General features: G+C 65.9%; 50 protein-coding genes (1 of these 50 only partly in view). 16 read left to right on the top strand and 34 right to left on the bottom strand.

What is annotated here, in order from left to right; translation table 11 throughout:
- On the bottom strand, positions 1–795 hold the 5' portion of the coding sequence (gene serB, locus GTH22_RS17830; RefSeq protein ID WP_252946938.1) for a phosphoserine phosphatase SerB. It extends 78 nt beyond the left edge of the window; 795 of the gene's 873 nt are visible here — the first part of the coding sequence; its start codon is at positions 793–795; the stop codon falls past the left edge of the window.
- Between the two features lie 211 nt (positions 796–1,006).
- On the opposite strand from serB, the gene GTH22_RS17825 reads away from it, so the two are divergent.
- The 3 genes from GTH22_RS17825 to GTH22_RS17815 all read left to right on the top strand — a co-directional run bounded on the left by GTH22_RS17825 (position 1,007) and on the right by GTH22_RS17815 (position 4,805).
- Entirely contained in the window at positions 1,007–2,185 is a 1,179-nt protein-coding gene (locus GTH22_RS17825) for a phosphoserine transaminase (protein WP_252946937.1), read from the top strand.
- A gap of 97 nt (positions 2,186–2,282) precedes the next feature.
- Positions 2,283–3,878, top strand: coding sequence for a phosphoglycerate dehydrogenase (gene serA / locus GTH22_RS17820; RefSeq protein ID WP_252946936.1), 1,596 nt, complete (start codon positions 2,283–2,285; stop codon positions 3,876–3,878).
- A gap of 171 nt (positions 3,879–4,049) precedes the next feature.
- Positions 4,050–4,805, top strand: a complete 756-nt coding sequence (locus GTH22_RS17815) for a metallophosphoesterase (RefSeq protein ID WP_252946935.1) — start codon at positions 4,050–4,052, stop codon at positions 4,803–4,805.
- Between the two features lie 118 nt (positions 4,806–4,923).
- On the opposite strand, the gene GTH22_RS17810 is transcribed toward GTH22_RS17815, so the two are convergent.
- Together GTH22_RS17810 and GTH22_RS17805 are read right to left on the bottom strand one after the other, a co-directional pair.
- On the bottom strand, positions 4,924–6,453 hold the full coding sequence (locus tag GTH22_RS17810; protein ID WP_252946934.1) for an ammonium transporter: 1,530 nt from the start codon (positions 6,451–6,453) through the stop codon (positions 4,924–4,926).
- 32 nt (positions 6,454–6,485) lie between these two features.
- Positions 6,486–6,824 carry a P-II family nitrogen regulator gene (locus tag GTH22_RS17805; RefSeq protein WP_252946933.1) on the bottom strand — a complete coding sequence of 113 codons (339 nt, stop codon included), beginning with the start codon at positions 6,822–6,824 and terminating at the stop codon, positions 6,486–6,488.
- Positions 6,825–7,082: 258 nt separating this feature from the next.
- Here GTH22_RS17805 and GTH22_RS17800 point away from each other — a divergent pair, with 258 nt between their 5' ends.
- The gene (locus GTH22_RS17800; RefSeq protein ID WP_252946932.1) at positions 7,083–9,347 is read left to right on the top strand and encodes a transglycosylase domain-containing protein; all 2,265 of its coding nucleotides are present in this window, start codon (positions 7,083–7,085) and stop codon (positions 9,345–9,347) included.
- Between the two features lie 4 nt (positions 9,348–9,351).
- Here the strand turns inward: GTH22_RS17800 and GTH22_RS17795 are convergent, their stop codons facing one another.
- From GTH22_RS17795 to GTH22_RS17785, 3 genes are all read right to left on the bottom strand, one after another.
- On the bottom strand, positions 9,352–9,777 hold the full coding sequence (locus GTH22_RS17795; protein WP_252946931.1) for a hypothetical protein: 426 nt from the start codon (positions 9,775–9,777) through the stop codon (positions 9,352–9,354).
- The gene (locus tag GTH22_RS17790) at positions 9,774–10,310 is read right to left on the bottom strand and encodes a phospholipid-binding protein MlaC (RefSeq protein WP_252946930.1); all 537 of its coding nucleotides are present in this window, start codon (positions 10,308–10,310) and stop codon (positions 9,774–9,776) included. Before GTH22_RS17790 ends, GTH22_RS17795 begins: the two co-directional genes overlap by 4 nt.
- 67 nt (positions 10,311–10,377) lie before the next feature.
- The gene (locus tag GTH22_RS17785) at positions 10,378–11,160 is read right to left on the bottom strand and encodes a VacJ family lipoprotein (protein ID WP_252946929.1); all 783 of its coding nucleotides are present in this window, start codon (positions 11,158–11,160) and stop codon (positions 10,378–10,380) included.
- 131 nt (positions 11,161–11,291) lie between these two features.
- Here GTH22_RS17785 and GTH22_RS17780 point away from each other — a divergent pair, with 131 nt between their 5' ends.
- Together GTH22_RS17780 and GTH22_RS17775 are read left to right on the top strand one after the other, a co-directional pair.
- Positions 11,292–13,028, top strand: coding sequence for a type I secretion system permease/ATPase (locus GTH22_RS17780; protein WP_252946928.1), 1,737 nt, complete (start codon positions 11,292–11,294; stop codon positions 13,026–13,028).
- The gene (locus tag GTH22_RS17775) at positions 13,025–14,314 is read left to right on the top strand and encodes an HlyD family type I secretion periplasmic adaptor subunit (RefSeq protein WP_252946927.1); all 1,290 of its coding nucleotides are present in this window, start codon (positions 13,025–13,027) and stop codon (positions 14,312–14,314) included. The genes GTH22_RS17780 and GTH22_RS17775 overlap by 4 nt, the downstream gene beginning before the upstream one ends.
- Before the next feature lie 3 nt (positions 14,315–14,317).
- Here the strand turns inward: GTH22_RS17775 and murJ are convergent, their stop codons facing one another.
- The 4 genes from murJ to GTH22_RS17755 form a co-directional block, all read right to left on the bottom strand.
- The gene (murJ, locus tag GTH22_RS17770) at positions 14,318–15,865 is read right to left on the bottom strand and encodes a murein biosynthesis integral membrane protein MurJ (RefSeq protein WP_252946926.1); all 1,548 of its coding nucleotides are present in this window, start codon (positions 15,863–15,865) and stop codon (positions 14,318–14,320) included.
- 66 nt (positions 15,866–15,931) lie between these two features.
- Entirely contained in the window at positions 15,932–16,687 is a 756-nt protein-coding gene (locus GTH22_RS17765; RefSeq protein ID WP_252946925.1) for a TSUP family transporter, read from the bottom strand.
- A gap of 48 nt (positions 16,688–16,735) precedes the next feature.
- Positions 16,736–19,528, bottom strand: a complete 2,793-nt coding sequence (locus GTH22_RS17760; protein ID WP_371928365.1) for a [protein-PII] uridylyltransferase — start codon at positions 19,526–19,528, stop codon at positions 16,736–16,738.
- Positions 19,512–20,699, bottom strand: coding sequence for a penicillin-binding protein activator (locus tag GTH22_RS17755; protein WP_252946924.1), 1,188 nt, complete (start codon positions 20,697–20,699; stop codon positions 19,512–19,514). Before GTH22_RS17755 ends, GTH22_RS17760 begins: the two co-directional genes overlap by 17 nt.
- A gap of 80 nt (positions 20,700–20,779) precedes the next feature.
- Here GTH22_RS17755 and rsmI point away from each other — a divergent pair, with 80 nt between their 5' ends.
- From rsmI to gshB, 3 genes are read left to right on the top strand one after another with little or no spacing between them, the layout of a single operon-like run.
- Positions 20,780–21,670, top strand: a complete 891-nt coding sequence (gene rsmI / locus GTH22_RS17750) for a 16S rRNA (cytidine(1402)-2'-O)-methyltransferase (RefSeq protein ID WP_252946923.1) — start codon at positions 20,780–20,782, stop codon at positions 21,668–21,670.
- On the top strand, positions 21,670–22,059 hold the full coding sequence (locus tag GTH22_RS17745; protein ID WP_252946922.1) for a YraN family protein: 390 nt from the start codon (positions 21,670–21,672) through the stop codon (positions 22,057–22,059). Before rsmI ends, GTH22_RS17745 begins: the two co-directional genes overlap by 1 nt.
- Positions 22,060–22,119: 60 nt before the next feature.
- Positions 22,120–23,064 (top strand): glutathione synthase, encoded by a 945-nt coding sequence (gene gshB, locus GTH22_RS17740; protein WP_252946921.1) that lies wholly within the window; start codon positions 22,120–22,122, stop codon positions 23,062–23,064.
- Positions 23,065–23,096: 32 nt separating this feature from the next.
- On the opposite strand, the gene GTH22_RS17735 is transcribed toward gshB, so the two are convergent.
- The 3 genes from GTH22_RS17735 to clpS are packed head-to-tail and all read right to left on the bottom strand — an operon-like array spanning position 23,097 to position 25,284.
- Positions 23,097–23,906 carry an SDR family NAD(P)-dependent oxidoreductase gene (locus GTH22_RS17735; protein ID WP_252946920.1) on the bottom strand — a complete coding sequence of 270 codons (810 nt, stop codon included), beginning with the start codon at positions 23,904–23,906 and terminating at the stop codon, positions 23,097–23,099.
- A 42-nt stretch (positions 23,907–23,948) separates the two neighbouring features.
- Complete coding sequence (locus tag GTH22_RS17730; RefSeq protein ID WP_252946919.1) at positions 23,949–24,917, bottom strand: class I SAM-dependent methyltransferase; 969 nt, start codon at positions 24,915–24,917, stop codon at positions 23,949–23,951.
- A gap of 19 nt (positions 24,918–24,936) precedes the next feature.
- The gene (gene clpS / locus GTH22_RS17725; protein WP_252946918.1) at positions 24,937–25,284 is read right to left on the bottom strand and encodes an ATP-dependent Clp protease adapter ClpS; all 348 of its coding nucleotides are present in this window, start codon (positions 25,282–25,284) and stop codon (positions 24,937–24,939) included.
- Positions 25,285–25,386: 102 nt separating this feature from the next.
- Between clpS and GTH22_RS17720 the strand changes: the two genes are divergently transcribed.
- The gene (locus GTH22_RS17720) at positions 25,387–26,094 is read left to right on the top strand and encodes an HAD family hydrolase (protein WP_252946917.1); all 708 of its coding nucleotides are present in this window, start codon (positions 25,387–25,389) and stop codon (positions 26,092–26,094) included.
- Positions 26,095–26,384: 290 nt separating this feature from the next.
- Positions 26,385–28,073 carry a serine hydrolase gene (locus GTH22_RS17715; protein ID WP_252947671.1) on the top strand — a complete coding sequence of 563 codons (1,689 nt, stop codon included), beginning with the start codon at positions 26,385–26,387 and terminating at the stop codon, positions 28,071–28,073.
- A gap of 84 nt (positions 28,074–28,157) precedes the next feature.
- Here GTH22_RS17715 and ccoS read toward each other — a convergent pair whose 3' ends face one another.
- The 9 genes from ccoS to ccoN form a co-directional block, all read right to left on the bottom strand.
- On the bottom strand, positions 28,158–28,316 hold the full coding sequence (gene ccoS, locus GTH22_RS17710; protein ID WP_252946916.1) for a cbb3-type cytochrome oxidase assembly protein CcoS: 159 nt from the start codon (positions 28,314–28,316) through the stop codon (positions 28,158–28,160).
- Positions 28,316–30,499, bottom strand: a complete 2,184-nt coding sequence (locus GTH22_RS17705; protein WP_252946915.1) for a heavy metal translocating P-type ATPase — start codon at positions 30,497–30,499, stop codon at positions 28,316–28,318. Before GTH22_RS17705 ends, ccoS begins: the two co-directional genes overlap by 1 nt.
- A 1-nt stretch (position 30,500) precedes the next feature.
- The gene (locus GTH22_RS17700) at positions 30,501–30,953 is read right to left on the bottom strand and encodes a FixH family protein (protein WP_252946914.1); all 453 of its coding nucleotides are present in this window, start codon (positions 30,951–30,953) and stop codon (positions 30,501–30,503) included.
- Between the two features lie 2 nt (positions 30,954–30,955).
- On the bottom strand, positions 30,956–32,383 hold the full coding sequence (gene ccoG, locus GTH22_RS17695; protein WP_252946913.1) for a cytochrome c oxidase accessory protein CcoG: 1,428 nt from the start codon (positions 32,381–32,383) through the stop codon (positions 30,956–30,958).
- A gap of 291 nt (positions 32,384–32,674) precedes the next feature.
- Entirely contained in the window at positions 32,675–33,556 is an 882-nt protein-coding gene (locus GTH22_RS17690) for a LysR family transcriptional regulator (protein ID WP_252946912.1), read from the bottom strand.
- A gap of 308 nt (positions 33,557–33,864) precedes the next feature.
- Positions 33,865–34,740, bottom strand: a complete 876-nt coding sequence (gene ccoP / locus GTH22_RS17685; protein WP_252946911.1) for a cytochrome-c oxidase, cbb3-type subunit III — start codon at positions 34,738–34,740, stop codon at positions 33,865–33,867.
- Entirely contained in the window at positions 34,737–34,928 is a 192-nt protein-coding gene (locus GTH22_RS17680; RefSeq protein WP_252946910.1) for a cbb3-type cytochrome c oxidase subunit 3, read from the bottom strand. Before GTH22_RS17680 ends, ccoP begins: the two co-directional genes overlap by 4 nt.
- A 13-nt stretch (positions 34,929–34,941) precedes the next feature.
- Positions 34,942–35,670, bottom strand: a complete 729-nt coding sequence (ccoO, locus tag GTH22_RS17675; RefSeq protein WP_252946909.1) for a cytochrome-c oxidase, cbb3-type subunit II — start codon at positions 35,668–35,670, stop codon at positions 34,942–34,944.
- Positions 35,671–35,684: 14 nt separating this feature from the next.
- The gene (ccoN, locus tag GTH22_RS17670) at positions 35,685–37,295 is read right to left on the bottom strand and encodes a cytochrome-c oxidase, cbb3-type subunit I (RefSeq protein WP_252946908.1); all 1,611 of its coding nucleotides are present in this window, start codon (positions 37,293–37,295) and stop codon (positions 35,685–35,687) included.
- A gap of 200 nt (positions 37,296–37,495) precedes the next feature.
- Here ccoN and GTH22_RS17665 point away from each other — a divergent pair, with 200 nt between their 5' ends.
- Complete coding sequence (locus tag GTH22_RS17665; RefSeq protein ID WP_252946907.1) at positions 37,496–38,347, top strand: universal stress protein; 852 nt, start codon at positions 37,496–37,498, stop codon at positions 38,345–38,347.
- Between the two features lie 43 nt (positions 38,348–38,390).
- Here the strand turns inward: GTH22_RS17665 and fnrL are convergent, their stop codons facing one another.
- Complete coding sequence (gene fnrL, locus GTH22_RS17660) at positions 38,391–39,140, bottom strand: transcriptional regulator FnrL (protein ID WP_252946906.1); 750 nt, start codon at positions 39,138–39,140, stop codon at positions 38,391–38,393.
- 58 nt (positions 39,141–39,198) lie between these two features.
- Between fnrL and hemN the strand changes: the two genes are divergently transcribed.
- Positions 39,199–40,551 carry an oxygen-independent coproporphyrinogen III oxidase gene (gene hemN, locus GTH22_RS17655; protein ID WP_252946905.1) on the top strand — a complete coding sequence of 451 codons (1,353 nt, stop codon included), beginning with the start codon at positions 39,199–39,201 and terminating at the stop codon, positions 40,549–40,551.
- Positions 40,552–40,557: 6 nt separating this feature from the next.
- Here the strand turns inward: hemN and GTH22_RS17650 are convergent, their stop codons facing one another.
- The 6 genes from GTH22_RS17650 to GTH22_RS17625 all read right to left on the bottom strand — a co-directional run bounded on the left by GTH22_RS17650 (position 40,558) and on the right by GTH22_RS17625 (position 47,788).
- Positions 40,558–41,184, bottom strand: coding sequence for an HAD-IA family hydrolase (locus GTH22_RS17650; RefSeq protein ID WP_252946904.1), 627 nt, complete (start codon positions 41,182–41,184; stop codon positions 40,558–40,560).
- Entirely contained in the window at positions 41,181–42,785 is a 1,605-nt protein-coding gene (locus tag GTH22_RS17645; protein ID WP_252946903.1) for an ABC transporter ATP-binding protein, read from the bottom strand. Before GTH22_RS17645 ends, GTH22_RS17650 begins: the two co-directional genes overlap by 4 nt.
- Positions 42,782–43,891: an ABC transporter permease subunit gene (locus tag GTH22_RS17640; protein ID WP_252947670.1), complete on the bottom strand. Its 1,110-nt coding sequence runs from the start codon at positions 43,889–43,891 to the stop codon at positions 42,782–42,784. The genes GTH22_RS17645 and GTH22_RS17640 overlap by 4 nt, the downstream gene beginning before the upstream one ends.
- An 8-nt stretch (positions 43,892–43,899) precedes the next feature.
- Positions 43,900–45,081: a microcin C ABC transporter permease YejB gene (locus GTH22_RS17635; RefSeq protein WP_252946902.1), complete on the bottom strand. Its 1,182-nt coding sequence runs from the start codon at positions 45,079–45,081 to the stop codon at positions 43,900–43,902.
- A gap of 46 nt (positions 45,082–45,127) precedes the next feature.
- Positions 45,128–47,041, bottom strand: coding sequence for an extracellular solute-binding protein (locus GTH22_RS17630; RefSeq protein ID WP_252946901.1), 1,914 nt, complete (start codon positions 47,039–47,041; stop codon positions 45,128–45,130).
- Positions 47,042–47,260: 219 nt separating this feature from the next.
- The gene (locus GTH22_RS17625) at positions 47,261–47,788 is read right to left on the bottom strand and encodes a cytochrome c family protein (protein WP_252946900.1); all 528 of its coding nucleotides are present in this window, start codon (positions 47,786–47,788) and stop codon (positions 47,261–47,263) included.
- 131 nt (positions 47,789–47,919) lie between these two features.
- Here GTH22_RS17625 and GTH22_RS17620 point away from each other — a divergent pair, with 131 nt between their 5' ends.
- The gene (locus GTH22_RS17620) at positions 47,920–48,750 is read left to right on the top strand and encodes a prephenate dehydratase (RefSeq protein WP_252946899.1); all 831 of its coding nucleotides are present in this window, start codon (positions 47,920–47,922) and stop codon (positions 48,748–48,750) included.
- A gap of 159 nt (positions 48,751–48,909) precedes the next feature.
- Here GTH22_RS17620 and GTH22_RS17615 read toward each other — a convergent pair whose 3' ends face one another.
- The 4 genes from GTH22_RS17615 to GTH22_RS17600 form a co-directional block, all read right to left on the bottom strand.
- A complete protein-coding gene (locus GTH22_RS17615) occupies positions 48,910–49,344 on the bottom strand; it encodes a hypothetical protein (protein WP_252946898.1) in 435 nt (144 codons plus the stop codon).
- Between the two features lie 185 nt (positions 49,345–49,529).
- A complete protein-coding gene (locus GTH22_RS17610) occupies positions 49,530–50,240 on the bottom strand; it encodes a hypothetical protein (protein WP_252946897.1) in 711 nt (236 codons plus the stop codon).
- Positions 50,241–50,409: 169 nt separating this feature from the next.
- Complete coding sequence (locus tag GTH22_RS17605) at positions 50,410–52,932, bottom strand: ABC transporter permease (RefSeq protein ID WP_252946896.1); 2,523 nt, start codon at positions 52,930–52,932, stop codon at positions 50,410–50,412.
- Complete coding sequence (locus GTH22_RS17600) at positions 52,929–53,624, bottom strand: ABC transporter ATP-binding protein (protein WP_252946895.1); 696 nt, start codon at positions 53,622–53,624, stop codon at positions 52,929–52,931. Before GTH22_RS17600 ends, GTH22_RS17605 begins: the two co-directional genes overlap by 4 nt.
- 37 nt (positions 53,625–53,661) lie before the next feature.
- Between GTH22_RS17600 and GTH22_RS17595 the strand changes: the two genes are divergently transcribed.
- Entirely contained in the window at positions 53,662–54,294 is a 633-nt protein-coding gene (locus GTH22_RS17595; protein WP_252946894.1) for an arylesterase, read from the top strand.
- On the opposite strand, the gene hemC is transcribed toward GTH22_RS17595, so the two are convergent.
- Positions 54,295–55,218: a hydroxymethylbilane synthase gene (hemC, locus tag GTH22_RS17590; RefSeq protein WP_252946893.1), complete on the bottom strand. Its 924-nt coding sequence runs from the start codon at positions 55,216–55,218 to the stop codon at positions 54,295–54,297.
- Between the two features lie 96 nt (positions 55,219–55,314).
- On the opposite strand from hemC, the gene hemE reads away from it, so the two are divergent.
- Entirely contained in the window at positions 55,315–56,349 is a 1,035-nt protein-coding gene (hemE, locus tag GTH22_RS17585) for a uroporphyrinogen decarboxylase (RefSeq protein WP_252946892.1), read from the top strand.
- Positions 56,350–56,422: the final 73 nt, after the last annotated feature.

Below are 56,422 nucleotides of genomic sequence, written 5' to 3'. Positions count from 1 at the left end.
GCACTCTGCGGCCACCACCGGCTTGGCGTGCATCGCAACGCCAATACCCGCCGTATCCAGCATCGGAAGATCATTGGCACCGTCGCCCACGGCGATGGCGTCATGGTTGCCGAGGTCGAGCGCACCCGCGATCTCCATCAGCGCCTGCACCTTGGCATCGCTGCCGAGCGCCGGTTTTTGAACCTTCCCGCTCAAGCTGTTGCCCTCGGTCAGCAGAACGTTGGCGCGATGCTCGTCGAAGCCCAGCTCTGCCGCCACCTTGGCAGTGAAGGCCGTGAACCCGCCCGACACCAGCGCCGTGCGCGCGCCATTGGCCTTCATCGTGGACAGCAGCACCTTGCCGCCGGGACGATAAGTGATGCGCTCGGCCAGAACCTTGTCGATCACGCTCACCGGCAGCCCCTTCAGCAGGCCCACCCGCTCGTCGAGCGCCTCGAAGAAATCCAGCTCGCCATTCATCGCCCGCGCCGTGATCGCCGCCACCCGCTCGCCCACACCCGCCTCGGCGGCCAGTTCGTCGATGCATTCCTGCTCGATCATGGTCGAATCCATATCGGCCAGAAGCAGCTTCTTGCGGCGCCCTTCGCCGGGCAGGATGTTGAGATCCACCCCCATCGCCCGCATCTCGGCGGCAACCTCGGGCGCGTTACCCGGCAGCGCCCCCAGCAGCGCGAACTCCGCCGCCTCGTCGGGTGCCAGCCACTGCACATCGCCCCCGCCCCATGCATTGCGCAGGGCTTCGGGCATCGCGGGGTCCAGCCCGCCGGGGCGGGCGATCAGAACGACAACAAACATGCAGGGCCTCCTGGCTCGGGTCGGGCGGGTTTAACCATGCCCCCCACGCCGCGCCAAGCTGTTTCCGATCGGAACGCCCGCCGCCGCTTTTGCCGCGACATCGGTCGCATCCGGCGCATTTTCCCGCTTGCGGCAGCCCGGGCCTGCCTCTACATGCGGCGGTGGGACACCTCTCCCCAACGAGAGGCACATATCTGTAAGGATACCAGAAATGGCTAACCAAGCTCCGGCAGCGCGCCCGGCCACCAAACCTGTCGACGTTCCGTCGAACCCGCGCTTTTCCTCCGGCCCCTGCGCCAAAATCCCCACCTTCACGCTCGACAAGCTTTCCGACGCCGCCCTCGGCCGGTCGCACCGCGCAGCCATTGGCAAGACCAAGCTGAAGGACGCAATCGAGACCACCCGCGAAATTCTCGGCATCCCCGCCGATTACCGCATCGGCATTGTCCCCGCCTCCGACACCGGCGCGGTTGAAATGGCCATGTGGAACCTGCTCGGGGAGCGCAAGGCGACGATGATCGCCTGGGAGAGCTTCGGTGCGGGCTGGGTCACGGATGTGGTCAAACAGCTCAAGATCGACGCCGAAGTGAAGACCGCCGACTATGGCGAGATCGTCGATTTCGCGGAAGTCGATTTCAACACCGATGTCACCTTCACATGGAACGGCACCACCTCCGGCGTGCGTGTGCCCAATGGCGATGCAATCCCGGCGGACCGCGAGGGCCTGACCATCTGCGACGCCACCTCGGCGGCCTTCGCGATGGACCTGCCCTGGGACAAGCTCGATGTCACCACCTTCTCCTGGCAGAAGGTGCTGGGCGGCGAAGCGGCCCACGGGATGCTGGTGCTCTCGCCCCGCGCCGTCGAACGGCTCGAAAGCTACACCCCCGCATGGCCCCTGCCCAAGATCTTCCGGCTCACCAAGGGCGGCAAGCTGATCGAAGGCGTCTTTGTGGGCGAAACCATCAACACCCCCTCCATGCTGGCGGTCGAGGATTACCTCGTTGCGCTGGACTGGGCCAAATCGGTCGGCGGCCTCAAGGGCCTGATCGCCCGCGCCGATGCCAACGCCAAGGCGATCTTCGATTTCTGCGAAGCCCGCGACTGGATCGACAACCTCGCCGCCGATCCGGCCACGCGCTCCAACACTTCGGTCTGCCTGAAGTTCACCGATGCGCGCATTGCGGATGGTGCCGCCTTCGCCAAGGCCGTGGCCAAGCGGCTGGGCGACGAGAACGTGGCGCTCGACGTGGGCGCCTACCGCGACGCCCCTCCGGGCCTGCGCATCTGGTGCGGCGGCACGGTCGAGACCTCCGACATCGAGGCGATGCTGCCCTGGCTCGAATGGGCCTTCGAGGCCGAGATCGAGGCGCTCTCCGAAGCCGCATGATGGTGGATTAACGCCCACTCTACGAAGCCTCGTAGGGTGGGGTTAAACCCACCACCCCAATCAAATCCGAATACCCATTCTCAAAGGACCAAACCCCATGGCTCCCAAAGTTCTCGTTTCCGACAAACTCTCCGAAACCGCCGTCCAGATTTTCCGCGACCGCGGCATCGAGGTGGATTTCCGCCCCGAGCTGGGCAAGGACAAGGACGCCCTCGCCGCCGTTATCGGCGATTATGACGGCCTCGCCATCCGCTCCGCCACCAAGGTGACCGCCAAGCTGCTGGAGAGCGCCACCAACCTCAAAGTCGTCGGTCGCGCCGGCATCGGCACCGACAATGTCGACAAGGAAGCCGCCTCTAAGAAAGGCGTGATCGTGATGAACACGCCCTTCGGCAACATGATCACCACCGCCGAGCACGCCATCGCGCTGATGTTCGCCGTCGCCCGCCAACTGCCCGAGGCCTCCGAGTCGACCCACGCGGGCAAGTGGGAAAAAAGCAAGTTCATGGGCGTCGAGCTGACCGGCAAGACCCTTGGCGTCATCGGGGCAGGCAACATCGGCGGGATCGTCTGCGACCGTGCGCGCGGCCTTAAGATGAAGGTCGCCGCCTATGACCCTTTCCTCAGTCAGGAGAAGGCCGACAAGATCGGCGTCGAGAAGGTCGAGCTCGACGAGCTGCTCGCCCGCGCCGACTTCATCACCCTCCACGTCCCGCTCACCGACCAGACCCGCAACATCCTGAGCCGGGAGAACCTTGCCAAGACCAAGAAGGGCGTGCGTATCATCAACTGCGCCCGTGGCGGGCTGATCGACGAAGAGGCGCTGGCCGAACTGCTGAAATCCGGCCATGTCGCCGGGGCCGCGCTCGACGTGTTCGCGGTTGAGCCTGCCACCGAGAACGTGCTTTTCGGCCTGCCCAACGTGGTCTGCACCCCGCACCTCGGCGCCTCCACCTCCGAAGCGCAGGAAAACGTGGCGCTTCAGGTCGCCGAGCAGATGTCGAACTACCTGCTCGACGGCGCGGTAGAGAACGCGCTCAACATGCCCTCGATGACCGCCGAAGAGGCCAAGGTCATGGGGCCGTGGGTCAAGCTGGCCGATCACCTCGGCGCCTTCATCGGGCAGATGACCGATGAGCCGATCAAGGCGATCAACATCCTCTACGACGGTGTCGTGTCTTCGATGAACCTGCCCGCGCTGAACTGCTCGGTCGTGGCCGGCATCATGAAACGGGCCAACCCCGACGTGAACCTCGTGAGCGCCCCGGTCATCGCCAAAGAACGCGGCGTGAAGATCTCGACCACCAACCAGGACAAGTCCGGCGCCTTCGACGGCTACATCAAGGTGACGGTGGTGACGGAGCTGCGCGAGCGCTCGATCGCGGGCACCGTGTTCTCGGATGGCAAGCCGCGCTTTATCCAGATCAAGGGCATCAACATCGACGCCGAGATCGGCGAGCACATGCTCTACACCACCAACAAGGACGTGCCGGGCATCATCGGCACCCTCGGCCAGACGCTGGGCACCAACGGTGTGAACATCGCCAACTTCACGCTTGGCCGCTCCTCGGTGGGCACCGACGCCATCGCTCTGCTCTACGTCGATGACCGGGTGCCCGACGACGTGCTGAACAAGCTGGCCGCGACCCAGCTCTTCCAGTCGATCAAGCCGCTGCAATTCGACATCGCCTGATAGCGCAGTAAACCCAATTGGCGGCGGCTCCGGGAGACCGGGGCCGCCGTTTTGCTGCGCGATTCCTTACCGGCAAAATCCCGCAGGCAAGGTTGACCCGCATCGGGTGAGTGGTATCTCCGCAAAAAGGGCGATGCTGGCGCCCCAAATCTTGTGGAAGGTCAGGCTGGTATGCGCGTTTACGCGATTGGTGACATTCATGGGCATCTCGACAAGTTGCGGAGCGTTCATGCGCTCATCGCAGCCGACAAGGCCCGTGTCGGCGACCCGGATGCGGTTGTGGTCCATGTCGGCGATCTGGTCGACCGGGGCCCCGAGTCTGCTGGTGTGCTGAGCTACCTTGCCGAAGGGCTTGAAGCCGGGCAGCCCTGGGTGATCCTCAAGGGCAACCACGACCGGATGATGCGCCGCTTCCTCGAGCCCGATCGCCTGCGCGACCCCTCCCGCCCCGACCTGCACTGGCTGCAGGACAATATCGGCGGGCGCAGCACCCTCGAGAGCTACGGCGTCGATACCGACCCGGCACGTGGCAAGGAAGCCATTCACACTGACGCCCGTGCCGCCGTGCCTGAGGCTCATGTGACCCTGCTCGACGGGCTCGTCACTCACCACCACATGCCCGGCCTCTATTTCGTGCACGCCGGTGTTCGTCCCGGCGTCGGCTTTGCCGATCAGGTCGAAGATGATCTGGTGTGGATTCGCGAGCCCTTCCTTTCCGATGCGCGTGACCATGGCGCACTCGTGGTGCACGGCCACAGCCCCGTGGCAGCGGCCACGCACTATGGCAACCGGCTGAACATCGACAGCGCGGCGGCTTACGGCGGTCCGCTCTCGGCGGTTGTGATCGAGGGGGCGGAGCTTGCGGTCTCTCTGCTCACGGAAACGGGCCGCCGCCCGCTGGTGCCGGTTCAGGCCGCGCTCGGCTGACCGGAGCGGCCGCAGGGCGCCCATTCTGCCGACTCCACGGCGTTCCATGTTCCAGAAACGGAAAGGCCCCGGACGTTCGCACGCCCGGGGCCAGTTTTTCGGGATCTGCCCGGGGCGATCAGCCCTTGGCAAACTCGGGGTAGGCTTCCATCCCCATCTCGGTGGTGTCCAGCCCGGTGATCTCGTCTTCTTCGCTGACGCGAAGTCCGGTGATCATTTTCAGCAGGAACCACACCACGCCGGAGGCGACGATGGTGAAGATGGCCACCACGACGATACCGTAGATCTGCGCACCGAAGGAGGCGTCACCATTGGTGATCGGCACGGCAAAGGTGCCCCAGATGCCGGCCATCAGGTGAACCGGGATCGCGCCGACGACGTCGTCGATCTTCAGCTTGTCGAGGAACGGAACCGCGAAGACCACGATCACCGCACCGACCATGCCGATCAGCGTTGCCGCACCAAGGGTGGGGGTCAGCGGTTCGGCGGTGATGGAGACGAGGCCCGCGAGAGCGCCGTTCAGCACCATGGTCAGGTCGACCTTCTTGTAGAGGATCTGGGTCAGCACCATTGCGGCCACGGCGCCACCGGCGGCAGCTGCGTTGGTGTTGGCGAAGATCCGGCTGACATCAGCCACGTTGCCGATAGTGCCCATCGCCAGCTGCGAGCCGCCGTTGAAGCCAAACCAGCCGAGCCACAGGATGAACGTACCCAGAGTGGCGAGGGCGAGGTTGGAACCGGGCATCGGGATGGTCTTGCCGTCCCGGTACTTGCCGATACGCGGACCAAGGATCAGCGCGCCGGTCAGAGCGGCCCAGCCACCCACCGAGTGCACAACGGTCGAGCCTGCGAAGTCCTGGAAGTTCGCCGCATCGAGGAAGCCGCCGCCCCACTTCCAGGAAGCCTGGAGCGGATAGATCACGGAGGTCAGCACGATCACGAAGATCAGGAAGGGCCACAGCTTGATGCGCTCGGCCAGCGTGCCGGAAACGATCGAAGCGGTGGTTGCACAGAACATCAGCTGAAAGAAGAAGTCCGAACCGGTGGAGGCATAGCCGAGGTCGTCGGCATCTGCCGCGCCAACGCCGACAGCTTCCAGCACGCCGGGGCCCCAGACGCCCGAAAGCACGCCGTCAACCGACCATGTGCCCAGCGGATACATCAGGTTGTAGCCGATCAGGTAGTAGAAGATCGACGCCAGCGAGAAGAGCGCCACGTTCTTGGTGAGCTGAATGGTCACGTTCTTCTGACGCACCAGGCCCGCTTCGAGCATGGCAAAACCGGCAGCCATCCAGAACACGAGGAAGCCCCCGATCAGGAACAGCACGGTTGTCAGGATGAAGTCACCGTTGATGAAGGGCTCGTAGCTTGCCTCGATGGCAGCTGCAGCGGCTTCGGTGGGGTCTTCACCGTCTGCAATGGCGCCCTCGGCGGCACCAATGGCCTTTTCGAGAAGGCGCGCATTGGTGTCGCTTGCCGCAGCCATGGCGGCTTCGGCAGCCGCGACGGCATCGGCAGCGGAGCCCTCTGCGGCTTCCGCCGCGGGCTCCTCGGTTGCAGTGTCTTGCGCCATCGCCACGGGGGCGCTCGCAAGGGCGGCAAACAGCGCAATCACGCCGCTGGCCAGAAGGAGTTTGATCGTTTTCATTGTCCCATGTCTCTCCAGTGTCGGGGTGACGCTCAAAGCGCTTCGTCGTTGATTTCACCCGTGCGCACGCGCACGGCCTGGTTCACGTCCAGAACGAAGATCTTGCCGTCGCCGATCTTGTCGGTCTTCGCGGTGGTCTGGATCGTCTCCACCACCTGGTCCGCCATGGCCGCGGAGACGACGATCTCCAGCTTGACCTTGGGCACGAAATTCACGGCGTATTCGGCACCGCGGTAGATCTCGGTATGGCCCGATTGAGAGCCGAAGCCTTTGATCTCAGTCACCATCATGCCGCGCACGCCGATGGCGGTCAGCGCCTCGCGGACCTCCTCCAGCTTGAACGGCTTGATCGCTGCAATTATGAGTTTCACAGTTGTCCCCTTCCTTTATGCCGAGCGCAGCCCCGGCGGGTTCACCGCGACAGTCACATCCCGTTGCCTCGCACTCTTCAAGCGAGCGAGCCCCGGCAAGACTGCGGATTCAGCGGGCAGTTGCACAATTTTTGCACAAATCGAGCCGCTTGCCTAAAAATTTAGCTGAATGAAAATTCACCGTCCGCGAGCGGTCTTGTCTCCCCTTTTCCCGCCCCCACCTTTATGCTGCACCGAAAAATGCGAGTAGAGGCACGCATGAGCGGTACCGGAAAAAAGAAAACGCCCCTTGTGGCGGAGAAGCGCTTTTCAAGCACCTCCGGCAGCAAGGCTGCGCCGAAGAAACAGGCCAAGGCCCCAAAGAAGAAGCGTGCGCCACGGGCAAAGCGCCCCGCGCCGAAGGGGGTATTGGGCTGGATCGCGCGGATTACCCGGTTCTTCATGCGGGTTATCTGGGGCGTCACATGGCGGATCGGTGCGGTGGTCGTGCTGGTCGTCGCCGGGGCCGTCGGCTACTTTTACACGACGTTGCCGGAAGATGTGAGCGCCCTGCTCGATGCGCGTACCCGTGGCTCCGTCACGATGCTGGACCGGGACGGCAAGGTATATGCTTGGCGCGGCGAGACCTACGGCGGCAAGATCACCGTCGACAAGATATCCCCGCATCTGCAGAACGCAATCATCGCCACCGAGGACAAGCGGTTCTACCGCCACTTCGGGGTCAGCCCGCGCGGCATTGCCTCGGCCATCGCCATCAACCTGCGCGAAGGCCGCGGCCCGCTGTCCGGCCACGGCGGCTCCACCCTGACCCAGCAGACGGCGAAACTGCTCTGCCTCGGCATCCCCTACGATGAAGCCGCGTGGGAGAGCGAAGCCGCCTACGAGTCCGATTGCCGCGAAACCACGCTGTGGCGCAAGATCAAGGAAATGATCTATTCCATGGCGCTGGAGACCCGCTACACCAAGGACGAGGTGCTGGCGATCTACCTGAACCGCGCCTACCTCGGCGCCTCCTCCCGCGGCTTTGCCGCCGCCTCCCAGCGCTATTTCGGCATCCCGGCGAAGGATCTGAGCCCCGCGCAGGCAGCCATGCTCGCAGGCCTCCTCGTGGCCCCCACCCGCTACGCGCCCACCTCCGACCTCGAGCGCAGCCAGGCCCGCGCGGCCACCGTGCTGAAGCTGATGCAGGAGCAGGGCTACATCACCGCAGCCGAACGCCAGCAGGCCACCGACAACCCCGCTACCCTGAGCCAGGCCGCACAGGCCCGCGCCGGTGGCTACTTTGCCGATTGGGTTATGGACACCGGGCCGGACTTTCTGACCAAGGACACCACCGAAGACGTGGTGCTCAAGACCACCCTCGACCAGCGCATCCAGAAGGCCGCCGAAGAGGCCATGAAGGTGGTGTTCGAGACCAAGGTGCGTGAAGGCTCTGCCGCCCAGGCTGCCGTGGTCGTGATGAGCGCCGATGGCGCCGTTCGCGCCATGGTCGGCGGGCGTCAGACAAAAGTGACGGGCGCGTTCAACAGGGCCACAATGGCCAAGCGGCAGACGGGATCGAGCTTCAAGCCCTTCGTCTACGCCGCCGCGCTCGATCTGGGCTATACGCCTAACGCCACTGTGGTCGACGAGCCCCTCACCATCAACGTGCCCGGCTCGGGGCCCTACAGCCCCAAGAACTACGACCGCAAATTCCATGGCCGGGTCACGCTGACCGACGCTCTGGCCCACAGCTACAACATTCCCGCCGTGAAGGTTTCGGAGGCCGTGGGCCGTGAGAATGTGCGCAACATCGCGGAGGACTTCGGCATCGAGTCAGACCTCGCGGCCGGCCCTGCCCTAGCCCTCGGCGCCTCCGAATCGTCCCTTCTGGAAATGACCGGGGCCTACGCCGGCATCCTCAATGGCGGCACCTCCGTAACCCCCTACGGTATCCTCGAACTGCGCCTGAAAGGCGATGACGAGCCCCTGATGGGCCAGGGCGGTGGTCTGGGCGAGCGGGTCATCACCGAAGAGGCGGCAAGGTATCTCGTCTACATGATGAGCCAGACCATCGAGGCCGGCACCGGACAGCGCGCCGACATCGGGCGGCCTGCGGCGGGCAAGACCGGCACAACCTCTGCCGCCCGCGATGCCTGGTTCCTGGGCTTCACGGCTGATTACGTGGCCGGCGTCTGGATGGGCTATGACGACAACACCCCGCTGACCGGCGTCACCGGCGGTGGGTTGCCCGCCGACATCTGGCGCGAGGTTATGGTGCGGGTGAACGAGGGGCTGCCGGTGCACGAGCTTCCTATGCTGGTGCCCCAGCGCGCCCAGCCGCAGGTGAGCCAGGCCGAGCCCCCGCAGCAGACCGCCCGGGAGCAGACCGAGGCCGAACGCCGCGCCGCCGAACGCGCGCGCCGTCAGGCCGAGCGCGAAGCCGCACGGCAGGAGCGCCAGCAGCGCCGCCGCCAGAACGGCGATGTCGCCGAACGCATTCTGGAAGATGTGTTGCGGGGCCTGCTCGGCGGAAACAACTGAGCGATCAGTCGGCGGCTTCGGCCGCCGACCCGGGCTCTGCGGCAACCGGCTCCATTTCAGCCGTGGCCTCGGCCGGGGCAGGACAGCGCTCGTAGCGGAAGGCATAACCGTTCCACGCAAGGATCAGCCCGCCTTCGGCACCCTCCATGAACAAGGCGCGCTCCGTCCATTGGAAATTGGGGTTGGCGCCTTCGCATTCCATGTCGAAGAGCTGGGCGTTCATGTCGCGCACGTTGACCGGGTTGAGCATCTTGCAGGTGCCGCTCAACCCATGAAACACGCCATCCTCGATGCGCAGAAAGCCCTCAGCCCCGTCGCCCGCCTCGCATTCCGCCTCCGGGCTGGCGCGATAGCGGCCCTCGACCTCCAGGGCCAGGGCCGGGGTCGCGGCGCAGGCAAGTGCCAGGCCCAGAAGCCGCCAGGCCCTCACGCGCGTTTCAGATCCTCGATCAGCGCGTCGATGTTGCCGCCGCGCCGGTCGAGCAGGGCACCGACCTCGGCGCGCTCGGTCAGCAGCATGTTCACATCTGCGATGAAGAGGTTGAAGAACTTGTGCTGGCCGCTCCCGTCACTGACGAAGAAGGTCACATCGAAGGGCGAGCTCCCGCGCAGCGTGGCAACGGTATCGACCTCGATCCATTTCTTGACCTGGCGCGCCCCCTTCACATCGATCCGCCCGCCGATGAACTCGCGGAACCGACGGCCATACTTGCGGGCAATGTAGCCCGAGAAGGCCTGCGTATAGGCGCGCATCTGTCCTTTCGAGGCGCCACGTGCGGCCGACCCGAGCGAATAGAACGAAATGTAGTTGAGATCGGCATAGCGAACAAAGATGCGCTGGAAGTCCGCCAGCATGCCGGCTTCGGACTTGCCCGAGGCGATCACCTTGTTGATCTCGCCAACCGCCGCCGTCACCAACTGCTGGGAGGCCCCGGAAGAAAGCGCCAGAGCCGCGCGCGGCATGACCAGCCCGGATGCCGCGAGGGCGCTGCCCCCTGCAATCAGGCTGCGCCGGGTGAGTGTGGGGATGTTACTGGCTGCCGTAAAAGTCTTCATAGCTATCGTAAACCTCGTCTGCCTCTGCTTCTGCGGCCTCGGTATCTCCGGTCTGCCCCCTGCGATTCTGGAGGTAGATGATCCGCGCCTGCGCGTAGCTGTCTGCACTGTCATATAGAACAGAATCGACGGTTTCCGAATACTTTGCCCGATCACCGGCGCGTGAGAGCACCCGGATGACGGTAATTTTCCTCTGATCCTCGGCTGCAATCACGCCCTGAAGCGGGTTCAGCAGTGTATCGAGCACCTTTCCGGCCACGTCCCGCTCCGTCGACGGGCCAAGGATCGGCAGCTCGATGTAGGCCCCCTCCGGCACGCCGGCCTTGGCCAGCGTCACCCCGAAATCGGTCGCGTCGTCATGCAGGCCGATACGGGTCGCCGGATCGAAGATCCCGCCAATGCCCACGGTGGTGTTCACCGCAACGCGCCAGAAGTTGCGCATGGCGCTTTCCATGTTGCCCTGCAGCAGATGGTTCATCATGTAGCTGGGCTGGCTGAAGTTGGTCGAGATGTTCGAGAGCCCCTGCGTGACAGGCGCCGGGATCGCTTTGCCGATGCCACCGCCCTTGCCGCCCCCCATGCCGCTGTCGACCCGCTTGTTGAAGGCATGAACATTGCGGTTCTGCTTTTCGTAGGGATCGAAGATTGCCTCGCCCGACGTGTTGGGCGTGCAACCCGCAACAAGCGTGGCGAGGGCCAGGATCAGGGCGGCCCCGGTGCGGCGAGTGGAGGCAAGGTGAAGCAAAGGAAATCTCAACCAATTCTGCGTATTTCGGTGCGCAGGGCACACGAGCCAGACCGACCCGCTCCCTGTGGGCACGATAGCCGTGGCGGCGTCGGGTCACAACCGGCGGAAAGTAGCGGGCCTGCGATGGGAGAACGGCGAAAATGCGGATGTCGGAGACCGCCAAGGGGTTTGCCGAACTGCGGGCAGCCCGTGCCATGGCGCGGCGGCTCATCCATGCAGCCATCCTGTTCTCGGTCTTCGTCAACCTGCTCATGCTGACCGGCCCGCTCTTCATGCTTCAGGTCTACGACCGGGTTCTCGGCTCACGCTCGGAGGAAACGCTGGTCGCCCTCTTCATGCTGGTGGCGTTCCTCTTTCTCATGATGGGCATGCTCGACTACGCCCGAGGGCGCATCATGGCGCGGGTGGCCGCCCGGTTTCAGGCAAACATGGAGGCCAGGGTATTTGCCGCCACGCTCTCTGCCGAGTCGCGTGCGCCGGGCAGCGCGCTGGCGGCAAGCGGGCTGCGCGACCTCGACAGCGTGCAGCGGTTCATGTCGTCTCCCGCACTGCTGGCCATCTTCGATGCTCCATGGACGCCTCTGTTTCTTGGCGCAATTTTCCTGTTTCACCCACTCCTCGGCGGTCTCGCCACAAGCGGCGGCCTGGTGCTCGTGGCCGTGACCCTGCTCAACCAAGCCCGCACCCGCCGCCCGGCGCTGGAGGCTGCGGCGCTGCGCGAATCGACTGATCGCATGGCCGACCAGATCCGCAGCGAGGCTGAAACGATCCAATCCCTCGGCATGCGCGGCGCCACCTTCGCCCGCTGGAAGGCCGCGCGGGGGCATTCGGCCCTTCGCGCCCTCACGGCCGCCGATCGGGCAGGCGGATATGGCACCATCACCCGCACCCTGCGGCTCTTCCTGCAATCGGCCATGCTGGCGCTCGGGGCATGGCTGGTCCTGCGGGGGGAGCTGACCGGCGGCGCGATGATTGCCGGTTCAATTCTTCTCGGCCGCGCCCTTGCCCCGATCGAGCAGCTCATCGGCCATTGGGAGCTGGTGAGTCGCTCCTCCAAGGGCTGGGCCTCCCTTGGCAGGCTGCTCGCCGCCGTGCCTGCCGAAAACCCACGCACAGACCTCCCCGCGCCCCGCGCCCTGCTCGAGGTGCAACAGGCGACCGTGATTCCGCCCGGCGAAAGCCAGGCCGCGCTCAGGATGCTCTCGTTCCGGCTGGAGCCGGGGCAGGCGATGGGGGTCATCGGCCCCTCCGGCGCGGGCAAATCCACCCTCGCCCGGGCACTCACCGGCACCTGGGCCACCGCTGGCGGGCGCATCCGGCTGGATGGCGCCGCGCTCGACCACTACGACCCCGACACGCTGGGTGCCTACATCGGCTACCTGCCGCAACGCGTCACCCTGTTTGAGGGCACAATCGCCGAAAACATCGCCCGCCTTGCTCCCGAACCTGACGCCGCAGCCGTTGTTGCAGCCGCAAAAAGGGCCGCCGCCCATGACATGATCCTGAGGCTCCCCAACGGCTACGATACGCCGGTTTCCGCCGCGGGCGGTCGGCTCTCTGGCGGGCAGGTTCAGCGCATCGGGCTGGCCCGCGCGCTTTATGGCGATCCGGTGATCCTGGTGCTCGACGAGCCCAATTCCAACCTCGACAACGAAGGCTCCGAGGCGCTTAACCACGCCATTCGCGCATTGAAGGCCGATCACCGCTCGGTGCTCATCATGGCGCACCGCCCAGCCGCGATTCAGGAATGCGACCTCCTGATGCTGCTGGATGGTGGAGTGAAAAAGGCATTCGGGCCGCGCGACGAGGTGCTCCGTCAAGTGGCCCTCAATCATTCCGAAATCTCTCGTTCCACCGGGCAGGGAGGCGTCACATGACCCCCTCCGCGCGTGGCCCGCTATCGCTCGGAGCCCTCGCCCTGACCCTTCTGGTGGGCGGTTTCGGCGCATGGGCCACCCTTGCCAGGATCTCGGGGGCCATCGTCGCTTCGGGACAGGTGCAGGTAATGCAGAGCCGTCAGGTTGTGCAGCACCCCGACGGCGGCGTCGTCGAGGCCGTGCTGGTCAGCGAGGGCGAAAGCGTTGCCGCCGGTGACATGCTCATCCGCCTCGACGCCTCCGAGATGGCCTCCGAACTCTCGATCGTGGAGGGCAGGCTGTTTGAAATTTCCTCCCGCGCCGCCCGCCTGAGGGCGGAGCGGGACGAGGCCGCCAGCATCAGCTTCCCGGATGACATCACAACCCGCGCCGCCCTCTCGCCGGACGTCAGGGAAATGGTCGAGGGCCAGATCCGGCTATTCGAAGCCCGGCGCGACACGCTGGCACGCGAGGCCGACCAGCTTGGCCGACGCAAGGGCCAGATCGAAAGTCAGGTGCAGGGGATCGATGCCCAGAGCACCGCGCTCACCCGCCAAGTGGATCTGATCCAGCGCGAGCTGGAAACCCAGCGCAACCTCTACGAACGCGGGCTGGTGAGCTACGACAGGCTTCTGGCGCTCGAGCGCGAAGAGGCCCGCCTCGCCGGCGAAATCGGGCGCCTCGCTGCCGCACGGGCCGAGGCCGAGGGCAAGACGACGGAGCTGGATATCGAGATCCTGAAACTCGGTGCCCGCCGTCGTGAAGACGCCATCACGCAACTTCGCGACATGACCGCCAGGGAGGCCGAACTGCTCGAACGCCGCCTGGTCCTCACCCTGCGGCTCTCCCGGCTCGAGATCCGCGCGCCCGTCTCGGGTGTGATCTACGGGCTCTCCGTCACCACCCCCCGGTCGGTCATCGGCGCGGCCGACCCGGTGCTCTACCTCATTCCGCAGGACAGGCCGCTGGTCGTTGCAGTCCGCGTGCAGCCGATCCACATCGACCAGGTCTTTGTCGGGCAGGAGGTGGTGCTGCGCTTCCCGGCCTTCGACGACCGGACAACGCCCGACCTGTTCGGCACGGTCGCGCAGGTTTCGGCCGATGCCTTCAGCGACGAGCGCAGTGGCGCCACCTTCTATCGTGCCGAGATAAGGTTGGGCGACGGCGAGGCCGAAAAGCTCTCGGGCCGCACGATCCTCCCCGGCATGCCGGTCGAAAGCTTCATCAGAACCGAAGACCGCAGCCCCCTCGCCTACCTGGTGAAGCCCTTTGCGGAGTACTTCAACCGGGCCTTCCGCGAAAGCTGAGGGTCAACTCCGTTTGCGCCGCATCGCGGACTTCAACTCGGAGAGCCGCAGCGCGCCGGTGACATGGGCCGCGGCGAAGTAGCTGATGATACCGGCGGCCACCAGCGCAAGCAGGGCCGTGTAGCGCACCCCCGTTGTATAGAGCGTATCTCCCAAGGCCCATTCCACCCCCAAAAGCACCGCCCCCATCAGCGCGGCAGAGAGCGCAATGCGCGGCAGACGCGACACCAGGCGCGAGTCGATCTGGGCCGCGACCCCCATGTGGCGTGACCCGCGCCAGAGCAGCGCCACCATCACCCAGCCAGCCAGCGTGGTGCCAAGCGCCGCCCCGATGAAGCCGAGCCACAAGGCCAGCCCGATAGACGCCGCGGCGTTCACGACCATGGCGATCAGCGCGTAGTTCAGCGGGCGTCGGGTGTCATGGCGGGCGTAGTAGAGCGGTTGCAGCACCTTCTGCAGCACGAAGGCCGGCAGGCCGATTCCGTAGGCAGCGGTCGCGAGGGCCGTGGCGGCAGCGGCCTCGGCCCCGAAGGCGCCCCGTTGATACAGCACCGAAACCAGCGGCCCCGCCACCAGCACCAGCGCCACGGCAGCCGGCACTGTCAGCACCAGCGCAAATTCCGTGGCGCGATTGAACCCGTCGCGCCCGGCCTGCTCATCACCGGCGGCCAGCCGCCGCGACAGCTCCGGCAGGAGCACCACGCCAATTGCAATGGCAACCACCCCGAGCGGTAGCTGATAGAGACGGTCCGCAAGATTTAGGTACTGGATCGCACCATCGAAAAAGCTGGCGACCTGTCGGCTGACGATGAGGTTGACCTGCAGAACGCCTCCCGCCAGCGCCGCCGGGGCGGCGATGATCGCAAGGCGCTTCAGCTCCGGGGTCATCCGCGGCATCCGCGGCACCAGCCGGAAGCCCGCTCGAGACGCCGCGATCCAGACCAGCGCCATCTGCGCCACGCCCGCCACCGGGACAGCCCAGCTCAGGGTCAGGCCAAAATCCCAGCCCTGCGCATCGGCGGTCAGCATCGCGCCGACGAGGATCACGTTGAGCAGAACCGGTGCAGCGGCCGCGGCAGCAAACTTGCCGCCGGCGTTCAGAACACCCGAGAGCAGCGCCGCCAGCGAGATGAACAGGATGTAGGGAAAACAGATCCGGCCAAAGGTGGTGGCCAGGTCAAACCGCTCATCCTCGGCAAAGCCGCTCGCCATCGCCAGCACCAGCCAGGGCATGATGAGTTGGGCCAGCAGGGTGAAGACAATGAGCACGCCGGCTAGCCCGGAAAAGGCATCGCGGGCAAAACCCTGGGGATCTTCCCCGTTCTCCAGCTTCTTTGAAAAGATCGGGATGAACGCGAGGTTGAAGGCCCCCTCGGCAAAGAACCGTCGAAACATGTTGGGCAGGGTGAAGGCGACCACAAAGGCCTCGGCCACCGGCCCGTCGCCCAACCGGGCGGCAATCAGGATGTCGCGGGCAAACCCCATGACGCGGGAGAGGAGCGTCCAGAGGCCGACTGTCAGGAAGCCCTTGATGAGACGGATGGGTTGCATGGCGCTGCTCGTCTTGTTTTGCGCGACTATACGCCTTCGCAATTGCCGTGGAAATCGCCGTCAGCGTCAGATCACGAAGAATGCAACCGTCATCGCCAGCCCGACGGCCGTGACGAAGGCTCGGATCAGCCCGGTCCGCTTGATCTTGCGACTTTGCTGCGCCCCGAACACGCCGCCCGCCGTAATCGCCACGCCGATCACCAGGGCCGGCGGCCAGGCGATCAACCCGCTCAGCGCGAAGGTGGCGGCAGAGAGAATCGAGATCACCGCCGACAGGATGCATTTGAGACCGTTCATCCCGTGGATGTCGGTGTAGCCAAGCAACCCGAGAGCGGCGAGCAGGATGATGCCGAGGCCGCCGTTGAAATAGCCGCCGTAGGCAGAGACGACAAATATGGTAAGCGCCGCGGCAATCGGTCCGGCATCCGCCTCTCGCCACCGGCGCAACAGTCGAAGCAGCACAGGGCCGCTGGCAAACAGCAGCGTTGCGACCAGCAGCAACCACGGCACCGCGCCGGAAAAAACATCGCCCGGGGTAACGATCAGCAGGCCGGCTCCGAGCAGGCTGCCGAGCGCCGCGCTGGCAAGGATGCCGCGCAGCCCGAGCGTACCCTCCGGGCGGATGTCATGGCGAAAGGCCCATGCGCTGCTCATGTAGCCGGGCATCGCGGCGAGCGTGGCCGTCGCATTGGCCGAGACCGGCGGGATGCCGAGCCAGACCAGCGCCGGAAAGGTGATGAAGGTGCCGCCGCCGGCAACCGCGTTGAGGATGCCCGCGACAAAGCTCGCCACCGCCAGAAATGCGCCTTCAGAGAGGGTCACGCTTGGCGCCGCCCACAACAGCCAAGGCAGGCCGGGGCTGCGCCCGGTTCAGCCATTCGCCCGGTCCGTGCCCGCCTGAACGGCCGCCTTCAGCCTCGTTTCCAGTGCCTTTTGCTTGCTCTCGCTGTGCACCTTCAGCCCGAACATGTCCTTCACGTAAAAGCTGTCGACCGCCTGGGCACCATAGGTCGCCACCACGGCAGAGGCGATCTGCAGGTTGCGCTCCGAGAGGGTGCGGGCAAGATCGTAGAGCAGGCCCGGCCGGTCGCGGGTATCGACCTCGATGATGGTGTAGATCTCCGAGCCCTCGTTGTCGAAGCTGACCGTCGTGGGAAACCGGAAGTTCATTTCCCGCTTCTTGAACTTGTCCTTCTTCGTCAACGCCTCGCGCGCCAGCACCTCGCCCTTCAGGGTCTTCGAAATCATCGCGCGGAGACGGTCGAGCTTGCCGATAGAGTAGGGGTTTCCCTCGGCGTCCTGAATCCAGAACACCGGCGTCGCGAACCCGTCTTTGGTCGTGTAGGTCCGCGCGTCGACCACATTGGCCCCGACGAGAGCCAGCGCCCCGGCGATGCGCGCGAAGATGCCGGGATGATCCGACAGCGCGAAGGCGGCGCGGGTGGCGTCGCGGTCGTCGTCCGGGGTCAGGTCGATACGGATCTCATCGTTACCGATCCCCTGCAGCATGTTGGCGATGATCACCTGGGTCGCGGTGGAGAGCCCCTGCAAATAGGGGTCGTAGTGCCGCGCCAACTCGGTGCGCAGGTCGGCCTTGTCCCAATGCCCCAGAGCCTCGCGCAACTGTCGGCGGGCCTCGGCAGACTGCTTGTCACGGTTCAGGTCTTCGAGACCGTTTTCCAGCCCGTCCGCCGTTTGCCGGTAGAGGTTGCGCAGCAACTGGGCCTTCCAGTTGTTCCAGGTGCCGGGCCCGACGCCGCGAATGTCGCAGACGGTCAGAACGGTCAGCAGGTCGAGCCGCTTCTTGGTTTTGACCGCTCGAGCGAAGCTGCGGATGGTGCGCGGGTCGGAGAGGTCACGCTTCTGCGCCATGTCCGACATCAGCAGGTGATAGCGCACCAGCCACTCCACATCCTCTGCCTCACGCGGCTTGAGGTGAAAGCGCGGAAGAACGGCGCGGGCAATCTTGGCGCCGAGCACCGAGTGGTCCTCTTCCCGACCCTTGCCGATATCGTGGAACAGGAGGGCGAGGTAAATGACCTTGCGATTGACCCCCGCCTTCAGGATGCGCGAGGCAACCGGCAGGTCTTCGATCAATTCGCCGCGTTCGATCTCGGCAAGTTCGCTGATGGTCTGGATGGTGTGCTCGTCCACCGTGTAGTGGTGGTAGATGTTGAACTGCATCATCGCCACGATGGGCGCGAACTCGGGGATGAAGGCTGAGAGCACGCCCAGCTCGTTCATCCGGCGCAGCGCCCGCTCGGGGTTGCCATGCTTGAGCAGCAAACCCAGAAAGATCCTTGCGGCCTCCGGGTCGGCGCGCATTTCGTCGTCGATCAGGTCGAGGTTTGCCGTGACGAGCCGCATGGCGTCAGGGTGGATCAGCAGCCCGGTGCGCAGAGCCTCCTCGAAGATGTGCAGCAGGTTCAGCTTATCGGCGAGAAAGGCATCTTCATCCTTCACGTCCAGCCGCATCTGCCGCACTTCATAGCCCGGCTTCACCCTGCGGCGGCGCAGAAGCCCGACCAGATGCGGCAACCGCTTGACGTGATCGGCCTCCAGCGCGGTCAGGAAGATCCGGGTCAGTTCCCCCACCATCGTCGCATGGCGGAAGTAGTCCTGCATGAAATGCTCAACGGCGCGACGGCCCGGGCTGTCGGCATAGCCCATCCGTGCCGCCACCTCGATTTGCATGTCGAAGGTCAACTGATCCGCCGGACGGCCCGCCAGAAGGTGAAGATGCGCCCGCACGGCCCAGAGAAAGTTTTCCGCCTGCTCGAAGGCCGTGAACTCCTCGGGCGTAAACACGCCCAACGGCACGAGCTGCGAGATCTCGTCGACGTGGTGGATATACTTGGCAATCCAGAAGAGCGATTGCAGGTCACGCAGCCCGCCCTTCCCTTCCTTCACGTTGGGCTCCAGCATGTAGCGCTGTCCACCCTGTTTCTTATGCCGCTCCGTCCGCTCATCGAGCTTGGCTTCGATGAACTCCTTGCCGGTACCCGCAAAGAGGCCCTGGTGCAGCTTGTCGTGTAGCTCCTTCTCCAGCGGCCTGTCGCCCGCCAGAAAGCGCAACTCGATCAGCGAGGTGCGGATGGTGTAGTCCTGCTTGCCCAGCCGCATGCACTCCTTCACCGTCCGGCTGGCATGGCCGACCTTCATGTGAAGATCCCAGAGGATATAGAGCGTGCTCTCGATCACGCTCTCCGCCCAGGGGGTGATCTTGTAGGGCGTCAGAAACAGCAGATCCACATCGGAGTGCGGGCTCATCTCGGCCCTGCCGTAGCCGCCCACGGCACAGAGCGCTATGTGCTCCGCCGATGTCGGGTTGGGCAGCGGGTGCAGGAACTGCCGGGTGAACCAGAAGGCCGTCACCACCAGACCATCGGTCAGATAGGCATAGGCATGCACCATCTCGCGCGCCTTCAGCGGATTCTGCTCGAAGGCGTCTCCGATCGCGGTTCGCCCCGCCTTCGCCGCGGCATTCAGATGCCGTGTCACCGCCGCACGGCGGGCCATCGGGTCGGAGCCGGCCTCGGCGCAGGCGTCTTCGATGGCACGAGCCAGCGCGACCGTGTCGATGATCTCCTCCGGCGCGCAGATCATCGCGCCGGAAGGGGCTATCGGCTCTGGGAGTGTGGCGAGATCAGAAACCGGCACCACCAAAACTTCTTGGCGCAGGGTCTACGATGACGACCTGGTTGTTGCGGATCTGGGCGATGGCAAGACCCCGCTGATTGGTGCCGTCACCCCGCAGGCGGAAGATGCCCCCGGTGCCGACAAATCCGGACCCTTGGGTCAGCGCACCCCGTGTGAGCGCGTCGGAGCCGCGACGTTCGACCAGCGCGCCAATGGCGGCGATCCCGTCATAGGCGAGGCCGGCAATGGGGTGCGGGCTTCCGCCGAAACGGGCGGCGTAGCGATTCTGGAAGCTGTTGTAGAGGTTGTTGTCGGGCAGGGCGAACCACGCACCCTGAAGGCCCGGCTGGGTCAGCGCCTCTGCCGGAATGTCGAGCCGCCCGAGCCCCATGAACTGGGTCACACCCGGAGACAGGCCGGCTTCGGGCAGAAGCTGCGCCAGGAAAGGCATGGCCCCGTCGTTGGTGGAGGTAAAGAACACCGAGGTCGCGCCCGAAGCCTTGGCCTGCGCCACGATGTTCGGCACCGCCGCCACGAGCCCTTGCTGCGACAGCTCGAACGAGGCCGAACCGGCATTGGTGGCGCCAGTGTTGCGAATCGCCTTCGCGATGGCATCGCGCCCGATTTCCTCGGCAACCGAACGGGCGTGAACGGTGAAGATGTTGCCCTTGCCGTTGCGCCGCGCATAGGACACCAGCCGCGTGGCGGTGTTCTCGAAGGTCGGGCCGAGCACAAAGACGTTGCCGCCCGCAATCTCGGGGTTGTTGGAGAAGGCCAGAACGTTCACGCCTTCGTCGGCCACGGCCACACCGGCGGCATTGGCGGCTTCGGAGTAGACCGGCCCGAGGATTACCTTGGCCCCGGCGTCCACCGCGGCCTGGGCCTGGCGGGCGGCGTTGCCGGCATTTCCGGCGGTATTGTAGACGCGCAGGTCAATCTGGACGCCATCGAGGTCGGCAATGGCGAGACGCGCGGCGTTTTCGAGTGCCTTGGCCAGCACATCGTCGCCCGAGCGACCGGAGCCACCGGGAACCAGAAGCGCAACCGGAACGGCGCGGCTGGTGTCGATCTTGGGGCCGGAGTTGCTGCCCAGCCCGCCCAGCGCTGCGGGATCACAGGCAGCAAGCAGGGCGATCACGCCTACAGCAAGGAGTTTGGCCGCCATCCGGCGGGGAGTCGTCAATACGGCAAACATGGGGTACTCCTTCAGAGCCTCGGGGCTTCGGTATAAACAGCCGGGTTCGAACAATTCTAACATCTGCGGGAGCCAAGTAAATGTCTGAGCCAACAGGAGGACCGGCCTGGCGAAAGACACCGCTCTCGGCAGGCCTTTATTTCGTGGCCACCCCCATCGGATCCGCCCGAGACATCACGTTGAGGGGGCTGGATATTCTGGCTTCGGCCGAGGTGATTGCGGCGGAAGACACGCGCACGGCCCGCAAACTGCTGGAACTGCACGGCGTGCCGCTCGCCGGGCGACGCCTGATCGCCTATCACGACCATTCCTCCCCTGCAGCCCGAAACGGCGTTCTGAAACTTGCGGCAGAAGGCGCGTCTGTCGCCTATGTGAGCGAGGCCGGCTCGCCCCTGGTGGCGGACCCGGGATATGCCTTGGGCAGGGACGCGGCCGCGCAGGGCATCTCCGTAACCACCGCACCAGGCCCCTCGGCGGCGATTGCGGCACTCACCCTCTCGGGCCTGCCATCTGACCGCTTCACCTTTGTCGGCTTTCCGCCGTCCTCCGGCGGTGCGCGCAAGCAGTTCGTTGCAGAGGTTTCCCGGTTCGGATCAACCGTGATCCTCTTCGAATCCCCAAAGCGCATTAGCGCTCTGTTAGGCCTTTTGTGCGAGTCTGCCGGTGAAGATCGCCCCGCGGCTCTGGCTCGGGAACTGACGAAGAAGTTTGAGGAAGTTCGGCGTGGCTCCTTGGCCGAACTGAGTGCCTCGGTGGCCGATGATCCGCCGCGTGGCGAGATCGTGCTTGTAATGTCCGGTGCTGTCGCTGGCGAAGCAGACCCGGAGGTTGTTGACGCCGCTTTGGGCGAGGCCCTGAGCCGGCTGCGCGTAAAGGATGCCGCGGCAGAGGTCGCCGCTGCCTTGGGCAGACCCAAGCGCGAGATGTATCAGCGGGCGCTGGAGCTGTCCCGCGCGACAGGAGATGACTGATGCCGTTCGACCTTGCCCCATCTTCCCACCGCCGCCACCGCGGCCTGCGCAATTACCACGCCGGGCGGATGGCCGAGGACACGGTCGCATTGGGATACGAGGCGCGCGGTGGCACCATTGCCGAGCGCCGCTGGCGTGGAGAGGGCGGTGAAATCGACCTTATCGTCGAAACCCCTGACACGGTGGTCTTTGTCGAAGTCAAACAGAGCAGCACCTTCGATCGCGCCGCAGAATCGATATCCCCGCGGCAGGTCGCGCGGATCATGGCGGCGGCTTCGGAGTATGTCGGGCGTTACCCCGCGGCGCTCTCGACCCCGATGCGCTTCGACCTCGCCCTCGTGAATGGCCGGGGCGAACACCGGATCTTGGAAAACGCCTTCTTCGGCTGACCCGTTGCAACTCCCTGCAGGCTCCTACATGAGAAGGAGAGTGCAAAAAGGGAGTGCGCGATGAAGGTCGCCTTTCAGATGGACCCGATTGGCGGCGTGGATATCAACGCCGACAGCAGCTTCAGGCTCGCCGAAGAGGCGCAGGCGCGAGGTTGGGAGCTTTTCTACTACACCCCGGACCAGCTGGCCTGGAAACAGGGCAAGGTTGTTGCGCAGGGCTGGCCGCTCGAGGTGCGACGCACCAAGGGCGACCACTTCACGCTGGGCGACCTGCAGGAGATCGAGCTGTCCGGGATGGATGTAATCTGGCTGCGGCAGGATCCGCCCTTCGACATGGGCTACATCACCACCACCCACATCCTCGAGCAGATCGGCGGCAAGACCCTCGTGGTCAACGACCCGTTCTGGGTGCGCAACAGCCCCGAGAAGCTGCTGGTGCTCAACTTCCCCGACCTCACCCCGCCAACGCTCATTGCCCGCGACCTCTCCGCCCTGCGGGCCTTCAAGGCCGAGCATGGCGATATCATCGTCAAGCCGCTCTACGGCAACGGCGGGGCGGGCGTGTTCCGCCTCGGCCCTGACGACAGAAACCTTGCCTCGCTGCACGAGCTCTTTGCCGGGATCAACCGCGAGCCCCTCATCGCCCAGAAATTCCTCCCGGCCGTGGCCAAGGGAGACAAACGGGTGATCCTGGTAGACGGCGAGGCTGTCGGGGCGATCAACCGCGTTCCGCTCGAAGGCGAGACCCGCTCCAACATGCATGTCGGCGGCAAGCCGGTCAAAGTCGAGCTGACAGAGCGTGACCGCGAGATCTGCGCCGCAATCGGGCCGCTTCTGCGCGAGCGCGGGCAGGTCTTTGTCGGGATCGACGTGATCGGAGACTGGCTGACCGAGATCAACGTGACCTCCCCCACCGGCATTCAGGAGCTGGAACGCTTCGACGGGATCAACGTTGCCGGCAAGATCTGGGACGCCATCGACCGGCGCATAGCCGAACGCGGCTGAGGCCCGGCCACCATCACAATGGACAGGGTGCCCTAATGTGCCGGGGCACCCACCGGATCCAGCAGCGAGCGTCCGCCATCCATTGTCACGATCTGCCCCGTGATGAAGCCCGCGCTCTCCGAAGCCAGGAACTGCACCACCTCCGCCACCTCGGAAGGCTGCGCAATCCGGCCCAGCGGCGTGTGCTCCACGATATCCTCACGGTAGCCCTCGTTCTCGTTCAGCGCCTTGTTCAGCGAGGTGGTCAGCACCGAGCCGAAGCTCACCGCGTTCACCCGGATGCGCTGCGGCGCGAGCGCCACCGCCATCGAACGGGTCATCTGGTCAAGAGCCGCCGAGGACACCGAGTAAGCCAGCAACCGCGGATGGGTGCGCCGGGCGGCAATCGAACTCATGTTCACCACGCAGCCCGCGTCCCCCTCCCCTTCGCCCTCACCGGCCTGCTTGGCGAACCGCTTGGATATGAGCTGCGTAAGACGCAGCGCCGTCATCATGTTCTGCTGCAGCAGCTCCTCGACCTCGTCCTTGTCCGGCTCCCCCGGCACGGAGGGCAGCACGACCCGGTAGGCATTCACCAGCACATCGACCCGCTCGAAGGCGTCGATCGTGGCCGAGAGCAGGTTTGCCTGTGCCAGCCGCTGCCGCAGGTCGCCGGCAAAGTACCGCAGGCGGCTCTCCTCGGCTTCAGCATCGGCGGCAAAAGCCTCGGCAAGCCGCTTGTCGTCAGAATCGGCGGCCATCACATTGGCCCCGCGAGCCACGAAATGGCGCGCAATCGCCATGCCCAACCCGTGGCTGGCCCCGGTAACGATGCAGGTCTTGCCCTTGATCGAAAAGCTCATGTGCAGTCCTTCGTGGCGGCCAATCGGGCCGAACCCTAATGCCTATCGGCGTCCTTGGCGAGCCGGCCGTGACGCGGCAAACAGTTTGAAGCGCGTATCCCCGCCGATCTCGGCCACCTCGCCGAAGCTTGCGGCAAGAGCCGCCTCATAGGGCAGATGCCGGTTGGATACCATCCAGAGCCGCCCCGATGGCTTGAGAGAGGCCGCGGCGGCCTCGATGAACGATGCCCCCATGGCCGGATCCGCGGTTCTGGAGGGGTGGAATGGCGGGTTCATCACGATGTGATCCACCTTCTCCGCAAGCGGCACCATCGCGTCGCCCCAGGTGAATTGCGCCCGCGGGTCGGACAGGTTCGCCCGTGCAGCTTCCAACGCTGCCCATTCCGCCTCGATCAGCTCCACCGCCTCAACGCCCTCGCGCTCGAGAACCGCCGCCGACAAAAAGCCCCAGCCCGCGCCCAAATCGGCCACACGGCCCTTCATCTGCGCTGGCAGCGCCTCGGCCAGCAGCACCGACCCCGGGTCTGGCCCCTCCGCCGAGAACACGCCCGGCGCCGTCTTCCAGCCCTCAGCGGCACGCGACACGGCCGGCAAGCGCCACTCAGAGAAGTCACCGCCCGTCACCGCAAAAACCTTGCCATGTGACTTCGAGAAGGCGGCAGAGACCTCTCCCTGCTTGCGCGCGGCCTTCCAAAGGCTTTCGGCACCGTCGGTCTTTGCGCCATCCACCAGCACCGGACCGCCGAGCGCGATCGCCTGCGCGAGCAGGTCGCGGGCCAGTGCCTTGGCGCGCGGGACGAAGACGATCGCGCCGACATAGTCTCCCGAGGGTTCGCGCTCCACGGCATAGCCGCGTGCCGTCCAGGCCGCATGATCGGGGAAATATCCGGTAACAACCTCTGCCCCCTCGGGCAGCCAAGCCTCACCGGCGCCGGGGCGAAACACCGCAATCCGCCCTTCGGGGAGTGTGATTGCGCCCGCGTCGAGCGCCATTTTCAATCTGGAGTTCATAGAAGGCAGAGCCGCAGCCCTATTCCTTTTCCATCGTGCATTGCAGCGGGTGCTGGTGCCGTCGGGCGAAATCCATCACCTGCGCCACCTTTGTTTCGGCCACTTCATGGCTGAACACGCCAACCACGGCCAGCCCCTTCTTGTGCACCGCCAGCATGATCTCGAAGGCCTGCGCGTGAGTCATGTTGAAGAACCGCTCCAGCACATGCACCACGAATTCCATAGGCGTGTAGTCGTCATTCAGAAGCATCACCTTGTACATCGGCGGCTTCTTGGTCTTGGGCCGGGTCTTCAGTGCAATCGACGGATCGCCGCCTACGGCGTCGTCGTCGTCATCCTGCGACATCGTGATGGGCTCAAGGCGCATGGCGCTCCGTATCTGGCATGGTCTGGTGCAAGGGATATCGGGGCCGTTATATAAGGCCAGTCCCCGCCCTGAAAAGGGTGCGCACCAAGAGAAACACGCAAAATGCCCACGAATCCCCCGCCAAACCTGCAGCTCATCGGTTTCGACGCCGATGACACGCTCTGGCACAACGAGCGGTTCTTTCAGCTGACCCAGGAGAGATTCGCCGAACTGCTGGCCGATTTTGCCGACCCGGGCCACCTCGATGCCCGGCTTCTCGAGGCCGAGAAACGCAACATCGGGCACTACGGCTTCGGGATTAAGGGCTTTGTCCTTTCCATGGTCGAAACCGCGATCGAGGTGACCGACGGCAGGGTGCCCGGCGCGGTGATCGGGCAAATCCTCGAAGCTGGTCGCGACATGCTGCGCCATCCCATCGAGCTGCTCCCCCATGCCCGCGAGGCGGTGGAACAGCTCGCCGGGCGCCACAGGATCGCGCTCATCACCAAGGGCGACCTGCTCGATCAGGAGCGCAAGCTGGCACAATCCGGGCTGGGCGACCTCTTCGACCGAATCGAGATCGTCAGCCACAAGGATCCCGAGACATACGCCCGAATCTTCACCGGACACGCCGAGGGCGAGGCGATGATGGTCGGCAACTCAATGAAATCTGATGTTCTGCCCGCTTTGGAGGTCGGCGCCTGGGGTGTTTTCGTGCCTCACAGCCTCGGCTGGGCCCTCGAACATGCCGACCCCCCACAAGCGCAAACCCGCTTCCGCGAAATAGCAGATTTGGGCGAACTTCCTGCGCTGGTCGAAGGTATAAGCTAAACATCTAGCGGAAGCGGTCCCGACGGCCCGCTAGATGTAGCGCATGTGACATCGGTGCAACCTTAAAAAACCTCTCAAATGTCATGTTTTCGCACGAAAAAACCTGTGCTAGCGTCATACTCAAGCAGAACAAAAAATGCTGACCGGAAAAATCCGGCAGCCTGAGGCAGTAAAAGGCAAGCGACGTGAGCACGCTCTCCCAGAGAGGCCGTTTCGGTCTCGTCATCGGACTTATTCTCATCACTCTCCTCAGCGTCTCGCTGAGGGCCAACGCCGCGCCTTATGCGGCGATGGTGATCGACGCACGAACCGGGGAGGTGCTGCACTCGCGCAATGCCGATTCCCGGCTTCACCCTGCGTCGCTGACCAAGATGATGACCCTCTACATCGCGTTTCAGGCGGTCGAGTATGGCGAGCTGACGCTCGACACACCGATCCTGATCTCGCAGAAGGCCGCCTCCGAGCCGCCCTCCAAGATCGGGCTGAAGGCCGGGCAGAAGGTGGCCCTGCGCTACCTCATCCGCGCCGCCGCGGTGAAGTCGGCCAACGATGCCGCCACCGCCATCGGCGAGGGAATCGCCGGATCCGAGGCCGCCTTTGCCCGCCGCATGACTCGCACGGCCCAGGCCCTCGGGATGACCCGCACCACCTTCAAGAACGCCCACGGCCTCACCGAAGAGGGCCACCTCTCGACCGCCGCCGACATGACCAAGCTCGGCCGCCACCTGTTTTACGACTATCCCGACTACTACAACCTGTTCTCGCGCATGACGACGCAGACCATGGGCAAGACCGTCCCCAACACCAACCGTCGCCTGCTCGCGGCCTACAAGGGCGCTGACGGTATCAAGACGGGCTACACCCGCGCCGCCGGTTTCAACCTCGTGGCCTCCGCCGAGCGTGGTGACGAGCGCATCATCGCCACCGTCTTCGGCGGCCGCAGCTCCGCCACACGCAATGCCAAGGTGGCAGAACTCCTCGATCTCGGCTTTCGCAGGGCCCCCTCCCGGGTCGCCGTTCGCAAGCCCGCCAAACCCGCCTACACCAAGGATGACACCGGCCCCGCGCCCGTCATGACCGCCGCGCTCGAAGCGCCCACGCCCGCACCCAAAGGGGGCGACGGCGTCTACAAGGGCAAGACCATCCGCGTCAGCGGCACCGTCCTGAACTCGATCCGCCCCCGCCGCCGTCCCGGCGCGGAACCCGCTGCACCCACCGTCGAAGTGAGTGAAGAGCTGTTGCTCGCCGCCCTCTCCGAGGAGATCGACGCCGCCGTGGCCGCCGTCACAGCAGAGGCCGCCGAGGCGGATGACGCCGTCAAGCTGGCCAGCGCCGCCCCCGGCGCTTCGCTCGAGAGCGAAGAGCAGGTGGCAGAGGCCCTGGCCGAGTTGAAGGGCGATCCCGAGAAGGCCGATGTGGCGCCCGAGCAGGTGGTGCTGGCCGCCGTCAGCCCCACCGCCCGCCCCGAGATCGAGCCGGGTGAGATCCCGGGCACGGCCGGTGATCTGGAAGTCGCCATCACCGAAGAGTCCGGCGCCTTCACCGCCGCCGGTGGCCCTTCCATCTCCCCCGACCTCCTCCCCAAGCCGCGTCCGACCCGGAACCGGCCCGCCCCGGAGGCCGACTCCGTGCAACTGGCGTCTGCCGAGGCCGCACCGGCGATCCTTCCTGCCGTGGCCCCAGCCCGCACCCAGCCCGAAGAGCCGGTTGTCATCACCCGCGCCTCCACCTCCGGCGGCAAGCTCTGGGCAATCTCGCTGGGCAAGTACCCGTCGCGCTTCTCGGCCGAGAAGGTGCTGCTGAAGACCGCGCTGAAAGAAATGGAAACGCTCGATGGCAGCCTGCGCAAGGTGAACAACCGCAAGGGCGGCTTCGAGGCGATCTTCGTCGGCCTCTCCGCCGATCAGGCCAAGCTGGCCTGCGCCCGGCTCGAAGCCCGCGGCACCACCTGCACCGCGCTTGAGCCCGGCCAGGGCTGAGCGATACAGAGATAACGAGGGACGCGCCCGGGGGAGAAATCCGCCGGGCGTTTCATCTTTGACGATCCGCAAACACATGGTGTTCTAAGGACGAGGCGTGTTGTCCCACTCGTCCGACAGGATGCGCTGGCTATCCCCATCCGGGTCGTCGAACTGTCGGCTCCGCAGGGCCCATCCAAAGGCACCAAGCCCGAGCGCCCCCAGCGCCAGAGAAATCGGGATCAGGTAAACCAATATTTCCATCAGCGAAGCCTCAAAGCGTTCAGCGACACCGTGATCGAGCTGGCCGACATCGCCAATGCCGCCACCAGCGGCGTCGCAAGGCCCGCCACGGCGAGAGGCACGGCGATCAGGTTGTAGGCACTGGCGATCCGAAAGTTCTCGCGAATCCGGCGGACCGCCCTTCGCGCCGTCACCACCGCATCCGCCACCGGCATCACGCTTTCGCCCAGCAGCACGATGTCGGAGGCGACCCGCGCCGCGTCCAGTGCCGTCGCCGGGCTGATGGAAGCATGGGCGGCCGCCAGCGCAGCCGTGTCGTTCAACCCATCCCCCACCATCAGCACCTTCGCCCCTTCGGCCTGAAGCGCCTCGATCCGCGCGGCCTTTTCCGCCGGGAGCACGCTGGCGCGATAGCTGTCTATCCCCAAGGTCTCGGCAAACCGGGCCACCGCGCCCGGCGTATCACCCGACAACAGCTCCACCTCGCAGCCCGCCGCTTTCAACCCGGCCACAACCTCCGAGGCGCCCGGGCGCAGCCGATCGGCAAAGAGGAAGGCAACCGGCGGTTCGTCCCCAACCAAAAGCCAAGTTGCCGTTTCCGCCCCGGTCCTCGCGCCGACCCATTCCGCCCTGCCGAGCCGCACCCTGCGGCCCCCGGCGCGGGCCTCGCTCCCAAGCCCCGGCATTTCCTTCACGTCCTCGACCGGCAAGGGCAGCACGCCCTCGTTGCGCAGCGCAGCCGTGAGGGCCACCGCGAGCGGATGGGCCGACCCCATGGCGAGCGACAGCGCCGCCCGCTTCGCATCACCAGGCACATCGGCAAGGTTCATCGGCTCCGGCGTGCCCATGGTGAGCGTGCCGGTCTTGTCGAACACCACATGCGTCACCTCCGCCAGCCGCTCCAGCGCCGTGCCCTCCTTGATCAGCAGCCCCTTGCGGAACAGCCGCCCCGAGGCCGCGGTGACAACGGCGGGCACCGCAAGGCCCAGGGCACAGGGGCAGGTGATGATCAGCACGGCAGCAGCGATGTTGAGCGCAACCCGCACATCCAGCGTCGCCACGAACCAACCGACTCCGGCCAGCAGCGCCAGAATATGGACCCCCGGCGCATAGAGCCCCGCCGCCCGGTCGGCCAGCGAGGTGTATCGGGTCTTGGCGCTCTCAGCCACGGCCACGAGGTCGGCCATCCGGTGCAGAGACGTGTCGCGCCCCGCCGCCGTCACCCGGACCGTCAATGGGCCCGTCAGGTTGATCTCACCGGCACTCACCCCCTGCCCCGGCACCGCCGCCACCGGATTGGTTTCACCGGTGAGCAGGGCGCGGTCCAACTCCGAGCGCCCGCGCACGATCACCCCATCCACCGGCATCCGCCCCCCCGGGCGCACCAACACCAGATCGCCCGCGGCCAGCTCCGCCACGCCAACTGTCTCCTCCCTGCCCGCCACCAACCGAACCGCCCGAGGCACTTCCAGCGCCGCAAGCTCCTGCGCCGCCGAACGGGCCACCGAACGGGTGCGGAAATCCAGGTATCGTCCCGCCAGCAGGAAAAAGGTCAGCGACAGCGCCGCATCGAAGTAGGCATGCGCGCCGGAGTGAATCGTCTCGTAGAGCGACGTGCCGAGCGCCAGCAGGATCGCAAGCGAGATCGGCACATCCATGTTCAGCCGCCCCGCCCTCAAGGCCTGAGCCGCCGAGGCAAAGAACGGGCGCGCCGCAAACCCCACGGCCGGAAAGGCAATCGCCGCGCTGATCCAGTGAAACAGATCACGGGTCGCGCCCTCTGCCCCGCTCCAGACCGCGACGGACAGCAGCATGACGTTCATCATCGCAAATCCCGCTACGGCGAGGCGCATCAGCAGATCACGTCCGGCACGGTCGGCTTCGGTGGTGGTGAGCAACTCCGGGTCCAGCTCATGGGCAACAAACCCCGCCGCCGTCAACGCCCCCACCAGCGCACCCGCCTCCACCGTGCTGTCGGCTTCAACCCGCGCCCGCTTCAGGGTCAGGTTAACCCGCGCCGAGGCCACGCCGGGCTGTGCCGCCAGCACACGCTCGACGCCGGAAATGCAGGCGGCACAGTGGATCTCGGGCAGAGACAGCATCAGCTCCTTCTCGGCCATCGCACCGGTGATCTCGCCCATCGCGGGCAGGGCCACGCAGGCCGGGCAGGCCGCCAGGCCGCCGCGCTCGAGGCTCCCGTCCATGTCAGCCACGCACCGTCAGAATGAGCCGCTGCTCGAACGGCGTGCCATCGGCGGCCCGCGCCGACACCCGGATCTCCCAACGCCCCTTCGCCAGCGCCACCCGCGCCACAAACTGCGAGCCCTCCGCCGCAAACTCCGGCTCTACGTCGTGCTGCCGCTCCGTCGTGCGCCCGATCATTGCCGAGAACCCCTCCACCGCAGCAGGGGCGCCCCCTGCCCCGGTCATGGCAATCGTCAGCACGCCGTTCTCGTAGCGCGGCACCGCCTCCCAGCCCAGCGCCTCCTGCGCCGCGCGCTTGCGGTCGAACTCCTGGCTGGCAACGTAGGAATTCTTCACCTCCAGCCCCGGAAAGGTGCTCACCGCCTTCCACGCCATCGTGAGGTTGACCCCGATGATGACGGCAAAGGCACCCGCCGTCACCGCAAAGACCTGGCCGCCGGTAATCTCGCTCATGGTCACTCTCCCTTTCCGTTGAATGTGCTGTCCCGGTGCACCCGGTCGCCGTTGCTCAGGTCTTCCACCCAGAACCGAAAATCCGTCAGGTCGCCCACGGCCGCCGCCGAGCCGGGCGGTGCCATCACGTGGACCCGTTGCAGCATCGTCTCGTCCGCCGGCACCATGACCGAGGCATAGGGCGTTCCCTCGATATCGACCCTCAGGTCGGCTGCACCCGTCAGCGCGATCTCGAAGCGCCGCGCTTCGGCGTGCTTGTTGCGCAGGCGCAGCTCGTAGGTGTTGCGGATGGTGCCGTCCGAGAGCGTAACGTTCACCGGGTTGCGCACCGGCGCGACGGTCAGGTTGATCTCGGGGCGGATGAACAGCGCCACCAGCAGCCCGACGCCCACCAGCGCCCAAAGCACGGTGTAAAGCAGGGTGCGCGGGCGGAAGATGTGATGCCGCCACACGCTCTTGGGCTGGTGCCCCGTCGTCTCCCACGCCTCGTCGGAAATCGCGAGATAGCCCACCAGCCCGCGCCTGCGGCCCAGCCGATCCATCGTCTCGTCGCAGGCGTCGATGCACAGCCCGCAGGTGATGCACTCCATCTGCTGGCCATCCCGAATATCGATCCCCATAGGGCAGACGTTGACGCAGGCCATGCAATCCACGCAGTCCCCCGCCTTCGGATCGCGCGCCTTGCCGCGCGGCTCGCCCCGCCAGTCGCGATAGCCGATGGTGAGCGTGCTTTCATCCATCATCGCGCCCTGAATCCGTGGCCAGGGACACATGTAGATGCAGACCTGTTCGCGCATGAACCCGCCGAACACGAAGGTGGTCGCGGTCAGCACGGCGATGGTGGTGTAGGCCACCGGGTGAGCCTCGAGCGTGAACAGATCGCGCAACAGGTTCGGCGCATCGGTGAAGTAGAACACCCAGGCCCCGCCCGTCGCCAGTGCGATGGCCAGCCACGCCAGCCATTTCACCACGCGCAGCCGTGCCTTCCGGAAGTCGAGCCTTTTCTGCCGGTGCAGCCTGAGCCGCGCGTTGCGGTCGCCCTCGATCCAGCGTTCCATCAGGATGAAGAGATCGGTCCAGACCGTCTGCGGGCAGGCATAGCCGCACCACACCCGCCCCAGCGCCGAGGTGAACAGAAACAGGCCGAGCCCCGCCATGATGAGCAGACCGGCGATGAAGTAGAATTCATGCGGCCAGATCTCGATCCAGAAGAAAAAGAAGCGCCGGTTCGCGAGGTCCACCAGCACCGCCTGATCGGGCAGGTTGGGGCCACGGTCCCAGCGCAACCACGGGGTGACATAGTAGATGCCGAGGGTCACGATCATGATGACCCACTTCAGATTGCGGAAATTGCCCTTCACCCGGCGCGGAAAGATCGGCTCCCGCGCGGCATAGAGGCTCTTCGGCTCTTCCGGCTCCACACTGCTCACGACTCAGACCCTTTCGCGCGTTCGCTCTCCCCTTCTCTGGTGCCACGACTCCGCCCGGCAGGCCTTGACCTGCATCAAACCCGCCGCCGCCCTGCGCGTTGGGGCATGTCTGCGGGCCTTTCGGACGCAGACAGCAAGTGGCCCCGGCCCCTCCAAGGAAACGCGCGAACAGGAAGGAGGACCGGGGCCTGTCCGGACGGACCGGACTTGCGGTGCCGTGGCGAAAGGGTGGGCCACGGCGCGCCATGGCCCCGGTTTAGCAGGCGTCCGGCGGGCCGGCCTTGATCTGGGTCAATCGGCGGCGGGTTTCTGCGCCCTGAGCCAGCGGGCGAACTTTGCAGCCGAGGCCCGCAGCGGCCCCGGACGGGTGACGATGAAGTAGCCTTCCTCCACCTGCCCGCGGTTGAACAGCACCGTCAGCGCGCCGGTGGCGAGGTCTTCCTCGATCAGCGCGCGGGTGGTGGCGGCAAGCCCCTCGCCCCTGCGCGCAGCCTCCAGCACGAAATTGCCGGGCAGATGGGTCTGCACCCGGGTCCGCGCCTCCGTCACCCCCTGGCTCGCCAGCCATTCATCAACCTCGTTGGTGCCAAGCTCCTGAAGCCACGGCAGCCCCAGAAGGTCTTGCGGCTGCGCGATCCGACGGCCCTGCACCAGTTCCGGTGCGGCAACGATCACATATTCCGAGGGCACCAGCAGCTCGCTGTCGACCCCGGCCCAGTCGCCCTTGCCATGACGGATGGCGATGTCGACCCCGCCCGGCGCAAGCGGCAACCGATGCGGCGATGGGTTGAGCATCAGTTCCACCTCGGGAAAACGCTCCCGAAAACCGGCCAGCCGGGGCATCAGCCAATAGGCGGCAAACATCGGCGTGGTCGTGACCTGCACCGGCCGCCCCTCGCCCCGCCCGCTGATCCGCGCCACCGCGTCGCTGATGAGCGCAAAGCCCCCGGTGACGGCCACCGCCAGCTCCTCGCCCGCCTCGGTCAGCCCCACGCTGCGCCCTCGCCGCTCTACCAGCGCCACGCCGAGATGCGCCTCGAGCGCCCGCACCTGCTGGCTGATCGCCGCATGGGTCACGCCCAGCGCCTCCCCCGCCGCCGTAACAGAGCCAGCCTCGGCCAAGGCTGCATAGGACCGCAGCATGGCGGGCGGAGGCAGGTCGCGTAGTATCATTGGTTAGCCTGGCTTACATGTGTCTTACTATTAGCCTCGCCTCGATGGCCCAAAAGGTCAATAACAGAGGGACCAGCAGCCTTGAGAGGAGGCCCGACGTGTTTACCATACTTTCAAAGGCCTTTCTCACGGCCACCCGGACGACAGAGGGCAGACCCGCCCTTTCGTCGCCCGGCGCTCCCTGGCGGCAAAAGCTGCCGCGGCTCATCGCGTTCCCCGACGCCTGAAAGATGCGCCGCACCTGAAACGGCGCAGGAGGGCCGCCAGCCTCGCGCCAGCGACCCTCCTGCTCTCTTTCGCGCCCGGCCCTACTCGCCGCCGCCGCGCCCATGCACATAGGCCGTGACCGCGCGAATTTCGGCTTCGCTCAGGCGGGTGTTCCAATTGGGCATCACGCCATACCGGGCCTCGCTGACCGACTCCATCAGCGTCTCGTAATCGCCGCCGTAAAGCCAGATCGCATCGGCGAGGTTGGGCGCGCCCTGCTCGCGGTCGCCCTCCGCCGCCTCGCCATGGCAGGCGGCGCAATTGTCTGCAAACACCAGCCCGCCCGCCTCGACCTTCGCGGCATCGCGCGGGGCTCCCGAGAGCGACATCACGAAGTTCACCACCTCGTCGATCTGCGCAGGCTCCAGCAACTCGTCAGCACCAAAGCGGGGCATTTCCGAATAGCGGGCCTCGCCCTCCGGATCGTCCTCGTTGCGGATGCCGTGGGTGATCGAGAAATGGATCGCCTCCATGTCGCCGCCCCAGAGCCAATCGTCATCCAGCAGGTTCGGGTAGCCCTTGGCCCCGGCCGCGCCCGATCCGTGGCACTGGGCGCACCATGTCCTGAACACCGCGCCCCCCGCGTTCTCGGCAAAGCGGGCCAGCTCCGGATCGGCGGCGATCTGGTCGAGATCCGTGGCCACCAGCCGGGCGCGGATATCCGCATTGGCGGCGTCGAACCCGGCAATCTCCTCGGCCACCTCAGCGCGGGTCGAATAGCCCAGAAGCCCCTCCGTCGCCCCCTTCACCAGCGGCCAGGCCGGATAGGCCACGGTATAGCCGATGCCCCAGACGATGGTGGCGTAGAAGGTCCAGAGCCACCAGCGCGGCATCGGGTTGTCGTACTCCTGAATCCCGTCCCAGCTGTGGCCGGTCGTCGGAATGTCCTGCTCGGGCGTCTTCTGTCTCTTGCTCATTTCTTCGCCCCCTCGGAGCCTTCGCCCGCAGGCGTTCTGTCGTTACGGAAAATCAGGTTGGCGCATTCCTCGTGGTCCCGCCGGCTGCCGGGTCGAAAGGCCCAGAGCACGACGCCCGCGAAGAACAGGAACATGGCAAGAAGCACCCAGCTGTCGGCCAGCTCACGCATCCACGAATAGGTTTCCATCGGCTCGCCCCCCCTACCGGCTCTCGTCGGGCTGGAAGGTGGAAAAATCCACCATCGTCCCGAGCACCTGCAAATACGCCACCAGCGCATCCATCTCGGTCAGCGCGGCCTGCCCGTCGAAGTTGCGCACTTGTGCGCTCTCGCCATAGCGCGCGATCAGCCCATCGCTGTCGGCCCATGGGTCGGCCTGTGCGGCAAAGTCCTCGGCGGCGGCCTCGAGCATCTCGTCGCTGTAGGGCACGCCCACCAGCCGGTGGGTCGCCATCAACTCGCCCACGTGCTCCGCCTCGATGGTGCGGTCGAGCAGGTAGCCGTATTTCGGCATCACGCTCTCGGGCACCACGCTCTGCGGATCGGTCAGGTGATCCACATGCCACTCGTCCGAGTAGCGCCCGCCCACGCGGGCAAGGTCCGGCCCGGTGCGCTTGGAGCCCCATTGAAACGGATGATCGTACTTCGACTCCGCCGCGAGGCTGTAGTGCCCGTAGCGCTCCACCTCGTCGCGCATCGGGCGGATCATCTGGCTATGGCACACATAGCAGCCCTCGCGGATGTAGATGTCGCGCCCCGTCAGCTCGAGCGGGCTGTAGGGCCGCACCCCCTCCACGTCCTCGATGGTGTTGTCGAGGTAAAAGAGCGGCGCAATCTCCACGATCCCGCCCACGGTGACGACGAGGAAGGAGGAGACCAGCAGCAGCGTAGCATTGGTTTCAAGGATCTTGTGCTTGTCGAGAAGTGCCATGTTTCCGGCCTCCCTTATTCAGCGGCAACGGCAGCGGCGGCGGGCACTCTGGCCTCGCCCTTGCGCACCGTCATCCACAGGTTCCAGGCCATGATCAGACCCCCGGCGAGATACATCACCCCGCCCAGCGCCCGGACCACATACATCGGGAATTTCGCGCTCACCGTGTCGGAGAAGGCGTTGACGAGGTAGCCGTTGGCATCGACCTCGCGCCACATCAGCCCTTCCATGATCCCCGTCACCCACATCGAGGCCGCGTAGAGAACGATCCCGATGGTCGCGAGCCAGAAATGCCAGTTCACCGCCGGCAGGCTGTAGAGCTGCGCCCGGTTCCAGAGCTTCGGCACCAGGAAGTAGAGCGCCCCGAATGTGATCATCCCGTTCCAGCCGAGCGCACCGGAATGCACGTGGCCGATGGTCCAGTCCGTGTAGTGGCTCAGGCTGTTGACCGCCCGGATCGACATCATCGGCCCCTCGAAGGTGGACATGCCGTAGAATCCGATCGAGACGATCATCATCCTGATGACGGGATCGGTCCTGAGCTTGTCCCACGCGCCTGAAAGCGTCATCAGCCCGTTGATCATGCCACCCCAGCTCGGCATCCACAGCACGACCGAAAACACCATGCCAAGGGTCGAGGCCCAGTCGGGCAGCGCTGTGTAGTGCAGGTGGTGCGGACCGGCCCAGATGTAGAGAAAGATCAGTGCCCAGAAGTGGATGATACTGAGCTTGTAGGAGTAAACCGGTCGCTCGGCCTGCTTGGGCACGAAGTAGTACATCATCCCGAGAAAGCCCGCGGTCAGGAAGAAGCCCACCGCGTTGTGGCCATACCACCACTGCGTCATCGCATCCTGCACGCCGGCAAACACCTGCACCGACTTCGAGCCGAACAGGCTCACCGGGATCGAGATGTTGTTGACCACATGCAGCATGGCCACGGTGACGATGAAGCTCAGGAAGAACCAGTTCGCCACGTAGATGTGGCGCTCCTTGCGGGTCAGGATCGTGCCGAGGAAGACAGCCAGGTAGGCCACCCAGACGGCCGTGAGCCAGAGGTCCACATACCACTCCGGCTCGGCGTATTCCTTGCTCTGGGTCGCGCCCAGCAGGTAGCCCGTCGCCGCCAGCACGATGAACAGGTTGTAGCCCCAGAACACGAACCACGCGAGGTTGCCGCCCCAGAGCCGCACCGCGCTGGTGCGCTGCACGATATAAAAGCTCGTGGCAATCAGCGCGTTGCCGCCAAAGGCAAAGATCACCGCCGATGTGTGCAGCGGCCGCAGCCGCCCGAAATTGCCGATCCCGTCGCCCAGCAGCTGAAAGTTGAGCTGCGGAAAAGCGAGCTGAAAGGCAATCAAAGTGCCCACCAGAAAGCCGACGATGCCCCAGAAGGTCGTGGCAACAACGCCGTAGCGCACCACCCCGTCCATGTAACCCTCGGCATTGATGATGGGGGCGGGCCGCTCTTCCCAGGTCGTGCGCACCGACCAGATGAACATCCCCGCCGCGATGGCGCAGATGATCAGCGCGTGCACCATATAGGCAAGGTCGCGCGCATAGTTCGCAGCGATCGCCGCGATCACGGCGACCAGCCCGAAGAGCACGATCTTCACGATATCCCACATGTCGGGTTTCCTTTCCTGTCCCCAAGAAGGCCCGACGGGGACTCACCCCGCAGAACGGCCTTCGAATTGGCGACAGGATCGTGCCAAGCTCCGGCCCCGTCCTTGATTCAGGTCAAATCAATGCCCGCGCGTTTGCGGCAGTCTCGGCACCAAAGCCCGCCGCCCCCGATGCGGCGGCCCACCCGGAGGACTGGATGACCATGGACCCGAAAACAATTCTCGCCCCCCTTCTCGAACCGCTGGAGGCAGGATCCGATCCGGCCCGCGCACTGGCCCATGCCGAGCGTCTCGCCGACCGCTTCGATGCGCATCTCGACGTGGTCGGCATCGGCTGCGACCACACCCAGGTCGCCTACTACTACGCAGGCGCCACCGCGCTGGTTCAGCAGGAGACCCATGACGAGGCCCGCCGACTGGCTGAGCAGATCGAGGCCAGCGCCCGCGCCAGCCTGAGTTCCAGCGCATTGCGATGGTCGGTTGAAAGTGCGGTCGGCCAGATGGCCGGGCTCGCCGCCCTCATCTCGGCCCGCGCCCGCATCGCCGACCTCGTGGTCATGCCCGCCCCCTACGGCGAGGGCCGCGGCCCGGAGTATGAAACAATGGTGGAGGCGGCGTTGTTCGACGGGCAGGCGCCGGTGCTCGTGGTGCCCGCCACGCCCGAAGCCTCACCGCGCCCGCGCCGTGCCGTCGTGGCCTGGAACCAGAGCCCCGAGGCCATGGCCGCAATCCGCCGCTCCCTGCCCCTGCTCGTCGGCGCCGATCTGGTGAACATCGCGGTGATCGACCCACCCCGCCACGGTGCAGAACGCTCCGACCCGGGCGGCGCTCTCAGCCAGATGCTCACGCGTCACGGGCTGCGCTGCGAGATCTCGGTGCTCGCCCGCACCCTGCCCCGGGTGTCCGATGTGATCAGTCGCCACGTGAGCGATATCGGCGCAGACCTACTGGTCATGGGCGCCTACGGCCATTCCCGCTTCCGAGAGGCGATCCTGGGCGGCGCTACCCGCGACATGCTCGAGAACCCACCCGTGCCGGTCTTCATGGCGCGATAGGGTCAGGCGAGCTGCAGGCTGGGCGCAGACCCAGCCCTGCGGCTCACACCATTACACCGCCATCGGAATCGTCGCCGGTTTCGGCCAGCAGCGCATCGTAGCTCGGCACCCGCACGCGGCGCTTGCCCTCCAGCTCGATGAGCCCGTCCTTCTTCAGCGCCGACACCTGCCGGCTCACCGTCTCCAGCGTCAGCCCAAGATAGTCCGACATCGCCTCGCGGGTGAGTGGCAGGTCAAACGTCATCTCGTCACCCATCGGCTCGCCCAGCCCGAGCGAGGCATCCCGGCGCCCCAGAATGGCGATCAGGCTGGCAATCTTCTCCCGCGCGGTCTTGCGCCCGAGGATCAGCATCCACTCCCGCGCCGCGTCCAGCTCGTCCAGCGTCATCTGCAGCAGTCGCTGCGCAACGTGCGGCGTGCGCTCCATCATCTGCTCGAACGGCTTGCGGCGGAAGCAGCACATCGTGATCTCCGTCACCGCAGTCACGTCATAGGCGGCCCGCTCCCGCCCTGGCCGCCCGACAAAATCCGATGGCAGCAGCAGGCCCAGCATCTGCGTGCGCCCGTCTTCCATGGTCTGGCTCAGGGTGGCCACCCCGCTGACGACCGACCCCAGAAAATCCATGTGATCGCCCGACCAGATCACCACCTGCCCGGCCTCGAAGCTGCGGTAATACTTGATCTCTTCGAGCTGGGCCAACTCATCGGTATCGCAACGCGCGCAAACCGCGCGGTGCCGGATCTGGCAACTGCCGCAGTCATGCGACGTGAGTTTGAAGTCGAGAACGGCCATTGCGCACCATTGATCTGGGTCAAGGCACCCCCGTGCCCGCAGCCGATAATCTATGCCAATGAACACCACCGCACAACTTGCCCGCCACGGCCTCTTTGACGCACGTGTGCCCCGCTACACCAGCTACCCGACCGCCCCGCAGTTTGCCGGCGGCGTCGATGGCGACCGTTTCGCCTCGTGGCTCCGGGCCGTCCCCGAGGGCGGTCAGGTCTCGCTCTACATCCACGTGCCATTCTGCCGCCGGCTGTGCTGGTTCTGCGCCTGCCGCACCCAGGGCACCTCGAGCGATGCGCCGGTGCGCGCCTATCTCGATGTGCTGAAGGCAGAGATCGCCCGGCTTGGCCGCCATCTCGCGCCGGGCGTCCGGTTGAGCCGGATGCACTGGGGCGGCGGCACGCCCACGCTGATGAATGCGGCGATGATCGCCGAACTTGCCGCGGCGGTTGAGGCCGTGGTTCCCATGGCGCCCGGGGCGGAGTTCTCGGTCGAGATCGACCCGAACGAGCTCGACGACACCCGGCTCGATGCCCTCGCCGCTGCCGGTATGACCCGCGCCTCCATCGGGGTGCAGGACTTCGATCCGGTGATCCAGAAGGCCATCGGCCGCGACCAGAGCTACGAGATCACCGCCCGCGCCGTCGAGACGATCCGCGCCCGCGGGATCGAAAGCCTGAACGCCGATATCCTCTTCGGCCTGCCGCACCAGACCCTCGAACGCATCTCCAGCTCGGTGCAGAAGCTGCTGTCGCTTTCCCCCGACCGGGTGGCGCTCTACGGTTATGCCCATGTGCCTTGGATGGCCAAGCGCCAGTCGCTCCTTCCCACCGACGCCCTGCCCACGCCCGAGCAGCGCCTCGCGCTCTTCGAAACGGCCCGACAGCTCTTTGCCTGGGACGGCTTTGCCGAAATCGGCATCGACCATTTCGCCCGCCCCGGCGACGGGCTGGCCCGTGCTCAAGCCGAGGGGCGGCTCAGGCGCAACTTTCAGGGCTACACCGATGACGGCGCCACCGCCCTGATCGGGCTCGGGGCCTCCTCGATCTCGCGCTTTCCGCAGGGCTATGCCCAGAACGCATCGGCCACATCGGCCTATATCCGCGACATTCGCGATGGAAATTTCGCCACAGCGCGGGGGCATGTGTTTTCGAAGGAAGACAGGTGGCGCGGCCGGATGATCGAGCAGCTGATGTGCGAGTTTCGCTGCGATACCAGCGCCATAACCTCGCTGGGTGCACGGGAGAGCTGGGTGCGCAGCGTTCTGGCGGGTCTTGCTGCGCACTTCGACGATGCCACAAGGCTCACCCCGCAAGGTCTCCAGATCCTGCCCGAGGCGCGCCCACTCACCCGCGTCATCGCCCGCGCCGTGGATGCCTACCACCTCTCCGGCGCGGGCCACAGCTCGGCCATCTGAGCCGGGCTATCCGCCCTGCGCGGTGCCCCGCCCCGCGAGCATACCCGGCAGGGCATCCCGGGTTTCGGGCGTGAAGTGAAAGGCCTGCCACCCCAGCGCACGCGCCGCCTCGACGTTGGCCCGCGTGTCATCGACAAAGAGGCACTCCCGCGGCGGCACGGCGAGGGCGGCGCTCACCGCCTCGAAGAACGCCGGCGAAGGCTTGGAAACGCCCAGCTCGCCGGAGCAAAGCACTGCATCAACTTGTGCCATCCAGCCCGTCTGCGCCCGAATGTAGCGCGCCCGCCGGGCCTCGTTGTTGGTGGCAATCACCTGGGGCACGCCCTCGGCTTTCAGCCGGGCCACAAGCGCCTGCATCTCTGCATCCGGCGTGTCATCGCGGGCAAACCAGTAGTCGATCAGCGCCTCGGCGCCCGGCGCATGACCCACCTCGGCGCACCATGCCGCGACAGGCTCGACAAGGTCTCTGCGCCCCTCGATCACCTCGCGAAACCCCTCCGCGAACACCGCCCGCTGAAACCCCGCAAGGCTCTGCCCTGTGTCGCGCTCGAAGTGCTCGGCCCAGATGAACCGCCCGTCCTCGACGCAGCGGTTCAGCACCCCGTCGAAATCCCAGGCGATGGCCCGGATCACGCCTCGCTCGCACCCGGCAGGTCGAAGGCGGCATCCATCAGCGTGCGGGTGTATTCCGTCTTCGGGGCGTCGAACACCTCCGCCGCAAGCCCGGCCTCCACCACGTCGCCCTGGCGCATGACCATGACCTTGTGGCTGAGCGCCCGCACCACCCGCAAGTCGTGGGAAATGAACAGGTAGGCTAGCCCGTACTTCTTCTGAAGGTCGCGCAGCAGGTCGACGATCTGCACCTGCACCGTCATGTCGAGCGCGCTCGTGGGCTCGTCGAGCACCATCAGCCGCGGGCGCAGGATCATCGCGCGGGCAATGGCGATGCGTTGGCGCTGCCCGCCCGAGAACTCGTGCGGATAGCGGTCCATCACCGCCGGGTCCAGCCCGACCTCGGTGAGCATCTGCGCCACCAGATCACGCGGGTGGTAGCCCTGCTCCACTCCGTGCACGCCCAGCCCCTCGGCCACGATCTGCGCCACGGTGAGGCGCGGGCTGAGGCTGCCGAACGGATCCTGAAACACGATCTGCATGTGCCGACGCAGCTCGCGCATCTGCCGGGTCTTCCAGCCCTGGATGTTCTCGCCGAGGTAGTAGATCGGCCCTTCCGACTGGATCAGCCGCATGATCGCCAGCGCCAGCGTGGTCTTGCCAGAGCCGCTTTCGCCCACGATCCCCACCGTTTCGCCCGCCCGCACCGACAGGCTGGCGGCATTGACGGCCTTCACGTGGCCCACGGTGCGCTTGAGCAGCCCGGCCTGGATCGGGAACCAGATGCGCAGGTCTTCGGTGCGCACGATCTCCTCGGCCCCGGCGGGCACTTCGGAGGGCCCGCCCTGTGGCGCGGCGGAGAGCAGCATCTTGGTGTAGGCGTGCTGCGGGTTGGCGAAGATCTCGGCGGTCGGGCCGGTCTCGACGATCTCGCCGTCCTTCATCACGCAGACGCGGTCGGCAATCGCCTGCACGATCCCGAGGTCGTGGGTGATGAACAGAAGGCTCATCTGGCGCTTCTGTTTCAGCTCCGCCAGCAGGTCGAGGATCTGCGCCTGAATGGTCACGTCGAGCGCCGTGGTAGGCTCGTCGGCAATCAGCAGCTCGGGGTTGTTGGCCAGCGCCATGGCGATCATTACCCGCTGGCGCTGCCCGCCCGAAAGCTGGTGCGGATAGGCGCCCAGGCGGCTTTCCGGGTCGCGGATGCCAACGTCTTCCAGCAGCTCGATGATCCGGCCGCGCGCCTCGCTGCGCTTGATGCCCTGGTGCAGCTCGAGGCTTTCGGCCAGCTGCTTTTCGAGCGTGTGCAGCGGGTTGAGCGAGGTCATCGGCTCCTGGAAGATGAAGGAGATGTCGTTGCCGCGCACCTCCATCAGCTTCTTCTCGTCCGCCCCCACCATCTGGTCGCCCTTGTAGCGCACCGACCCTTCGACCCGGGCACTCTCGCCCAGCAGGCTCACGGTCGACAGCGCGGTCACGGACTTGCCCGAGCCGCTCTCGCCCACCAGTGCCACGGTCTCGCCGCGGCCCACGCTAAAGCTCACCCCCTTCACGGCATGGGTCGTCTCTCCGTCCTGCCGGAAAGAAACCTTCAGCCCTTCGACTTCCAGCACGCCGCTCATGCAAACACCTTCCGCGGGTCGAAGGCATCGCGCACGCCCTCGAACACGAAGACCAGCAGCGAGAGCATGATGGCGAAGGTGAAAAAGGCGGTGAAGGCGAGCCAGGGGGCCTGTAGGTTCTGCTTGGCCTGAAGCGTCAGCTCGCCGAGACTCGGCGCGCTGGAAGGCAGGCCGTAGCCGAGAAAGTCAAGCGTGGCGAGGCCACCGATGGTGCCGGTGATGATGAAGGGCATGAGCGTCAGCGTGGCCACCATGGCGTTGGGCAGGATGTGGCGGAACATGATCTTGCTGTCGCTTACCCCGAGCGCCTTGGCGGCGCGGACATATTCGAAATTACGGGCCCGCAGGAACTCGGCCCGCACCACGCCGGTGAGCGCCGGCCAGCCGAAGAGCACGGTGAGGAAGACCAGCAGCCAGAAACTGCGGCCGAAGATGGCGAACATGATGATGATCACGTAGAGGCCCGGTATCCCGCCCCAGATCTCCAGCATCCGCTGGAAGAACAGGTCGACCCAGCCGCCGAAATAGCCCATCGCCGCCCCTGCCGCGATGCCGATGACCGAGGCCACGATCGTCACGATCAGGGTGAACAGCACCGAGAGGCGGAAGCCGTAGATCACCCGCGCCAGCACATCGCGGCTGCCGTCATCGGTGCCCAGCCAGTGGTTCCGGTCGGGAGCCGAGGGTGCGGCGCCCACGATATCGTCGTTCGGCGTGTTGAACGAATAGGGGATCGGCGGCCAGAGCGCCCAGCCCTGCTCGATCGCCTCGCCGTCAACGACCCCATCCGCCGCGTCTTCATAGACCGCGCGCGGATCGTCAAAGCAGGCGTCGAGCCCCCCGGAGCGGATCAGGCATTGCACCTCGATGTCGCGATACTTGGCCTCGGTGCGGAAATCGCCGCCAAAATCCTGCTCCGAGTAGAAGCTGCGGATCGGCATGTAGTACTCGCCGCGATACTGCACGAGGATCGGCTTGTCGTTGGCGATGAACTCGGCAAACAGGCTGAGCCCGAAGAGCAGCGAAAACAGGATCAGCGACCAGAAGGCGCGGCGGTTCTTCTTGAAGTTCCGCCAGCGGCGTTGGCCCAGTGGCCCGAGGGTGATGAGCGCCATCAGCCTGCCCTCCGCTCGAAGTCGATCCGCGGATCGACGAAGACATACATGAGATCGCTGAGGATGTTCACCAGCAGGCCGATCAGCCCGAAGACGAAAAGCGTGCCGAAGACCACCGGGTAGTCGCGGTCCACCACCGATTCAAATCCCAGCCGCCCCAGCCCGTCGAGTGAGAACAGCCATTCGATCACCAGCGACGAGCCGAAGAATACGCCGAGGAAGGCGCCCGGAAAGCCTGCGATCACGATCAGCATCGCATTGCGGAAGACATGGCCGTAAAGCACCTTGCGCTCGCTCAGCCCCTTGGCGCGTGCGGTGATGACATACTGCTTCTTGATCTCGTCCAGAAAGCTGTTCTTGGTCAGCAGCGTCAGCGAGGCAAAGCCGGCGATGGAGCTGGCCAGCACCGGCAGGAAGATGTGCCACAGGTAATCCAGCGCCTTGCCCCAGAGGCTCAGGTCTTCCCAGATCGCGTTTGGCGAGGTGAGGCCGCGCAGGGGGAAGATCTTCCAGTAGGAGCCCCCGGCAAAGAGCACCAGCAGCAGGATGGCAAAGATGAAGCCGGGGATGGCATAGGCCGCCACGATCACGCCCGACGACCACGTATCGAACCGCGAACCGTCCCGCACCGCCTTGCGGATGCCCAGCGGGATCGAGATGAGATAGGCGATCAGCGTCGACCACAGCCCCAGCGTGATCGACACCGGCATCTTCTCGATCACGAGGCTCACCACCGACTTCGACTTGAAGTAGCTCTCCCCGAAGTCGAAGGTCACATACTGGCCCATCAAAATGAAGAACCGCTCGAACATGCCGATATCGACCTTGCTGCATTCTTCCGCAGAGAGGTCCCGATGGGTGATTTCTTCGCCGTTGCGCGGGGTGTAGCCCTCTTCGCAGATGACGCGGGCAAAGCCCATCTGCACCTCGAGCTGGGCCAGGAACTCGGGCGACAGGCCGCGCGCACCCTGGTAGCGCTCGTCGGCACCGTCATCGAACTGCTGGCCGGCATCGGCACCGCCCGTCACGTTGTCGCCCGCGCCCTCGCCCTGCTCGACGCGGGCAATGACCGCCTCGATCGGGCCGCCGGGCACGAATTGGGTAAGCACGAAGTTCACCAGCATTATCCCGAACAGCGTCGGGATAATGAGCAACAGTCGCCTGAGAATATATGCGCTCATCTAGAGCCTTTTCGCCTGCGTTCTTCTTGTTCTGCTCACGCGCCGCTCAAAACGCGCCGGCCGCTTTCAGCTTCTCGGCCTTCTCGGCGTTATACCACCAGAAGTCCAGTTCGCCGAGGGCATAGGGCGGCAGCGGGTCGGGGTGTTCGTAGATATCGTAATAGGCCACCGTATCGGCCGCCTTGTGCCACTGTCCGGTGCGGAACTTCAGCGCCCGCAGCACCCGGTCGAGCGCCGAGATCGCAACCCGCAGCTCTTCCTCGTTGTTGGCGGCCTTCACGCTCTCGATCAGCGAATCCACCGCCGGGTTGTTCAGGCCCATCTTGTTGAAGGTCGAGGTATCGGCGGTTTCGCCGCCGAAATACTGCTTCAGCCCGTCGCCGGGGATGTAGCCGGTCTGCAGGAAGCCGGTGACGATATCGAAATCGTAGCTCGGCGGGCGCTCGCGCTCGGTGGCGGAGGCATTGTCGACCCGCTGGTGCACGGCGTCGATGCCGGCGGCGCGGAGGTTTTCGACGAAGGGGTTTATCACTCGGTCGAAGGTCTGGCTGTCGTTCAGAAACTCGATCCGCAGGGTCTGGCCATCCTTCACCCGCAGCCCGGAGCTGTTGAACTCGCTCCACCCGGCCTCGTCAAGCAGACGGTTCGCCTTGCGCAGGTTGCGCCGGTCGGTGGCGCTGCCCGGATCGGAGGTGGTCTCGGTGAAGGGCTCTTCGGTAAACACCGCCTCGGGAATGTCGGCGCGCAGCGGCTCCAGCAGGGCCAGCTCGGCCTCGCTGGGCAGGCCGGTCGCGGCGAGGTCGGTGTTTTCCCAGAAAGAATTCACCCGGCTGTAGATGCCGTAGAACAGCTTTTCGTTCGACCATTCGAAGTTGAACATCAGCCCGATGGCCTCGCGCACCCGCGCATCCTGCAACTGCGGGCGGCGGAGATTGTAGATGAAGCTCTGGCCCGGTGCGAGGCGGCCATGCTCCAGCTCGCGCTTTACCACCCAGCCCTTCTCGACCGCCGGAAAGTCATAGCCGGTGGCCCAGTCCTTGGAGCTGGCCTCGTTGCGAAACTGGTAGGCCCCGCCCTTGAAGCCCTCGAGCGCCACGGCGTAATCGGCAAAGTACTCGATCCGCATCGCATCGAAGTTGTTGCGCCCGATGTTGATGGGCAGATCCTCGCCCCAGTAGTCGGGGTTGCGGGTCACAACCACGGTTTTGCCGAGCTCGCTGCGCGACAGGTCCACCACATAGGGGCCCGAGCCGATCCAGGGCGTGTTCTGCGGCTCTTCGAGGTCCATCTTCTCGGCCTCGTACTGCGCCCTGGAAAAGATGGCGAGGCCGCCGACCATCTGGATCAGGTCGCGCTTTTCCTTCTCGGCCGTGAAGGTGAACTTGATGTGCCGTGCGTCGATCACCTCGGCGCTCTCGACCGAGGCCGAGAGGATCTCGCGGTAGCTGGGCAGGCCCTTCTCGCGGAACAGCTCGTAGGAGAACTCCACGTCCTCGGCGGTCAGCGGCGAGCCGTCGGAAAAGGTGATGCCTTCGCGCAGGGTGAAGATCACCCAGGAGCGGTCTTCGGGGTATTCGAGGCTTTCGGCCAGCAACCCGTATTCCGAGCCGATCTCGTCGGCGGTGCCCACCAGCAGGCTTTCGTGCGGGGCGCTGGCCAGCGCAGCGGCGCGACCGTTGATGGTGTAGGGATTCCAGTTGTCGAAGCCGCCAAAGGCCCATTCCGAGATTTCGCCGCCCTTGGGCGCATCGGGGTTCACGTAGTCGAGGTGCGCGTAGTCGGGGCCGTACTTCAGCTCGCCCCCCGGAAAGGTCGTGATCCCGTGGCGGGTGATCGTGTCCTGCGCAAGCGCCGGGAGCGCCGCCAGAATCAACGCCAGCCCCAGCCCGGCCCCCATGGCCAGAAGCCCTCGCCTCTTCACCTCGAGGGCAGCTGTGGCAACGGCGGTTCGGGCTGGCATGGGCATATGGCGCAAATCGAAATCCTCTCAGGTCGTGCAGGTGCTGGCCCCGTACCGGGGCATTTCACCAAGACATCGTTAAATTTAGCTAAATGCCCCCGGTCCCGGCTTGCAAGTTGAAACCTCGTGATGGCGACGCGAGGGATCGGGCCGTAACAAAAGAAAAGGGCCGCCCCGGTCTCCCGTGGGCGGCCCCGCAACTGTTTTTGCGCGTGGCGCTTACTGCGCCTGCAGATAGGCGATCACGTTGGCGCGATCCTCGATCTTGCGCAGGCCGGCAAAGCTCATCTTGGTGCCGCTGACGTAGCCCTTGGGGTTCTCGAGGAAATGGCTCAGCTCTTCCGGGGTCCAGGTGCCGCCGTGCTCGGCCATGGCGCTGGAGTAGGTATAGCCGTCAACGCTGCCGACGGCGCGATCAACCACACCGTCGAGGTGCGGGCCGGTGCCGTTGGAACCGTCGAGCTTGTGGCAGGCCTTGCACTTGCCGAAGACCTTTTCGCCCTTGGCGGCATCGGCCGCGGCAAAGACCTCTTCGAAGGCCGGTCCGGCATCTTCCTCGGCGGTGCCGCCATCGGTGCTTTCGGCCACTTCGATGATGTAGCCCTGAGCGTGCTCTTCGCCCTCTTCACCGTGGCCACCGGCGTTCATCGCATAAAGCGATTCACCGGCCCAGTTGATGAGCAGATAGATCAGCAGCGCGCCGCAAAGCCAGCCAAATGCCTTGACCATCGTCATTGTGTCGAACATGTCGCATCCTGTCCGTGGTGTGGGTTTGGCGCGTTCTACGCGCTTCCCCCCCTGCCCCGCAAGACGTATCAGGCGCGACCAAACGCCCGAGGGGGCAAAAATTTGTGTGAATTGTCAGCGGAGAGGCAAGGATGACCGGCCGGATCGCATTTCAAGGAGAGCTCGGGGCCTATTCGCATCAGGCCTGCGCCGATGCGCGGCCCGATATGGAGGCCCTCCCCTGCCGCAACTTCGAAGACGTCATCGAGGCGGTGCGCAGCGGCGAGGCGGCGCAGGCGATGCTGCCGGTCGAGAACTCCACCTATGGCCGCGTGGCCGACATTCACCGCCTGCTGCCCCAGAGCGGGCTGCACATTGTCGATGAGGCCTTCGTGCGGGTGCACATCTCGCTGATGGCGCTGCCCGGCGTCACGCTGGAAGAGGTCAAGAAGGTGCGGGCCCACCTCGTGCTCCTGCCGCAATGCGCCGCCTTCCTCACCGAGAACGGAATCGCCGGCGAGGCCGCGGCCGACAGCGCCGGCGCCGCCGCAGAGCTGCAGGCCAGCGGCGCGCGCGACGAGGGCGTTCTGGCCTCCGACCTCGCGGCCGAGATCTACGGGCTGAATATCCTCGCCCGCCACATCGAGGACCACGCCCACAACACCACCCGCTTTCTCATCATGGCGCCCAAGGCCCAATCCGCCCGCCGGGCAGAGACCATGATGACCACCTTCGTCTTCCGCGTCCGCAACATTCCGGCCGCGCTCTACAAGGCGATGGGCGGCTTTGCGACCAACGGGGTGAACATGACCAAGCTGGAAAGCTACATGGTCGGCGGCTCCTTCACCGCCACCCAGTTCTACTCCGATATCGAGGGCCACCCCGACGATGCCAACGTGAAGCTGGCGATGGAGGAGCTTGGGCACTTCACCGAAGAGGTGAAGATTCTCGGCGTCTACCCGGCAGACCCGAAGCGGCACTAGAGCACGCGCAGGCTGTCCCCTTCTGCGGGCGCCCCCCCAACACAACGGCAAAAACACCGGCCTGGCTGGGGCAGCCAGGCCGGTGCGCCCCGGTCGGCCCGGGACCGGGCTTGGAGAACCGGAGGCGATGTCGGCCCCCGGCGCTCCGCGCCCAACTGGTTACTGAAGCCAGACCAGCTCGATCCGCGAGCCGCCCCGATCGGTCATGTCGTAGGTCTTGCCGCCCGAGTCGATCCAGCCGCTGATGGTGTGGCGCGAGAAGTTCACCCGCTGACCCGGGGCCGCCGCGACCTGCGTGCAGCGGGTCGAGTTGCGCTTGGCCGTAACCCAGCCGCCGCCATTCACGCTGAAGCGCTTGTCCCAGGTCGCCTGGTTGCGCAGGCAGAGCTGAAGCAGCCCGCCACGGCCCGAGCCATCCTGAATGACGTTGACCGTGACCGTATCGCCGTTGTTCAGCGAGGCGGCGTTGAGCGCCTTCTTCTGCGGGCCGGCGGGCGGCGCGTCCTGCACCAGGCCGGGGTCGATCTCGATGCAGCCGGAGAGGGCGGTGGCGACGAGGAGGGCGGGGAGAGCCATGAATTTGTGGAGTTTCATCTTGGTAGTCCTTTCATCTTGGTTGTGGTCATTGCCGACCGGATGAGAGGAAGATGACCGCTGCAGGGCCGCGATCGTATGGGGTCAATGCCCCATTCGAACCGCCCCGCCCCGCCGCCGGAACGCGAAGCGCCGCCGGGGTGAACCGGCGGCGCCTGTCTTGTCTGCGCGATCTGACCGGAGGGTCAGTTCGTCAGGATGTAGTAGCTGTTGCGGATCCGGCCCTGGTTGCGGACGCCGATGAAGAAGTAGCCATCCCACTTCGGGGTCCAGGAGCAGTAGAGCTTGTCGGAGTAGCTGCGGTCGAGGCAGATCACGTTGCCGCCCTCGTCCGTCACCACGAGGTCGAGGTTCGCATCGCCGTCACCGACGATGGCCAGCTCGGCCAGACGGCCACCGAAGAACGGCACTTTGAACACGTCGGTCTTGCCGGCGGGCAGGCGCGACAGGGTGCGCGAGGCGCCCCCGATGCGGCCACGGGAGCCTTCGGCCTTGATGTCGGCGATCATCGACTTGAGCGCCTCATCCTCACCGGCCAGCTCTTCGGCCTCGGCCAGCATCATCTCGGGCGTCACCGGCGCATCGACGCCCTCGCCCTCTTCCGCGCCCTCGAAGCCCTCGATGTCGGAGGTCTCCTTCTCGCGCTCCACATCCTCGGCCTCGACCGACATGGCGATCTTGGCGGCGGTGGCGATGGCCAGCGCATCCTTGTTGGCCGAACCGTAGGCGTAAAGATCCTGCGCCATGGCCATCTGCGCGACGGCGCCAGCCTCGCCGTCGCCAGCGCCGTCAGAGGCGTTGGGGCCTTCCTGGTCCTGTGCCCAGGCAGAGCTGCCGAGGGCGACCATCGCAGTGGTGGCGACCACGGCGCTCAGGGTCTTGAATTGATGCATCATGATTTTTCGTCCTTCCCTTCACATGGGCGGCCCCGCCGGATTGGCAGCAGCCGAAATGATGCGCAGAGACTTGCAAATGCCGCGACGGAAGGGAAGATGGTTTTTGGTGACAAATGCCGTTAGCCCTGCGTTCACAAGGCCTTAGCGACGCTCCATGTGTCGTTTGACATCACTCCGCGCTGCGCAGCACACGCGCCGGTGGCATGGCGAGCGGGCGCAGCGCAAAGCCCAGCCCCGCCAGCAGCGTCGCCAGCACCCCGCCGGTAACGATGGCCAGCGCCGAGACCGGCTCGAAGGTGTAGGTGCCCTCCATCACGAAGGTGGTCACCGCCCAGCCCGCAAGCCCGCCCGCGACGATGGCAACCACCCCCGCAGCCAGCCCCAGAAGCGCCGCCCGCAGCACGAGGTAGGCCAGCACCCGCCGGCGCACCGCGCCCAGCGTCTTCAGCACCGCCGCCTCGAATTCGCGCGCGGGCTGGCCCGCCGCCGCCGCGCCGATGAGCACAACGCCGCCCGTGACCAGCGAGGCCAGCGCCCCGTAGGTGATGGCCGCCGCGATCCCCTCGATCAGCCCCGCCACCCGGCTGATCGCCTCGCGCACACCGATCCCGGTGATGTTGGGCCAGGTCTGCGACACGTCGCGCAGGATCGCCGGCTCCGCCTCGGCCTCGGCATAGACCGTGGCAATGTGGCTGTGCGGCGCGCCCTGCAGGGCGGCCGCGTTGAAGGTCATGACGAAGTTGATGCCCATGGTCGAAAAATCGACCTCGCGGAAGCTGGCGATGGTGGCTGTGATCTCGCGACCCAGCACGTTGACGGTGATCTCGTCGCCCAGCTTCAGGCCGATCTCGGCGGCCTCCTCGGCGGCAAAGCTCATCAGCGGCGGGCCGGTGTAATCTTCGGGCCACCACGCGCCCTCGACCACGCTCACCCGGTCCGGCTGGGCAGCGGCATAGGTCAGGCCGCGATCGCCGCGCACGACCCAGTGGTCGGGGGCAATTTCGGTGGCGGGCGTGCCGTTGATGCGGGTGACGACGCCGCGCAGCATCGGCGCGGTGTCCACCCGCGTCACGGCCGGATCGCCGTCCAGCCGGGCGAGGAAGGGGACGATCTGGTCGGGCTGGATGTCGATGAAGAAAAAGGAGGGCGCGACATCGGGCAAATCGCCCTGGATCGCCGCCCGCATGTTGGACGAGACCTGCCCCACAGCCGCCAGCACCGAAAGCCCGAGCCCGAGCGAGAGCACCACCGCCGAGGCCTCCTGCCCCGGCCCGCCCACCGAGCCGAGCGCCAGCCGCAGCGCCGGGATGCCCCGCACGAAGCCCGCGCGGGCCAGACGGCGGGCAAGCCTGCGAATGGCCCAAGCCGCCGCGAGGAGCAGCAGCAGCGCAAAGCAGACTCCGAGCGCGGCCCAGAGCGTCAGCTCCCAGAGCCCCGAGAACCACGCCGCCGCGCCGACGAGCAGCGCCGCAAGCCCCGCGGTCAGCAGCATGACCGTCCAGCGCGGCAGGCGGCGGCGGGTGTCCGACATGGCCCGGAACAGCTGCGCCGGGCGGATCTCTTCGGCTCGGCTCACCGGCCAGAGGGTAAAGATCAGCGCCGTCAGCGCCCCGTACAGCGCCGCCTCGGCCAGAGGGCCGGGGTAGACGGTGAACTCGGTCGGCAAGGGAAGCCGCGCCTCGAGCACGGGGGCCAGCAGCAGCACGGCCAGTGCCCCGAGCGCGAGGCCGATGGCGATGCCCAGCGCCGAGAGTGCCCCGATCTGGATCAGATAGGCCCAGAGGATGGTGCGGCGCGTCGCCCCGAGCGTTTTCAGCGTGGCGATCACCGGCGTCTTGCGTTCCAGATAGGCCCGCACTGCCGCGCTCACCCCCACGCCACCCACGGCGAGGCCCGCGAGGCCGACCAGCACGAGGAAGGCGCTGATCCGGTCGACAAAGCGGTTCAGCCCCGGCGCGCCATTGCGGCTGTCGCGCCAGCGCACCCCTGCATCGGAGAACTGCGCCAAGGCCTCATCGCGCAGCGCGGCAAGGTCGGTGCCCTGCGGCAGGGCGAGGCGATAGTTGGTTTCAAAGAGCGTGCCGGGGGCGAGCAGCCCCGAGCCTTCAAGATCCGCCCGGTAGAGCAGCGTGCGCGGCCCGAGCGAAAAGCCGGAGCCGGCGGCGTCGGGCTCCAGCGTGAGGGCGGCGGCGAGGTGGTAGCTCGCCGTGCCAAGCTGAAACGTATCGCCCACCTCGAGTTCGAGCTGCGCCATCAGCGAGGGGTCCATCACCGCGCCGGGCAGGCCGTTTGCGCCGGCCAGCGCCTCATCGAGCGGCATGGCGGGCTCCAGCCGAACCTCGCCATAGAGCGGATAGATATCATCCACCCCCTTCACCTGGGTTAACGCGGTGTTCTCCCCCGCGCGGGCCATGGAGCGAAAATCGACGATCTCCGAAACGCGGGTCGCCTGCGCTGCCATCCAGCTCTGCTCGGCCTCGCCCGCTGCGCGATAGGTAAACCGCAGCTCGGCATCGCCGCCAAGCATGGTGGCGCCCTCGCGCATCAGCCCGCCGGAGAGGCTCTCGCGCACCAGCCCGACAGCGGCAATGGCGGCCACGCCAAGGGCGAGGCAGGCAAGGAACACCTTGAAGCCGCGCAGGCCTCCACGAAGCTCGCGCCGGGCGATCCGGGCCGACTGGGCAAGGCTCATTCGGCAGCCTCGGCCTGCTTTTCAGGCGAAATCAGCCCATCCGCCAGCCGGATCACCCGGCCGCAGCGGGCAGCCAGCTCGCGGGAGTGCGTGACGAGCACCAGCGTTGCGCCGTGTTTCTCGGAGAGGTCGAACAGCAGCTCCGTCACTGCCTCGCCGGTGGTGGCATCGAGGTTGCCGGTGGGCTCGTCGGCCAGCAGGATATCGGGGCGCGGGGCGAGGGCGCGGGCCAGCGCCACGCGCTGCTGCTCGCCGCCCGACATCTGGGAAGGGTAGTGATGCGCCCGCTCGCCCAGCCCCACGGCGGCAAGCTCGGCCTCGGCGCGAGCGTAGGCATCGGTCACCCCGGCCAGTTCCAGCGGGGTTGCCACGTTTTCCAGCGCCGTCATCGTGCCGATGAGGTGGAAGGATTGGAACACCACCCCCATATGCTTGAGACGGAAGCGGGCCAACGCGTCTTCTCCCATCGCCGTCAGATCGTGGCCAAGGGCCGTGACGGCGCCGGTGGTCGCGGTGTCGAGCCCGCCCATGAGCATGAGGAGAGAGCTTTTGCCAGAGCCTGAAGGTCCGATCAGCCCCAGCGTCTCGCCCGGCGCCACGTCGAGGCTTATTCCCTTGAGGATGTTGACCTTTCCGGCGTTGCCGTCGAGCGTGAAGGTGACATCTTTCAGGGACAGGATCGGATCGGTCATGCGGGCGCCTTATGTTTCATTCCGATATGGGGCCAGGATGCTGGCACTCAAGGTTATAACGACAATTTTGCTGGTTTCCGGCGCTGCGGCCCAGCCGGTGGTGGTGGCCGCACTGGGTGACAGCCTGACGGCGGGCTACGGGCTGCCGCAGGGCGAGGGCTTCGTACCGGTGATGCAGACGTGGCTGGAAGAGAACGGCGCCGAGGTGGAGCTGCGCAACGCGGGCGTCAGCGGAGACACCACGGCGGGCGGCCTGAGCCGGGTGGACTGGACCCTGACCGACGACGTGGATGCGCTGATCGTGGAGCTGGGCGGCAATGACCTGCTGCGCGGCATCGACCCGGCGGTAAGCCGCGAAAATCTCGACGGAATCTTGCAGGCCGCCCAGGCGCGCGAGCTGCCGGTTCTGCTCGTGGGCATGACCGCTTCGGGCAACTTCGGGCCCGAGTTCAAGGCGGCGTTCGATGCGATGTATCCCGAGCTTTCGGCGCAATACGGCACCCTGCTCTACCCCAATTTCTTTGCCCCCCTGCTGGCGCTGGAAGACCAGGCGGCGGCGCGGCGCGAGCATTTGCAGGGCGACGGGATTCACCCCTCGGCCAGCGGGGTGGAGCTGGTGGTGGAGGCCATGGGGCCGAGCGTGCTGGAGCTGGTCGAACAGGTCCGCTAGCTACTTCCAGTCGAAGAAATCATCGGTGGTCTGGGCCAGCAACTCGGCGGCAAGGCTTGCGCCCATCTCGGCGGCCTCTTCCACCGGGCCGATGCGGCTGCCGGTGAGCACCTCGGAGCCATCGGTGCGCAGGATTTCTCCCTTCAGCGTCAAGGTGTTGCCCTCGATCGTCGCCAGCCCGGCGATGGGCGTTTCGCAAGAGCCGTCGAGCCCGGCCAGAAAGGCGCGTTCGGCGGCGGTGCGGTGATGGGTGGGCAGGTGACGCAGCGGGGCGAGGAGGGCGTCGACGGCGCTATCGTCAGCGCGGCGCTCGATGCCGATGGTGCCCTGGGCGATGGCCGGGAGCATCTGTTCCGGGTCCACCGGCTGGCGCGAAATATGCTGCGCGTTCAGCCGGTTGAGACCGGCGAGCGCCAGAAAGGTCGCTTCGGCCACGCCATCGGCCAGCTTCTTCATCCGGGTCTGCACATTGCCGCGAAACTCCACCACCTGAAGGTCGGGCCGCTTGTGCAGGAGCTGGGCCTTGCGGCGCAGCGAGGAGGTGCCGACGACAGCGCCTTGGGGCAGCTCAGCGAGGCTCTTGCCATCGAGGGTGATGAAGGCATCGCGCGGGTCTTCGCGCTCAAGAAAGCAATCCAGAACAAGGCCTTGCGGCTGCTCGACGGGCATGTCCTTGGAGGAGTGCACGGCGATGTCGATCTCGCCCGACAGCATCGCCTCCTCGATCTCCTTGGTGAACAGCCCCTTGCCGCCGATCTCGCGCAGTGCCCGGTTTTGCACCCTGTCGCCTGTCGTGGAAATGACCACGATTTCAATGGCTTCTTCCGACATCCCATGCGCCGCCATCAGGCGGGCGCGGGTTTCCTGGGCCTGGGCGAGCGCCAGCGGACTGCCGCGCGTGCCGATCTTGAGCGTCTGGGTCATGCAGGGCGGGATAGCCCGCAGACCCCGGCGTGACAATGCGGCACTTGACAGTTTGCCCCCGGAGCGCGACCCATGGCCGCAACGAGGAGGCACCAAATGGCCGAAAAGAAAAGCATTCTCAATGCCTTGTCAGGCAACACCGTCAGCCCGCCGCCGATCTGGATGATGCGGCAGGCGGGGCGATACCTGCCGGAATACAAGGCAACCCGCGCCGAGGCGGGGGATTTTCTGAGCCTGTGCTACAACTCCGATCTCGCCACCGAGGTGACGCTGCAACCGATCAGGCGCTACGGCTTTGACGCGGCGATCCTCTTTGCCGACATCCTGCTGATCCCGCAGGCGCTGGGGCAGAAACTGTGGTTCGTCACCGGGGAAGGCCCCCGGTTGGAGCCGATTGAACTGCGAAAAGATTACGAAGCCCTGAAGAACGGGGGCGAGGTGCACGACCACCTCGCGCCGATCTATCGCACCGTCGGCAACCTCGGCTCCCAACTGCCTGAAGAGACAACACTTATCGGCTTCGCGGGCGCGCCCTGGACGGTGGCGACCTACATGTTTGCCGGGCGCGGAACCCCCGATCAGGGGCCGGCCCATGCGATGAAAACCAAGGATATCGGGCTGTTCCGCGCGGTGATCGACCGCGTCACCTGGGCCACCATCGAGTATCTGAACCGCCAGATCGACGCCGGGGCCGAGGTGGTGAAGATCTTCGACAGCTGGGCCGGCAGCCTCAGCGGCGATGACTTCGAGGCCTATTGCATTGATCCGATTAAGGAAATCATCAAGGGCGTGAAGGCAAAGCACCCCGATACCCCGGTCATTGCCTTCCCGCGGGGCGCGGGCGAGCGTTACCGGGGCTTTCACGCGGCGACCGGTGCCGACTGCGTGGCGCTCGATGATGGCGTGACCCCGGAATGGGCCGCCGAACACGTGCAGCCGGGCGGATGCGTGCAGGGAAACCTCAAGTCTTCCCATATGGTTACGGGCGGCCAGCCGCTGATCGACGAGACCCGCCGGATCGTGGAGGCCTTCTCGCACGGGCCGCATATCTTCAACCTCGGGCATGGCATCACCCCCGATGCCGACCCGGAAAACGTGCAGCTGATGATCGACACCGTCCGGGGCGGTTAACGGCCGCGGGAGGTATCTGAACACCGATGTCACATCCCGTGCACAGGCCGTACACAGCCTGTGCATACCGCGC

The organism is Oceanicola sp. 502str15 (assembly GCF_024105635.1).
Lineage (GTDB): Bacteria > Pseudomonadota > Alphaproteobacteria > Rhodobacterales > Rhodobacteraceae > Vannielia.
This window is presented reverse-complemented; position numbering and strand designations above follow the sequence as displayed.

Excerpts from the sequence above, each read along its gene's own strand:
- GTH22_RS17625 (WP_252946900.1), bottom strand. The coding sequence starts at position 47,788 with ATGTTCGACACAATGACGATGGTCAAGGCATTTGGCTGGCTTTGCGGC.
- fnrL (WP_252946906.1), bottom strand. The coding sequence starts at position 39,140 with ATGGCCGTTCTCGACTTCAAACTCACGTCGCATGACTGCGGCAGTTGC.
- GTH22_RS17635 (WP_252946902.1), bottom strand. The coding sequence starts at position 45,081 with ATGAGCGCATATATTCTCAGGCGACTGTTGCTCATTATCCCGACGCTG.
- ccoO (WP_252946909.1), bottom strand. The coding sequence starts at position 35,670 with ATGGCACTTCTCGACAAGCACAAGATCCTTGAAACCAATGCTACGCTG.
- GTH22_RS17615 (WP_252946898.1), bottom strand. The coding sequence starts at position 49,344 with ATGAAACTCCACAAATTCATGGCTCTCCCCGCCCTCCTCGTCGCCACC.
- serA (WP_252946936.1), top strand. The coding sequence starts at position 2,283 with ATGGCTCCCAAAGTTCTCGTTTCCGACAAACTCTCCGAAACCGCCGTC.
- ccoS (WP_252946916.1), bottom strand. The coding sequence starts at position 28,316 with ATGGAAATATTGGTTTACCTGATCCCGATTTCTCTGGCGCTGGGGGCG.
- GTH22_RS17790 (WP_252946930.1), bottom strand. The coding sequence starts at position 10,310 with ATGCCGCGCGCGGCTCTGGCGCTTTCTTCCGGGGCCTCCCAGCAGTTG.
- GTH22_RS17745 (WP_252946922.1), top strand. The coding sequence starts at position 21,670 with ATGCCGTTCGACCTTGCCCCATCTTCCCACCGCCGCCACCGCGGCCTG.
- GTH22_RS17605 (WP_252946896.1), bottom strand. The coding sequence starts at position 52,932 with ATGAGCCTTGCCCAGTCGGCCCGGATCGCCCGGCGCGAGCTTCGTGGA.
- GTH22_RS17705 (WP_252946915.1), bottom strand. The coding sequence starts at position 30,499 with ATGGACGGGAGCCTCGAGCGCGGCGGCCTGGCGGCCTGCCCGGCCTGC.
- hemE (WP_252946892.1), top strand. The coding sequence starts at position 55,315 with ATGGCCGAAAAGAAAAGCATTCTCAATGCCTTGTCAGGCAACACCGTC.
- GTH22_RS17665 (WP_252946907.1), top strand. The coding sequence starts at position 37,496 with ATGGACCCGAAAACAATTCTCGCCCCCCTTCTCGAACCGCTGGAGGCA.
- GTH22_RS17595 (WP_252946894.1), top strand. The coding sequence starts at position 53,662 with ATGCTGGCACTCAAGGTTATAACGACAATTTTGCTGGTTTCCGGCGCT.
- GTH22_RS17735 (WP_252946920.1), bottom strand. The coding sequence starts at position 23,906 with ATGAGCTTTTCGATCAAGGGCAAGACCTGCATCGTTACCGGGGCCAGC.
- rsmI (WP_252946923.1), top strand. The coding sequence starts at position 20,780 with ATGTCTGAGCCAACAGGAGGACCGGCCTGGCGAAAGACACCGCTCTCG.
- GTH22_RS17715 (WP_252947671.1), top strand. The coding sequence starts at position 26,385 with ATGGTGATCGACGCACGAACCGGGGAGGTGCTGCACTCGCGCAATGCC.
- ccoN (WP_252946908.1), bottom strand. The coding sequence starts at position 37,295 with ATGTGGGATATCGTGAAGATCGTGCTCTTCGGGCTGGTCGCCGTGATC.
- hemC (WP_252946893.1), bottom strand. The coding sequence starts at position 55,218 with ATGACCCAGACGCTCAAGATCGGCACGCGCGGCAGTCCGCTGGCGCTC.
- GTH22_RS17645 (WP_252946903.1), bottom strand. The coding sequence starts at position 42,785 with ATGAGCGGCGTGCTGGAAGTCGAAGGGCTGAAGGTTTCTTTCCGGCAG.
- GTH22_RS17730 (WP_252946919.1), bottom strand. The coding sequence starts at position 24,917 with ATGAACTCCAGATTGAAAATGGCGCTCGACGCGGGCGCAATCACACTC.
- GTH22_RS17680 (WP_252946910.1), bottom strand. The coding sequence starts at position 34,928 with ATGGAAACCTATTCGTGGATGCGTGAGCTGGCCGACAGCTGGGTGCTT.
- GTH22_RS17690 (WP_252946912.1), bottom strand. The coding sequence starts at position 33,556 with ATGATACTACGCGACCTGCCTCCGCCCGCCATGCTGCGGTCCTATGCA.
- hemN (WP_252946905.1), top strand. The coding sequence starts at position 39,199 with ATGAACACCACCGCACAACTTGCCCGCCACGGCCTCTTTGACGCACGT.
- GTH22_RS17630 (WP_252946901.1), bottom strand. The coding sequence starts at position 47,041 with ATGCCAGCCCGAACCGCCGTTGCCACAGCTGCCCTCGAGGTGAAGAGG.
- GTH22_RS17825 (WP_252946937.1), top strand. The coding sequence starts at position 1,007 with ATGGCTAACCAAGCTCCGGCAGCGCGCCCGGCCACCAAACCTGTCGAC.
- clpS (WP_252946918.1), bottom strand. The coding sequence starts at position 25,284 with ATGCGCCTTGAGCCCATCACGATGTCGCAGGATGACGACGACGACGCC.
- GTH22_RS17780 (WP_252946928.1), top strand. The coding sequence starts at position 11,292 with ATGCGGATGTCGGAGACCGCCAAGGGGTTTGCCGAACTGCGGGCAGCC.
- GTH22_RS17810 (WP_252946934.1), bottom strand. The coding sequence starts at position 6,453 with ATGAAAACGATCAAACTCCTTCTGGCCAGCGGCGTGATTGCGCTGTTT.
- gshB (WP_252946921.1), top strand. The coding sequence starts at position 22,120 with ATGAAGGTCGCCTTTCAGATGGACCCGATTGGCGGCGTGGATATCAAC.
- GTH22_RS17775 (WP_252946927.1), top strand. The coding sequence starts at position 13,025 with ATGACCCCCTCCGCGCGTGGCCCGCTATCGCTCGGAGCCCTCGCCCTG.
- GTH22_RS17620 (WP_252946899.1), top strand. The coding sequence starts at position 47,920 with ATGACCGGCCGGATCGCATTTCAAGGAGAGCTCGGGGCCTATTCGCAT.
- GTH22_RS17720 (WP_252946917.1), top strand. The coding sequence starts at position 25,387 with ATGCCCACGAATCCCCCGCCAAACCTGCAGCTCATCGGTTTCGACGCC.
- GTH22_RS17755 (WP_252946924.1), bottom strand. The coding sequence starts at position 20,699 with ATGTTTGCCGTATTGACGACTCCCCGCCGGATGGCGGCCAAACTCCTT.
- GTH22_RS17600 (WP_252946895.1), bottom strand. The coding sequence starts at position 53,624 with ATGACCGATCCGATCCTGTCCCTGAAAGATGTCACCTTCACGCTCGAC.
- ccoP (WP_252946911.1), bottom strand. The coding sequence starts at position 34,740 with ATGAGCAAGAGACAGAAGACGCCCGAGCAGGACATTCCGACGACCGGC.
- GTH22_RS17800 (WP_252946932.1), top strand. The coding sequence starts at position 7,083 with ATGAGCGGTACCGGAAAAAAGAAAACGCCCCTTGTGGCGGAGAAGCGC.
- GTH22_RS17610 (WP_252946897.1), bottom strand. The coding sequence starts at position 50,240 with ATGATGCATCAATTCAAGACCCTGAGCGCCGTGGTCGCCACCACTGCG.
- GTH22_RS17700 (WP_252946914.1), bottom strand. The coding sequence starts at position 30,953 with ATGAGCGAGATTACCGGCGGCCAGGTCTTTGCGGTGACGGCGGGTGCC.
- GTH22_RS17815 (WP_252946935.1), top strand. The coding sequence starts at position 4,050 with ATGCGCGTTTACGCGATTGGTGACATTCATGGGCATCTCGACAAGTTG.
- murJ (WP_252946926.1), bottom strand. The coding sequence starts at position 15,865 with ATGCAACCCATCCGTCTCATCAAGGGCTTCCTGACAGTCGGCCTCTGG.